A 46,069-nucleotide genomic window follows, 5' to 3' on the forward strand; every position below is an offset into this window, starting at 1 on the left:
TTTTACTCTTAGATACTATTTGCTTGTTATTTGTACTACTGGATGTAATTCCTAACACACTGGCTTCAACTTCTTCTGCTTTTGAGTCACTTTGAAGTTGATGCAGCGCTTCTGCCGCAGCACGGTTTGCGTTATTGCTGCGATTAGCTTCAACCGCCGATTGGAATGCAGAGTATTCCAACCCAAGCGCTTCGGTGGCACTCTGACCTGACACACCATACGCAACCACATAGATCTTCTCTTGAGATATTGGATGAATAACCGTCTTGCTCATGAGCTGAGACATACCATTTACTTGGCGGTTTTCTACAGATTGGCGCGTGGTTTCCGCAAAGCTCGCCGAAACTTCAGTGTGATCTTTACCACCTAGTTCACCCGTTCTTGTCTGCATTGCAACTTGCGCTTGCTTATGAGTTTCGACATCGGCATATAAAGCCATAACAGCCTCTTTCTTCGCCATTAAATCTGCGATGCCCTTATTTTTGCGAAGTTTTGATGATGAGCCGGCGGCTGGCATAGCATATGCGCCAATAAACCAACGTGTACCGGTGTAATCTACATAAGTACGTGGGCCGACAAACGTAGCGGCATCTTGTTTAGCTAACCATTTTTGTACAGGTAAAGCTTTCTTAGGCTTTAGGGCCTGCTCTTCTCCTGTTAGAATCCCTTTCGCTCCCTGTTCAAGTTTAGGGCTCCAAACTGTTAAGACAGCAACCTCATAACGCTCGTCGTCCGCATTCCAAGATTCGGACTGAGCAAGAATCGATGTTCCCATTAAAGGTGCCTTCGCTAGTGTATCAACGGTACTTGTCGCTTCTAAAGATACAGTGCCTTTAATTGCTTCGGCTTTTGAGACAATTTCATCATATTCTGCCTGTGCCTCTTCGTAACGAGCTTTGGCTTTCTCATATTTCTTTAACTTTTTCTCTTCAATTTGATCAGAAGAATATGCCTTATCAAGCTTTTTGATCGCAGCATCCATTAGTGCTTTTCTGCGATCCTCAAAAGTTACACCTTCTAGCTTTTCCGCCTCTGCCGCGTCGAGTTCTGCTAGTAATTTAGCAAGTGCTTTTTGACTACTCGCAATTTTCTTTTCAAGCTTAATGAATTGTTCATTTAACTCAGCATAGACATCTGTACCCGGAGCATCCAACTGATCAACGGCACTCATCTGAGTACGCATAAATTCAACAACTTTCGCTTTCGCTCCCATTGTGGCAAGCGTCGCAAACATTGAACGCTTTGTAATAAACGCATCATCATAAGCCGGGTCTTCGTTATCAAATGTTTCACTATGAACAACAAAAATACGTTTCTTTTCAGCATCCCAACCTTGTTGCCAGCCACGAGTTGTCATTAATTCACGCAGTTGATCTTCTGCTGAAACATAACTTTCCGCTGTGATTTCTGGTTGCTGATATGGCTTCTCTGTCATCTCAGCAACAGCCTCTAATGCAGGTGCACTTTCTTGAGCGATAAAGTCAGCGGCATTAGCTATAGGAAACACTGCAATACCAATTGCTAGTGCTAATGGAGTTATAATTTTCTTCATGTTATTCACCACTTATTTGCTTTTTCGCCCATGACGAGAACGATATTTTTTGTTCAAAGATCTTCAGCCAACGTTTTAAATCAAGTGCAAGTTTTGGATCTATTTCCTTATATGATAAATACAAGTAAACCCAAGATTCTGGAGATTTGGGGTGATGCAGTACAAACTGTACAGCAGCTGCATGTTCTAGCTCTTTGTCATCAATAGCTCTAGAGATATCTGCTAACATTTTCCAACTTTTTGCTTCTTGAGGCGCAAGGTTGAGAGCGAGTGTTAAATCTTGAATAATCGCATTTGCATTTTTACCTTGGGAGAAGTTTAATTTTGCCTGTTGATAAAGTATTTCAGCCAACGCTACGCTCGGATTAAAATTAGTAATTTTTACAAAGCCTTTATATTTAATTGTTATACCAAGGACCTTGTTTATGTCGTAAGCTGAAAACGGTTCAGTAACCTCTGTGCAATAGCCTTTAGTACAAGGTTCAACTAGATCATTAACATTCAAGTTGTTCGCTGAGGATTGAGTTTCACTGGCTAATTTGTAAATTTCTGCCAATTCTTTATGTCCTAAATTCTCTAGGTACTGTTTTGTTAAAGAAAGGTCTTCACGTTTCAAAGCAGAAAGGATTACATTTACTGCACTAGTCTCTACTTGCGTTGTAGGGATCGTCACTCCGTTTGGGTTAAATTGGTGTCTGTCTAATACCACTACATATTCTTGGGTACATGGGTCGGTTTCACTATTTCGATCAAATAACAGCTTGTGTTTTAGAGCAGACTGCGCAGTAAAACCCTTTGAAACTTCCTTTTTAATATCTAAGTTTAGAGGGTAGCCGATGCCCTCTATATCAGAAGAGAACGAAATCCCTCTCTTAACAATCTCATCTTTTAACATTAAATAGAAAGTTTTTTCAGCGGCCTTTGATTCTGCAGTACCTGCATACTTTTTTTTACTAAGGCATTGTTGCTTAACTACAAAGAATACCCAGTCATCTTTCTCGTAAACACCAGTGTGTTTTGGAGAAAAATCTTTTTGATAAATATCATACTCACTTTTGGCCACTGCCTGATTCAATAAGCAGCCAAAAATTGAAGTTAAAAATATGAACCTTTTTACGACATTCATTTATAATTCCAACTTTATTTTACTGAATATACAGTGTCGATTTAGAACTATCCAATAGGTATAACATAAAATAATTATCACTATTGAAGTGTTGATTAAAGTTATCAACAGCATTTGAAAAAGATTTTTTCTTAGAACCGCTACTATAACCAAAGAATGATACTGCCTTAGATGTAACGGCAGGTTCACCTAATTCAATAAATAATTTAATTTTGTCAGTACGCTGCCCATTAGCTTTCGAGCCTTCAGACACAATATTGAACTTCAAGGTATCACACTCCCCCAACGTTCCAACAGACAACCCTGACGAAGCAAGCGCTTGTTCAACCATCGGCTCAAACATTTTACGTTCAAATGAGGAGTGACCTTTGTAAATGATTTTTAAACAAGCTTCATTCACGTACTTATTTGTTTTATCAATCAAGGAGACAAATTGAGAGTATAGTTTTTTCCCTTTGAGAGAATCCTTGTAAATAATCGATGCCCGCTCAGCAGCAAGCATAACTTCCTCTTTGTCGCTAAGAAGTAGTAGATAGTCCTTCAAAGATAAAGTATTTGAGATAAGTTGATTGCTGTATTTTGTAACGGTTATGGATAATGTCCGTTCGTAAAGATCAACTAGATCACTTTTTTTAGCCTTGCCCATCACATAATAGAGGCCATTTTTCCCTTCCATATGAGGCCAAGTAAGCTCAGGTAGTAGAACTTTCTCTGCATTAGTTTCGCTGTAGGAGGAAGTCTCTGAAAACCCCTTTAACCCACGACTCCCAACCGATTGAGAAATTGTAAAAGTATGAGTTGAATGAATCGATGAGGCGATTTGATTTTTCGCATCTAACTTCGCATTAGAAAGTGAATCACCAATACCTATTGCGATATATGAATCAGGGTCAATTACTATATTGGTCGCCCATTCGGGCTCAGCCCAAGCAAAATGCGTTACTAGGAAAAGTATTAAACTAATGTATTTCATTTTAGTTCCAGAGTTACTCTATTTAGCTCACAATAATCTTGAACTCAGCACTGCGGTTTTTAATACTTTCAGCATGTGGACGACGGCCTCTTCCCTCTTTCTTAAAGGTGCGGTAAATCTCGCTCAAGCTTTGATCAAATGCCTCACTTAAAGGCCCGGAGTAACGGAAATCTAATGTCATTGTTTTTCCGCTTTTATCCCAATTCCATGTCTCTACATTACCGCTCGTTCCATTATTTAAAACGTGCTTAAAAAGGTCGACATCATTACGCTTAGCATTTTTTAATACAATCTTATAAATTGTGCCTTTTTCAGCATGCTTAGCTAGAGACTGAATTACCTCTATACCCATTGTTTTTGTTATATGCTTATAAGCAACATGTTCTGAAACCTGCATTGATCTACTTATCGGATTAACATAGATGCGACTTTTTAATGGATCGTTAGTAACGGTAAATAATACATCACCAGAAAAGTTGTCCTTTAGTTCTATGCTAATAATCGTTTCAATCCCTTCTACACCTTTATGATTTTGAACGAGTTTCTGCTTCTGCATTAGATAAAAACTATGTGTCGCCTTACTTTTTCCATCATTAATGGTAAAGCCTAAAGCTTCCAACTCATCTTGCAGCCAATCGGTCTTCAAACTATTTTGTGATTTGATATCAAAAACAGGCTGTCCAAGAACATTTGTATAAAAACTAACATCGTCAAGCAATTTTCCGGAATTTACCTCAGCTTCGATGATGACGTAATATTGTCCACGATAAATATCTTCATCCAACATTTCATAACCACTTACATAACCTTCGGTTTTAGTGGAAATAGCTAAAGCTATAGCATCATTAAATTTACCAGACTTGCCTTGCAGCATGACCCCCTGTGTTTGCTGAACCGCATTTTGCATGGCATTAATTAGCGCAAGTTTACGAGCTTCAGCTTCACCATGCTTCATATCTGCCAATCCCTTAGATTCAACAAATTGGTTCGTTAACTCTCGTTGAGCGATTGACTGTTCTTCTCCGGTCACAATCATTACGGTACTTCCACCAACAGCAGTCGAGCTCGACTGTAAACGGCTTACGCGGTTCACATCAGTTTCTGTAATGACCATTGCTACGAAGTAATCACCATTGTAAAAACCCGACTTTAGTTCTTTCACCGCTGAAAGGGTGCCTTTAAAACGGGTACTAACAACATCTACAAATGACTCTTTCGAAAACTCTTTTTCGCCATCAGCATCCGACACTGTAATGTAGCTCATCGAAGCTGTGGTGCTGCCACTTGTGGTAACACCATTGATCATTTCATTCAGCTTACGTAGAGCTTCAATTCGAGCTTCTTCTATGGCTTTAGCTTCGTTTGATTTTCCGGAAAATCCCATAGCTACTACATAATAGCCTTCAGCCGATGTATTACCTGAAACAGTGCCTCCCCCCATATCGAATAAGGTAAAGACGTCGTCCATCGGTTCTGCAAACGTCATAAAACTCATCGATAAAGACGAAATGATCAATACCGCTTTTGTTTTGATATTATGTAATAGCTTCATCATTGTTATAACACCCAGTTTTCCGGTGTACCGACTGATACAGCATAGATTTTGTTACGTTTAAGATAGTCTTTACCCATCGCCTCAAGTTTCTTCTTAACGTCTTGAGCATCCAGATCGTCTTCCTTCCAAGTGAACATTACACCTGAGCCACTCTCTGTTTTAGGTGTTACTTCACCTGTTGCAATTGGAATATCTAAACCATCATCGCTCAGAAATAAAATAACTGGCTGCTTAGTCGCAAAACCTTGATTAATACCAGAATCTATAGCGAAGCGACCATTGCGGAAGTTGGTCACTCGACCGCCAACTGGATAGTAGTCCATAGTACGATTAACGAGGACTTGTATCGCTTTTTGTGCAGCTTCTTTATAAGCTTCCTGAAGCTCATTGTGGCTACGGATATCGAATCCACCCAAGAACTTACCTTCCATCACGAAGAATCTTTTTGCTGGCATGTTATGACGGATAGGCTCGAATGAATGAATAATACGCCCGGTATTGGGCTCAACCACTTTCGTTGTTACTAAGCTTCTAAAAATAATCTCATTGTGATCGCTTTTCTTCTTAACCACCGTCCCTAATGAGATAGATGATTCAAAAACGTAATCAGGATTAAGTTGTTCTCCGCGAATAATTGCGCCTTCCACTTGTGTGTTTTCTGCTTGATAGGCAACCTCATATTCGCAAGAATCACAGTTTCGAGTTAACACTTCATAACGTTTTGTTCGCGCTAACTCATTTTCTAGTAATTTGGCTATTATTCCCGTATCGACTTCGGTCTTCTCTGCATCTTTTTCAAACCTGATACGATCTACATAAGCAGCAATAGACATTTTTTTAAAAGCTTTTACATCATAATTGTTTGGAAGCTCTATGTTCTCGCTCTCGAATAACGCTTCACGGTTTACTTTTGATATCTGACTATTTGCTTCAATGTCGGCTTCTGAATTAATTTTTAAAGTCGTAGTTTGGCAACCTGCCAATAAGACTGCAGATGTTAAGATCGTTAGATATTTTTTCATGACGTTGTTACTTGGATTTAGAGGAATATAAAAAAGGCCAGCATTCACTGACCCTTAATTAAATTTAACCTATTTAGCTGCACTGAACGCTGAAATGATTTGGTAGTTCTCGTAAGCAGATACAACTGTTTCATTGATGTATAGAGCTTGTTCAGCTGTCAATGCAAACTTATCTTTCTCCGTTAAAAGAGCAGAGAACTCAACACCATCTAAAAGGTCTGTTTGATCCATTGCCATGAATGTTACGACACTTTTTGTTGCAGGCAACGCTGCATCTTTAAGGCCTTCAATTACCTCTGAAAAAACAGATGAAGCCATGTAGTTATCTACAACTTTCTTGTCTTCTTCTGTAAGCGAATCATAGATTGCTCGCTTTTCTTCTTCTGAATCAACAGCTTCAACAGCAGAGAAGTAGTTACCTAATGCAGGAGTCGCTAATAGCTCCTCTGTGTAACGTTCGTAAGCTGGTTTTGATGCTAGAAATGCAGTGTTTACAGCAATTCGAGCAACTTCAGCTTCTTTAACAACAGATGGAACATAGTTATCTCCATTCGAACGAACTGCTAATTCGGCACCTTCATGTTTAAGGTCTTCGTAGGAAACAGTCTCTTGGCCACCAATCATTGAACAACCAGATACCATTGATGCTGCAAGAACCATTGTTAGGAGTGTTTTTTTCATTTTGCTATGCCTTCATTTTCTCAAATCCTTCTGGTTGTTCCAAGCGTCCTTACCTTGGTTATGGTATGGCATTTCTTAAAAGTGATACTACACCAACAGAATGGTATACTCAATAGATAGTGGGGTTATTATTTACAGAAAATTGACATAGATTAATTCTGAAAAATTATCTTTTAATAACTGTTAGATTCTTTTTCCCTGTTTTAGTCGTCGGTTAGTTCAAGGATATCAGTTAGTAAATAGGCAAATTACATCTTTGATGATAACCATCACGTTGGTTCCTTGATAGATGCCCCAAGCCCTGGTTTTGAAACTTATTGGTTTTGAATTGACGATCGACCTATTTAGCTATAAGTGTAACGGGATTACAGAGTCATCAGGTGAAGATGAAGATGAAGATGAAGATGAAGATGAAGATGGAGCCTGGCACGAGTAACTTCGAGAATACACCATTTAATACGACAACTAATCCCCGCTTATTTTTAACTGCCGAGAGACAAATCTAGAATTAGATCATGAAACGATTTATCACGCTGCCAATCAAAAATTACATAAATAAGTAAAGTGAAGGGGAGCGCTGGAGTAGAAGTCAGTTAGATAAGCAAAAAAAAAATGCCCCAAATTTCTTTGGGGCATTTTCATTGTGGAACTAGCTAAGGGTCTCCCCTATTTGCTTATTCCCAATCTAGGATTACTTTACCAGACATACCAGAGCGCATCATGTCGAAGCCAGCTTGGAAGTCGTCTACTTTGTAGTGGTGAGTAATGATTGGAGATAGATCTAGGCCAGACTGGATTAGTGAAGCCATCTTGTACCAAGTTTCAAACATCTCACGACCGTAGATACCTTTGATAACCAAGCCTTTAAAGATTACTTGATTCCAGTCTACTGCCATGTCTGATGGTGGAATACCTAGTAGAGAGATCTTACCGCCGTGGTTCATGTTAGTCAGCATGCTGTTGAACGCAGATGGTACACCAGACATTTCAAGACCTACATCGAAGCCTTCTGTCATACCTAGATCAGCCATTACGTCTTCAAGCTTCTCTTCCATCACGTTTACAGCGCGCGTTACACCCATTTTCTTAGCAAGGTCTAGGCGGTATTCGTTTACGTCAGTAATTACAACGTGACGAGCACCTACGTGCTTAGCAACCGCAGCAGCCATGATACCGATTGGGCCAGCACCAGTGATCAGCACGTCTTCACCTACTAGGTCAAAAGAAAGCGCTGTGTGCACTGCGTTGCCAAACGGGTCAAAGATTGATGCTAGATCATCTGAAATCTCTGCAGGGATCTTAAACGCGTTGAACGCAGGGATCACAAGGTATTCAGAGAATGCACCAGTGCGGTTAACACCAACACCTGTTGTGTTACGACAAAGGTGAGTACGGCCGCCACGACAGTTACGACAGTGACCACATGTGATGTGACCTTCGCCAGATACGCGATCGCCGATTTCAAAACCACGAACTTCTTGGCCGATACCAACAACTTCACCTACGTATTCGTGACCTACAACCATAGGTACTGGGATTGTGTTTTGTGACCACTCATCCCAGTTGTAGATGTGTACGTCTGTACCACAGATTGCGGTTTTCTTAATACGGATAAGAAGATCATTATGACCCATTTCAGGTTTTTCAACCTCGGTCATCCAAATGCCTTCTTCAGGCTTAAGTTTAGAAAGTGCTTTAATTTTCATAATGTTACCTAGTTCATCTCGCCTAACTGTAAGGCGAGAATCAAAAATCTATATGTTCGACTGGGTGGTGTTCCATCTAATTAAAGGATGCTCGTGGCACCCCTTTAAAATTAGATGATGCCCATGTCTTTACCAACTTGGATGAACGCATCGATTGCGCGGTCTAGTTGCTCACGAGAGTGTGCTGCAGACATTTGCGTACGGATACGAGCTTGACCTTTTGGTACTACAGGGAAAGAGAAACCTACAACGTAGATACCTTTCTCTAGAGCGCGCTCTGCGAATTCAGCCGCTACTTTTGCATCGCCAAGCATGATTGGGATGATTGCGTGATCAGCACCGCCCATAGTGAAGCCCGCTTCTTCCATGCGAGTACGGAAGTGAGCAGAGTTTTCCCATAGTTGAGTACGTAGGTCACCAGACTCAGCTAGAAGATCTAGAACACGGATAGACGCGGATACGATTGCAGGTGCAACAGAGTTAGAGAATAGGTATGGACGAGAACGCTGACGTAGCCAGTCGATCACTTCTTTCTTACCAGACGTGTAACCGCCTGAAGCACCACCCATTGCTTTACCTAGCGTACCAGTGATGATGTCGATGCGGTCAACGACGTTATGGAACTCGTGAGTACCAGCGCCGTTTTCACCCATGAAGCCCACAGCGTGAGAATCATCAACCATTACTAGTGCATCGTACTTGTCTGCAAGGTCACAGATAGCAGGAAGGTTAGCTACTACGCCGTCCATTGAGAATACGCCGTCAGTTACGATTAGCGTGTGGCGAGCGCCAGCTTCTTTAGCTGCAATAAGTTGCTGCTCTAGCTCTTCCATGTTGTTGTTCGCGTAACGGAAGCGCATCGCTTTACATAGACGAACGCCATCGATGATTGAAGCGTGGTTTAGCGCGTCAGAGATGATTGCGTCTTCTTTGCCTAGAATCGTTTCGAATAGGCCAGCGTTAGCATCAAAACAAGATGTGTATAGGATTGTGTCTTCTTTACCTAGGAACGTAGACAGCTTTTGCTCTAGTTCTTTGTGAGAATCTTGAGTACCACAGATGAAACGAACTGAAGCCATACCAAAACCGTGCTGATCCATACCACCTTTTGCAGCTTCGATAAGCTCAGGGTGGTTCGCAAGACCTAAGTAGTTGTTTGCACAGAAGTTTAGTACTTCTTCACCAGTCGAGATAGAAACCGCTGCTTTTTGAGCAGAAGTAATAATGCGCTCAGACTTGTAAAGACCTTCTTCTTTAACTTCTTCGATTTGATTTTGAATCTGTTGGTAAAATGCAGAAGACATTGTCTCATTCCTTCCTAGTTATTATTCAGCAGCATCGCGCGCCGCATTATGTAGGGATATAAACGATCCTAAAACGATCATTTACACTGTAAAACTAATCTCTATATTCTAGTTGAACATCCCCTTTTCGATTATCCCTCCAGTTGGAAAAACATTAATGAATCTGAGGCACGAATAATAGCTCATCCCGGTGACACAGGGCACATTAACGTCCTTATCTTGTTCTTTTTTAACGCCATGTTCACCGAAAATTCGACCTAATTTCGCTTTCATATCAAATCTCAATTTTTAATCTCAAAACGATATAGTGGTGAATTACTGTTTCTCTCAGAATGTGCGGCCGTTACACAAATGCCCAAGATAAGATGAGAAACAAGCCGATGACACTATCCGACCACATCATTCAAGAAGCCTTCGAAAACGACTGGCACACCTGCTTTTATCAACCAAAAGTAGAATCGAGTGCAGAGAAAGTAACAGGCGTAGAAGCACTGTTTCGTCTGAATATTCCCGAAGAAGGTGTCTTTTCACCCGGTGTGTTCATTTATCGTGCGTTCGCGCTAGGTTACGAAGAAGAGATCTTCTTTAGTGTTCTTGAGCAATCTTTAACTGAAGTGAAGTCGCTATCAGCACACTTGAACTTGGCCGTTAATATCAGCAAGAAAGTACTAGTGAACCCAGACAACGTAGAAAAAGTACGTGAACTACTTTGGAATACCTCGTTCAAAGCAAAACAGTTAACATTCGAACTCAGTGAAGCCGATCAATGGGATGAAGAGAACTGCGAACAGATTAAACGCTATAAAGCGCTTGGTATTAAAATCTCTATCGATGATTTCGGTGTGGGTTACTCAGACATGAATAAAGTGATGAACCTTGATGTCGATGAAGTGAAATTTGATAAGTCGATTGTAAATAGCCAAGACAGTTCTCGCTCTGAACTAATCCAGCAAACTTTGGCTTACTGTAAGGCGTCTGGAATTAAAACCGTAGCCGAAGGCGTTGAAGATGTAGATACACATCAACGTGTCCACCAGCTTGGCTTCGATCGCTGTCAGGGTTTCCTATACTCGAAGCCACTTCCGTTGACGGATCTTAGACTGGTCATGTAATGACTCTGCTCTACTAAGGAGTGGGCTAGCTTAAAACAAACTCAACGCTTTTTTTCTTCTGTTTTAGGTCATGGTAACGGATGTACTTGAAATAGATATCGTGCTTGTTTTGGATATTCTGAGAAAAGGGATTTTTCACCACTTTTTTAATATCAGCTTTGAAGAAAGGCATGCCAAGCTTGCTCATGTATGGCTCTAAATAGAGATCATAAAGAAACTGGCACATAGCTGGATCAAGAGTAGGAAAACAGAATTCAGTATCAGCTAAGTTGTCTGCCATGTAATCAAAGATCTTGCGGCGAATGACAATACTCACGGCCCCTACACTGCACAGCATCTTGCTGACACCGTCGTAAACCACATGCCCAATGATGACGCCCTCATAAAGAAAACACAGCACCTGCATCTCTTCTCTCTTCACACCCAAATGACTCGCGACTTCGATAAAATCTCTGTCGTACGTTTTTTGATGCATTCCTTGAATCGACTTAAGCCTTTTTGCAGGGAGTGAGCAAAGGCTATGTGATTCGACACTGGTCACCTCGTAATCGTAACCAATATCAACACTGAACGGGCGCTCAGCGTTCTTGGTTGCTGCTTTCACTTGCACCATTTCTTCAACAGAAAAGTCATAATCCACCTGAAAGAAGCTCGCAATCCCCAAACGACGAACAAAACTGGGCAGTGTCTTCGCCCTTTCCCACTGGCTCACCATCACCTGATTGACACCAGAAAATGCTCTGTGAGAATGGGAAAGTAGCTCAGCAAACTCTTCCTGAGATAAAGCTTTCTCTTCACGCAGATACTTTAACTTTTGTGCAAAATTCGATTTATCCATAACTCACATTGCCTTAGTTATTATCAGTCGCTTAACACCCAAGGCTCATCTCGCTAAGTCTGGGTCATCGACTCTCTTTCGACACTGTCTTCAGTATGCTCTGCCAACCAGTACAACCAAATCATCGCCAAGCATAGGATGAAACAGAGCACAAATAGCCAGTAGGCGCTCAACATCTCTATCACCACACCACCAAGCAATGGCGCAATAGCAAAGCCAAGAGAGTAAAGTGCCGCCGCGCCGAAGTAAGAGCCTCTCAGATGTGGCGGTGCCATTCTATCGATTTGTACATTCAGGGTTGGGAAAGCAATCACTTCTCCTAAACTTAATATAAAACAAGCAATTCCCCAACCTAGTGGCCAATCATTTGGTGTAAAAAGAAAACCAATTTGCGCAATCGCCATCAAAATCATGCCGATTCGAGTTCTTACAAACAACGGTACGTGCTCAAGCCATTTAAGCATTGGGAACTGGAAAACGATAATCGTCAGCGTATTCACCAAAACTAACCCAGCAATGAGTTGAGCGGCATCAGCGATTGAAGAGCGCACGATGACTTGAGGAATTGACGACTCAACCTGCGCGTAGACAAACATCATGATGAAGTTAGCGACCATCAGTTTTACAAAAATGTTGTCTTTACGAATCACATTAAGCGTCGCGGCGAAATTAAGCAGTTGAGAGGGATCTGGCTTGGTAAAAGTACCTTTTCGTTCAATTCCTAACAACAGCCAGAAACCGTAAACGACATAAGTACCACCAGCAACAAAGAACAGGTTTTGTGGCTGAGAAAGAGCCAAAGTGATACCAATCAATGGACCAAGTGCGCCACCCAGATTAAGCAAGAAGTAACGAATGTTCAGCGCTAACTCACGATCTTTGGAGTCTTTGAGATTATCGCCTATGACTGCCTTCGCTGGCGCTTCGATCATTGGGCGCATTAGACCCGTCATCATGATCAACACATAGAACTGCCACACTTCACTCGCTAATGCGATGCCAGTGTAGGATATCGAGGCAATCCAACTGCCTAGCACCATGACCCATTTACGTCCTAGCTTATCCGAAAGGTAACCCGAGTAGAGCCCAGTTCCAGCACCAACAACCGCGGATACCGCTAGCATGGTACCGACTTCTATCGCAGACGCACCGTAATCTTCATAGAGAAAGACGATCAGAAAAGGCCATGCCATAAAGTAGCTTGTTCGGGCGAGTAACGTTCCAGTAAGAACTGTCCATACTGAAAAATTAAACCGTTTTATACGCTGCTTTTGAAACAAGCTTTCTGATCTATCCATAGATAACGCCTCTATAACTGACTGATTTAAATGTTATTATTCAGCCAGTATATAGAGTAAGTAGAATAGATACAGAGTATTCAATAAAGCTGTGTCTATTATGGCACCTCCATACCTATTTCACATTAGCAGATGCACACAGCCAAAATACCATTAACGAAGAGCGGTCTAGAGTTAACGTAATAGAGCAGCCTCTAGTCAAAGATCAACGCACTAGGCTGAGTAATGTTGCCCTTTGCGGTCAGACAATACCTTTCCGTCTTTGATCGTCACGATTCGCTTGGTTCGTTCAGCAAGCGAATTATCATGTGTCACGATAATCAATGTTCGTCCCTGCGCATGAAGACGATTAAACAAAGCCTCTATCTCTGCACCAGATTTTGAATCCAATGCCCCCGTTGGTTCATCCGCTAAGATGATTTGCGGATCGTTAACTAGGGCTCTTGCAATTGCCACTCTCTGCTTTTGACCACCAGAAAGCTGGTTTGGTTTGTGGTCGAGGCGATCCCCTAGCCCAACTTGCTCAAGCAGCTTCGCGGCGCGCTGGCGACGTTCTTTGGCTTTGATGCCAGAGTAAACCAATGGTAGTGCCACGTTATCCAATGCTGTCGCGTATTCCAGTAAGTTAAAGCTTTGGAAAACAAAGCCTATCTTTTGGTTACGAATACCGGCTAGCTCATTCGGACTTAAACTTGCGACGTTTTGACCACCCAATTGGTATTGACCATCGGTCGGTTTATCTAAGCAGCCCAGCATGTTCATCAGGGTCGATTTACCTGAGCCAGACGGACCAAGAATGGAAAGAAATTCACCTTGGTTGATGGTCAAGTCGACACCGTCTAGCGCACGTACTTCCGCCTCTCCGCTTGAGTAGTATTTACAAATGTTGGTCAAATCAACCAGTGGCGTGTTCGACATCTTATCTCCAGAGTTTTTGTTATTCACTTTGCAGCGCCTCCAATGGGCTCACTTTGGCGGCGCGGTTTGCAGGCAGCCATGCAGAAGCGACACCAATAAACACCAAGGTAGAAATCACAATCGCAACAACGATCCAAGACAGCTCAGGGACCGGTTTTCCAAGGTGTTCATAGAAGGTGTTGCCTTCTAGGTTTATGGCGCTGATAGCCGATACAAGCGTGTAAGTCACACCTAGCCCCAACAAACCGCCGAGCATCATGGTCATCAGTGATTGCACTAGGTAGTGAAGACGAATGGCTGTGGGCGTGGCACCAACTGCCATACGCACGCCGATGTCTCGGGTGGAACGTTTTACGGTCGCGTACATGACATTCGCAATCCCTACGCCCGCTACGGCCAGCGTGACGAAGCCGATGATGCCAAGAAAGCTTTGTAAGCCAATCAAGAACTGCTGCATGCTTTTCTGTTTGAGGAACATGTCTTCCACTTGGACGACCTGCTCATCACTCACACTGGCGCCGTGTTTACGAGCAATCACCTGACGAATGGTCTTTGCCAATTTTTCACGATCAGCATGAGCTTGCGGCTCGGCGTTGATGCCTCCGATATCGCCGTTAGTATGAAAGCGTTGCCACGTGGCTAACGGCACGAAGCTGGCGTAGTTGATTTGGTCGCCCTGTTCGATTTCAGCACTGTTCTTCTTCAACACACCAATTACGGTAAATTCTTCACTGCCAATCTTGACCTTTTCGCCGACAGGATTGGTTTGCAGTGTCACGGGGGCAAACCAGCTGAAGTCTTCATTAGGGTTAAACAAATCCGCAGCCAGTGAATAGCCCAACACAACGACTTTACGCATCTCTTTTTGGTCAAGTGGATTGAGCCAACGTCCGCCATCCATTGGGATTAAGTTGGTCATCGATGCGAAGTCTGTCGTGACGGCGAGTGGTTTTTGCCATATTCCTCGATCACCGACTGTAATGCGCTCATCCCAAACGGCGGTTGGCGCAACGCTTTTCACCTCTGGCAGGGCTTTAATTACGTCGGTATCGTCGGCTTTTAAGGTGAGAAACTTACCTTGGTGGAACACGCCATAGTCGACGGTCGCCATGCCTCCGGTTAAGTAAATCAGGTTCCCGTTACCATCTTGCGCTGTTCTTAATACGCCTTGGCGAATGCCCTCGCCCACCGCCAGCATGGCTGCGATGCATAGGGTCGCCCATGCAACGGCAAGAATAGTCAATCCCAAACGCAGCTTTTCTGCTGCCATTTCTTGAAAGATTTGTCTCATTGGTAGCAACATATTTACGCCCTCGCACTTAATGCTATTACGGGGGTGAGACGCGATGCTCGCCTTGCCGGAAAGTAAGACGCCAGCAGCGCCAGAACGAGAGTCACCAATAATGACCAAGTAATGGAATCTGGCGTAATCACAGGAAAACCTAACCAATCCGGTAAATGCATAGACCCGAGCAGTGCGACCACCAAGTAAGCCACCATTAAGCCAAGTGCGGTACCAACAGCCACCAATAACAATCCTTCAAGGATGAACTGGCTGAGTATGGATTTTTGCGTCGCGCCAATTGCCAAGCGTACACCGATTTCTCGCGTTCGCTCTGTCACAGAGAGGAACATGATGTTCGCAACGCCAAGCGCACCAACGGCCATGGTCATTGCGCCGCTTGCACCCAAGAAGATTTGAATGCCGCGGAAAATACCCGTGATCACCGCCGCTCCCTCACTAAAGTCTGGCAAGTTAATCGCTTCTTTGTCGGTCGGGTCAAAGTGCAATTGTTTGGCATAAAAGTTAACGATGGCTTGTCGGAATGCGTTGCTATCCATGCCGTCGACAGGCTTGAGTAGCAGCATCCAAGGCTTGGTATCCCACAAATCAAGGTACGTGGTATGAGGGATGAAAACTCTGCGGCTGTCACCAAATGAAATGCCCGCATCTTCGTCTTTCATAATGCCGATCACCAAAAATGGAATGCCATTGACTTTGGTGGTTTGCCCGACATGAATTCCCCCCATCCTAGCGACTTGATCCCCCAAAATCGCAACACGGGTGTGGTTGGCAATATCACTGGGTGAAAGGTTACGCGAACCTTGCTCTAACTTACGTTGAATCAACGAGAAGTAATGGGAATCAATGCCACTGACGAAGCTCGTCAGGTTCTGCCCTTTTTCATTGGTGACGTTCGCATCCCACTTGGCATAAACTCTGGATGCTTGTTTCACAAAACCCGATTGTTCGATCATATCGACCTTATCCTGCGGGATCTGGATCTGGCGTCTCAGGGGTAAGCCATGCCAAGGTTTGCTGGTGTTCGACGGAAAGGCGACTTGCACGTTGTTGACCATAAACGACAACTGCTGAGTTTGATGGCGATAAAAACCTTCACCCAATGCAATCAACACCACAACCGAGATCACCCCCCAAGCAATCGCCACGATGGCCAACATGCTCTTCATGCGATGCGCCATCAGTGTTTGCCATGTTTGCTGCAATAAGGTTTGCTGTAATAACGTTTGTTGCAATAGACGGATCATGAGTTAAATGCTCGGGAGATCAGTACCATGGTGTCGTCATCTAACTTACCTGCGGTTTGCAACAAGCCGATACGCTGACGCCAGTAGTTGTACAGGTTGTTTTGCAGGCTGTTTTTCGCTTCAAACAAGCTGTTGTGCGCACTGATCACTTCCGAGACTTCTAACAAGCCGGCATCGTAAAGTTTCTCTTTGCTGCGCAACACTTTCTGACGAGAAGTCACCAGCTCGTTCGCCATTAAGACTTGATTCCAGTTGATGTCGACTTGAGTAAATAGCTGGATCACGCGCTTTTGGATGTCGATTTCAACTTTACGTAAGTCTTGTTTTGCACTGAAAGTATTGAGTGACGCTTCGTCCACTCTGGCACGCGTTGCGCCATTCAAGTCAATCGGTACGCTTAGTGTGATGCCAGCGCTGAACTCACCGTCTTTACGTCGGTCATCATCGTTATATCCAACATTACCTTTCACCGTTGGGTAGTAACCGCCTTGGGCTGAATCTTTGGCAAACTCGCTGGCTTTGACGTTCTGTGTTGCCACCAGCAATTCTGGGCTGCTGTCTTTAGCAAGCTTTAGCCATTGTTCTTGCGATTCCACCATCATTGGCGGTTGAACAAGGGAGTCTGTGCGAATTTGGTCAACGTCTTGTGGAACTTGGTTGATCAAAGCCGCCAGCTCTGCTCGTTTGACTTCTAAATCTGAGCGCGCATTCAAAATACCGGCTTTATCGGCAACTTGGGTCGCACGGATCTCTTCAACGTCAACGGATTTCACTTTACCCGCGAAGTAACGCTTCTCGATGATCTTCAGCAGTTTATCACCTTCTTCCAACTTGGACTGCGCCAACTGCAAATCACCTTGTGCACTTGCGACATCCAGATACGATGAAAGCAACCTTTGTGCTAATTCATTATGTGATTGAGCCAGTTCGAGCTGAGCTTTGATGTAGTTGGCATTGGCTTGATCCAAATCTGACCACAAGCTGCTGTCCCAAATAGTTTGAGAAAGCGATGCACCATAACTGTTGGTATTGTCAGTGGATTCATTCCAATTCGCCGAAGCCGTCGCACTTAAGCCGGGTAAGAGTGAACTGCGGCTTGCATCCACACCCACTTCGCCAAGTTGAACACCAATTTTGGCTTTCTCGTAGTTTGGGTCACTTTGTTTCGCCTGCTGCCACGCTTGTTCAATCGAGATAGCATAGCTGGGTAAGCTGAGTGTGGCGGCCAGGATCGCGCATCCGATTTTAGATAGGTTTCGTTTAGCCATGCGCGGCTCCCATCATCATGCTGTTATCGATGATTTCTTCGTCTAGCTTAACGCCGTCTAATACTTCTACGTTGATGCCATCCGACAAACCAAGCTGCACTTTTTGTTTGTGGAAACCTTGCTCTGAGCTATCTGGGATCAATACGTTTGGTGTATCGCCATCAAATTGCAGTGCTCGTTCTGGCAAGGTTAAGACGTTCTCAGATCTCTTCAGTGTGATTTGTGCAGTGGATGAGAAGCCTGAACGCAGTAAGATCTCTTTCGGGATCTTCAGTTCACCAACCTCCACTTCAAACCCGTTATCAAAGCTTTTTGCCGTCGCGTTACCTTCTGGCGAGTTAAGGTTCTCTGATTGGATTGCAACTTTGGTTAACACTCCGGAAATTTCCATATCAGGATAAGGCGCAACGGTAAGTAATACAGGCATGCCCGGAGAGAGCTGCGCGGCATCGTGCTCACTGACGCTGCCTTTGAAGATCAGGCTGTTCATGTCCGCCAGAGACATCATTTCTGTCGCGGCTTGGCTAGATTCAGTCGAGATGATTGGCTCACCCACTTCGACTTTGCGGTTTAATACTGTGCCATCAATTGGTGCGTAAATGGTTGAGGTTAAACGAGCGTCACCAATGGAAGCTTCACCGCTGCGAATTAATTCGAGGTTCTGGCGTTTTTGCAGTACGTTCGCTTGAGCCGATTTCACGGTTGAACGCGCACTAACGTATTCATCGTAATTCTTTGGAATGATGTCTTGCTTCACCAAGCTCTCTAGGTTGGCGAGCTTTTGTTTGGCTGATTCGAGGTCCGCTTCACTGCGCATTAAGTCTGTTGAAGCATCAGTAAGCGCTTGAGGCGTCGGGTTCGGACGAACCTTAATCAATGGTTGGCCTTGCTTAACCTTTTCACCGACCTTCACGTACATCTCGCCCACAATGCCATCGATTTGCGACTTAATGGACACTGAGTGCGCAGGAACAATATTGCCGACCGCTACCGCTTGTTTTTCAATGGTTCCCTTTTCCACCGCCAGCGTTGGAAACGCCTCTGGTTGAGTGGAAGATTGCAGATAAAAATACGCACCGCCGCCGAGCAATGTAACGCTCACAGCAGAGACTAGCCAAATTTTTGCCATTATTGATACCGATTATTTTTGTGTAGTCTTGTGACCATCTTATGAACATAAAGTTCTTGAATCATATCGGCTTTAATGTCGCGAGTTTGTAATATTTGGTATGGCTATGTCAGATAGCTATTGACAGTAAGTTAGATGGATAATCCACTTAGTAGCATGAGTCTAAATATTGCCGGCGTTGGATGGTTTGCTCAAATGCATTGAGTTGAAGAAGAGGCAAATCGGTAATTAAACAATCGATGGTTAAACATCATCACGACTCATTTTACTTTAGCCAATTAATGAAACTGATTCACAAATTAAGTTAGATCACTCACAATTACTATTACGCTCATCGCTGACTCTCATGGATACTTATGGTCAATCCCAAACTCATCGCCCTACTTCCAGATCTAGCCTCGTTTATCCTAGTGGTAAACGAAGGCAGTTTTACTGCGGCAGCCAAGCAATTAGGGGTAACGCCCTCTGCACTCAGTAAGCTCATTACGCGTTTAGAGAAGGCACTGTCAGTAAAGCTTTTTGAGCGAACTACTCGTACGCTTATTATCACTCAGGCAGGTCAACTGGTTTACGATCAGAGCGTTGTCATGATTAACGCAGCACAGCAAGCGGTTGAGTTATCGACGTCTGATCATACCGAGCCCTCTGGCTCACTTACTGTAGCCGCGCCAGAAGCGTTTTTGAACTCTGTACTTCAGCCTTTTGTGGTGCCATTTCTCAATCAGTATCCAGAGATCCAACTTAAGTTACGCGCTGCTGATGGTGATATCGACATACTACGCCAAGGCATCGATATTGCGTTTCGCCTTACCGATAAGCCCGATGAGAGCTTAGTGCTAAAAGAGTTAGGCAAGACTAACTTAGTACTGTGTGCGAGCCCTGATTATTTGAGTCACAAAGGCATCCCTTCTCACCCGACCGATCTTAGTCAGCACGATTGCCTGTACCTTGCAGAAACGGACAAAGACCACATTTGGGACTTTCTCAAAGATGATGAGTTTCACACCGTTTCCGTCAGTGGTCGATACGCAGTGAACCACTCTCAGATGCGACTAAAAGGTGTGAAAGAAGGTTTGGGGATTGGCATCTTCCATGACTTTGTGATTCAAGATGCGTTAACAGAAGGTAGCGTTGTTCAAGTACTGAATGACTGGACCATCAAGAGTAACTACCACGGCGCCATCGCTATGCAGTTTGCACAAACCAAGTATATGCCCGCTCGCCTACGCGTGTTCATTGACTACGCGATGGAACACTTGGGTGAAAAGTTGGCAGGAGAAATAAACTGATGCTAAAAGGAATCCACCACGCCGCTATTATTTGCTCAGACTACAAAGCCTCAAAACGCTTTTACACTGAGATTTTAAAGCTAGAAATTCTTGCAGAGAATTACCGAGCAGCGCGCCAGTCTTACAAACTTGACCTAGCACTCCCTAATGGTGCTCAAATAGAGTTGTTTAGTTTCCCTGATGCACCTGAAAGACCGAGCTTTCCAGAAGCTCAAGGATTGAGACACTTAGCCTTTTGTGTTGAGGACGTTCAACAAGTAAAAAGCTATTTAGAAGGACAAGGAATCGACGTTGAACCGATTCGAGTTGATGAGTTTACAGGGAAGTCATTCACGTTTTTCGCAGACCCAGACGGCCTGCCGCTAGAGCTTTATCAAATATAGAGCTTTATCAAAAATAGGCTGTATCAAATCTAAACTTTCTTGAATAATCGACTTCCCGCCAGACTAAAAAACGGACTTTCTCAAGCCGAAAAAGTCCGTTTTTGGTTCAATTAGCTCAACGCCGTTTTGAACTTCTCAACACGTGAGAACAGTAGCCAATCCAATATCATAGCCGTCACAATCGTTGCTCCTGCGAGAGGAAATAGTACTGAAATCAGCACAACACTCACCAAACCAGCTTTCCATAAGCCAGCATCACCAAACTTAGGTGGCGCGCCAAGCTTACGTTGACCTGATGGTCTACGCATCCACCACATCACACCGCCCGTGACTGACACCACGATGAACGCCAAGCAGAACAAAGCGTTTAAAAGCTTGTTGATAATACTTATATCACCTTGGTGCAGAGAAATACCGACCGCTAATGTCTTGGCGATAAAGTTATAATCTTGCCAGGTCACTTCACCAAGGATACGACCTGAATACTGGTCTAGGTGCGTGGTACGATCTTGAGTGGGATCGATGATATCTCCGCCCATCGTGTTTGCTGTCACTGTGTAAACACCCGTCTCAGAACGTGGGAAATTCACCTTGTACTGCGTGAAGCCAAGAGCTCGTGCTTTCTCAATGACATCATCAATGGCAAAGCTACTCGCAGACATGACATGCATAGAGTGGTCATCACCCATCTTAGAATGATCATGAGGTTCGGACACCTCTTCCACATGATGAACGTGTTCTGCTGGCTTATCTTGAGACAACGGCAGTGGTGTCTGTTCCAGATTCCAAGGCAGTTCTTCTTCTGAACCATGGTTAAGCGATGCGTGTGTCTTATCAGACAGCGGAATATCATCCCACATTTGAGCAGGGAAAGTGCTCCATGCCTGGACGAGCTTACCGCCCCAGAAACCTGTCCACGCCAAACCAGACAGGATAAAGAGCAGCAGAATAAGAGATAGCGTGCCACCGATGTTCGCATGCAGATCACGCATCAGTACGCGTGGGCCAGATGACACTCTCAGCTTAAGAAAGCCTGCGCGGCTCGCGTTGTCTCGTGGCAACCATAGGTAAATTCCACTGACGAGCAACAGAATCGACAAGCTGATTGCGACTTCAATCAGATAGTCCCCCCAATCACCAATCAATAACGTGCCGTGGATGTCGTTTGCCAACTGGTACAGGCTGTCGCTGCGTGGTACTTCACCGACGACTTCACCTGTGTATTGATTCACGGTGGCGAAAACAGATGTGCCATCTTCCAGTGATACTGAAAATCGGTTGGCCATATCAGGCAATTTGCTCGGTACGAACTGTGTCACTGAACCTTGTGGATAGTGATTTTGCACTGCAGCTAACTGCTGCGAAACCTTGATTGGTTCACCGGATGCTGCAATTTCAATCGCCTCTTGATGAAAAGCCAGTTCGATCTCATCGTCAAACAACATCACTAAGCCAGTAATACTTAGCATCAGCATAAATGGGATAACGAATAGACCAGCATAAAAGTGCCAGCGCCAGGTGAGGAAGTAGAGAGTTTTATTGCGCTCTTTGGTTTTAATATTGGTTTTCGAACCGCTTGTTGCACTGCTTGTAGACTGCGACGTCGCTTGTGCCTTCGCAGTAGTTTGAGATTCATTTCTCAACATTATTATTTCCTTTGACATGCGCAAACGAACCTTCTGAAAAATCAGAAAGTCACTAAGGCATGTTTAACTTTACTTAATACTATATTTTTTAATTATTTTAATGGGTAAGGTTTAAGCAGTAACAAAGGGAGGGCCACGGGGGGCTTGTCTCGAATAGCGTTCGCTTAGAGCCAAAAAAGCGTAGCTGTCTGAGACAATAAAACTCAGTCGAGTTGTAAGTAGTGTAGTTGGAAGTTCATCTTGGTGGAATGTGGAAAAATGGCTAAACGGACACGGCTTACCTTTGTGAGTATTAGGTTCACCCTCTTCGATTTGAACCAGTTCAAAGCCATTGACCGTACACAACGACGCCCACACTCCCGCACTGTTACCATGAGCATTGATAACAGGCATTAATGTCACTAAAGCCCAGCTTAACGCTGTAGCAAGCAACATAGAGAGGTTGAACGAGGTTCGGCGCATTATTCCAAATCTTTATAAATTTCCCTTATTATGAGGCACTTGTTATATAGGTAAACGTAAAGATTAACATCAGGTTAAAAAGTTGAAGCCAACGCACACTCTTTTTAGTTAAAAACTGGTTACGCGAATAGAACATAACCCATATTATTCATGTACGTGCACAGCTCCCGGCTAAAAAGCCACCAATAAAAAACGCCGCCTACATTTTCCAACAAAGGTAAATATAGGCGGCGTTTTAGAAATCGAATCTTGAGGTTTGGGCTTTGTTAAACGTCTAACATGCAAACGCTCCTGATTAACCCATTAACCGAAGATCTTGCTCCAGATACTTGGGTTACGCTTGTCGTGGTACTCTTCACGAAGGCCATCAATCGTGCGCAGCTCTTGTTTTGCTGCCTCGAAATCACCTTGGTCTAGCTTCTGTTCAATGCTATCGATCGATAGACTGATCTTCTTGAAGCCTTCCATGAAGTTTTCTTCTTTCTCTACTGGGTACACACCCGTTTTTAGTTCTGCCACTAGCGTATCTAAACGAACGATAGGTTTTTGCATCTCTTCAATGCTTTGAGCTTCTGCCGCTTGTTTGAATGCAAGCTTCATTTCTTGCATGTTTTTCTTAAGGTCAACGTTAGCAAATGCGTTGCCAGACATTACTGCTGCAGCGATTAGGCCAGATAAAAGGATTGAGCGAGTTTTCATTGTTTCTCCAAGTGAAACTGTGACTTTGAAGATAGCGCCGTCGTTATTGCAGCGCTTCGACTTTATTATTTTCCGGCTAGTGTATACAAAAATCCGTCAGGCACAAAAATTGATTGTGTCGAAATGCAAACCTGCCGACATTCTCTTAAACAAGTGCAGAGTATTCTGGGATCTCGTTGCGACCACGTAGTGCCAAAAATGACAAGAATTGCTGCGGTGAATGAGTAATAACCTTATTCGAGTCAATGCCAACCTTATCAAGCAGTGAAGACACAAGATCCAAACCACCAACATCATTACAAAAATGAGCATCACTACCCGAAGTGATAAATGCCCCTTTTGCTTTTGCTATTCTCGCGATCTCGTAGCAGCGGTCGACACTACCCACGCGGCTATTGCCTTTCAGTGTCGTGTTATTTATCTCGATGGCAACATTGTGCTCTACCGCACATTGAATGACGGCTTCAAAGTCGAAATCAAAATTAGGATTACCCAAATGGCCAAGCGCATCGACTCGACCACCTTTAATGACATTTAAGAGAGCTTCAGTATGAGCTGCAGAATCTGACGGACGGAATACAGGCTCATGAAAGCTCGCTATCACCCAATCTAGGTTCTTATCAACGCTCGGATGAATGTCGATTTCACCCTGAGTGTTCATAATGTTTGATTCAACGCCGCGGATAATTGCAACGTCTTCGATAAAGCGAGGAAGCACACGCTGATTACTGAAGAACCAGTAGTGTGGCGCACCTGGCATCGACTCCGAGTGGTCTGTGGTACAGAACATGGCAAGACCATTCTGTTTTGCCGATTTAGCATTTTCGATAAGCGTGCTGTAAGCATGACCACTTGCGTAGGTATGAGTGTGAGTATCTACTTTGAGTTCCATGAATCAATGCCCTCTAGCTTGTTTTCTAAACGTTTTCAGAAAATATCCTTAAATCTCTTTCTGGAAAGATGTGCCTTGTGGCAACAACGAAACCAGTTTATCAGCAGAAAGTGACAATTAGCACCATAAGCTAACGCTTTATTTTGGCTTGATGGCATAGTAGCGCGTAAACCGGTAATTGAGCCAATTTCTTGCTACCTACCCAAGTTCGTCAATACTTAAACCAGTTCACACGCTGGAGTGTTAGATGAGACGAAGACGTTATCCGCTGAGTATCCACATCACTAGCCTTTTCCTAATTTTGACAACATTTGTCGGTGCAGTTTTGATATCAATAAGCTATCGGCATTCTCAAGAGCTGCTATTGGGCACAGTTCGTGAGGTCAGTAATGAGCATCGTGATAAACTGGAATCAGTGTTCAAGCAAGCAGTAGCGCCTGTCATCACCACTTTGAACGTGATGGCGGTCAGTCCGTTTGTTAATCAACAAAGCTCCTCTACCGAGAAGGAGTCTTGGCTAGCATCAGTCGATATCATCTTCAAACAGAATGCTAATTTAGTCGCGCTCTTCTATGGCTCGGAGGATGGCGACTTTAGAATATTCCGCCCCTTGAGCACCAATAAACAAAGGGCCGAAAATAATGCCCCTGCCAAAGCGACCATGATGGTCAGTAGCACTAATTTGGATGGTGAGAACTTTATTACCTACCTCGATGGTGCGCATCAGGTCATCAGCACGGTGCAAAGCGAGAGTAAATTTAACCCAACGACTCGTACTTGGTATCGCAATGCAAAGCCCGATGGTTCAATCCACCTATCCGAGCCCTATCTTTTTTATTTCCTTAAAACCAATGGCATTACACTGTCTAGGCGTTCAGCTGATGGCAAGCACGTGGTAGGCGCCGACTTCACGCTGAGTTCTCTCTCTTCTCAGATCAGTGAGCTGGTCTACTCTCCGCAGACCAGACTGGCTCTATTTGACCAACACTTTAACCTTCTGGGTCAGCATCAACTGGATTTAACGACCTCTAACCTCACCTTCCAAGCTAACCATGACAATACTAATAATGTAACTGGTGCAGGCAAACTCTCTGGTAGTGAGCAGGAGCAGAACTTTTTCAACATCCCCAAACGAGAGCAAATGGAAGCGTTAAAATCTTCAGTATTGGGGCCGCTAATCTCAGATGAGGAAAAGTTTAACCTCAATCTCAAAAACGTCGAGTACAACCTGAACACATGGGCACTGACCTTAACTCCGGTTGAGCTCACCCAAAACGTGACCCTCTATTTGGCAGAGGCTACACCACACAATGAACTGCTTTCTGACCTCATTTCGATGCGTGACAAACAAGTCGCGGTCGCGATTGGGATGTTGTTTATCTGCTTTGGTATCGTGTGGTTGGTTGCTAATCGTCTATCCCAGCCACTCAATACCTTGATGCAGCTTACCGATAACATCGCTCGGTTCGATTTCCGTCGTACCCATTATCCGAAGAGCATGATTAAAGAGGTCGCTAACCTCGCCCACTCCATCGAATTAATGGAACACACGCTTCATGACCTCATCAACTTACTTCGGGACACAGCAGGGAATCAGGAGTTCTCGATACTTGCCAAGAACATCGCTCACCAAAGCTATTTGATAACCAAAGCCGAAACCATTGTGCTGTTCACTCAATCAGAAGAGAAAGATGTGTTTGATACCGCCGCCAACCTAGCGATCATTCCCTTCAAAGCAGACATCAATGACTTCATCAAACACACACCTTGATTACTGTGCAAACTCAAGTCAGGAGAGACTATCCACTTAAATCGAGAAGACAATGTACTCAACTACTATCAAGACTCTATCTTCAACTCAGACCTGTACCTGTTCCCATTATTGAACCGCGAAAAGCTGTTGGTTGGTATTGTGGCGATTGGCTATGAAAGGCCGATTACTAAAGCTCAAGCAGATAAACACGCCTTTTTAAGAGAGTTACTGAGCTTTGCGGAAATAGCCAAAGACAACATCGACCAAATGCAGCAACAGAAAGACATGCTAAACGCCTTTATTGAGCTGATAGCCTCTGCGATAGATACCAAATCCCCATACACTGGCGGTCACTGCCAGCGAGTACCCGAACTAACCAAATGGTTAACCCAAGCGACTATAGATGACGACCGTTATTACCCTCAGTTCTCTCTGGACAACAAACAGTGGGAAGAGTTGATGTTAGCCGCGTGGCTACATGACTGTGGGAAAGTCACCACACCTGAGTATGTGGTAGACAAAGCAACCAAACTTGAGACCATTTACGACCGAATCCATGAAGTTCGTATGCGATTTGAACTACTCAAACAACAAGCCGAAACTGACTACTGGAAAGCGATGGCCAATGGTGGACTTCAAGAAGAGCAGCTACAGATCCTAGGACAAACCCTTTCCGACCTCGATGAAGAGTTTGCCTTTGTTGCTCAGTGCAACCTTGGCGGAGAATCAATGACACAAGAACAGTTAGAACGATTGGACCAAATAGCCAAGCGTCAATGGAAACGAACGTTAGATGATCAACTTGGAATATCTTGGGCTGAAAAAGAGAGGTACAACTCGTGGCAGAAATCGTCGCAATCTGCCGGCGCTAAACCAGATCACAGTGAACAGACATTACCAGTGATGGAACCACTCCTTGCGGACAAGCCAGAGCACAAGATCCCATGGGATAATGGCTTTAACCCAGCAGAATTGTGGCAAGAAGAGTTCGTCCTTAAGCCTGGAGAGGTCAAATACAACCAAGGCGAGCTGCACAATTTGAAAGTCAATCGTGGCACTCTCAACGAAGAAGAACGCTTCATGATCAATGACCATATCATTCAGACCTTCACCATGTTAAACAAGCTCCCTTACCCACCTTACCTGCAAAATATTCCTGAAATCGCCAGTGGGCATCATGAACGCATCGATGGTAAGGGCTACCCTCGTGGGTTGAGTGAAGATCAATTACCCCTACCGTCGAGAGCCATGGCGATTGCTGACGTGTTTGAAGCCCTGACTTCAAGCGATCGTCCTTATAAAAAAGGCAAGCTGCTCAGTGAATCGCTCAATATCATGACCGACATGGCCACCAGCGGTCATATCGACCCTAAGCTCTATTTACTATTTCTAGAAAACAAGATCTACGACAAATACGCCGAGCAATTCCTTGAACCAAACCAACGATGCGAGGTTGATGAAACGAAACATATCGATAAAGTAAAAGAGTACATACGCTCACTTTTTTAAACCGTTTCATACAACGTCTAGCGCTTAACTATTGCTTGTAGATCGAGCACGGAGTCCTCTTTTGAGGTTCTCACAGGTGCTGCTTTTCGGGATTTACTGTGCTTTTTCGCTAACAAGGTGTTTGTGATGCTCGCAGCGACAATCAGATTAATACCGACCAACTGCTGAGTAGAAAATACATCATCAAAGAACACACCTTGCCACAGTGCACTAAACAGCATATTGGTAAAAATTAACGGAGCCAATTGAGAGCCACTCTCTGCAAGCTTGTAAGCCTTCGAACGGAAGATCTGTGTATTAACAGTACATAGCGCCAGTCCAAATGCACCTATTCCAATCCAGCCTATTTGGTCAACCGTCTTTAAAGTATTGAGAATACTTGAGTCTGTCTGCACTCCAGAAACGCCTTGTACTGAGGTGAATACCAACATCGGGATAACCAATATTGCTGCAACTAAAAACGTCCAAGCGTTAAGTTCTGCAGGCGTGAGACTAGTTTTAGAGGCGCGATACAAACTCACTTGTGACGCTGAGTTGAATAGTCCGGCCAACAAACCAAGCAACAATTCAGGCCTCAAGAACTCAGAGCCAAATTTAAACTGCGACCAATCCCCAGCCATCATCACAACACCAACAAAGGTTATCGCTAAACAAAATATGGTTGTTGTATGAATTTTAGTTCCAAACATTAACTTTTCTAACAACGGTATAAACAAAGGGCCAGTACTGAATAGCACCACACCTTCCACCAGCGTTAAAGTTTGTAACGACGTAAGAAAACACCACTGACATGCCACCATGAATATCGCCCGCATGACCAGTGGCTTCCACATACTTGCTGTCGGCCTGCTGATTTTAGAAAAGATAAGAAACAAGAATATGAGCAAGCTAGGTAAGAAGAAACGCACAAAGCTCAGTAATGAAATAGGCATAGCTTCCGATAAATACTTCGCTACTAAACCGCTTAAAGACAAACTGAACGTAGACAACAACATGAAAGTCGTCGCCTTGGTAATATCAGACATAATTATCACCTCCTATGCTGTCTATTTTAGAAGCGTGACGTCATTAAAAATAGCGAGTAATATTAACCATAACTGTAAGGAAAACTTACCAATGAAAAAGCTCGTTCCGCTTAAATCCGTTTACGCTTTCATTGCTGTCGCAGAAACTGGCAGCATGACCGATGCCGCTCGTGTGTTGTATGTCAGCCACTCTGCGGTAAGCCAAGCCATCAAGTCCTTAGAACAGCAGGTCAATAAGCCTCTATTTCAGCGAGTAGGTCGTCGTGTTGTTCTAAATGCCGCAGGTAAACGCTACTATCGCAAAGTTGCTCCCGCACTGGAGCAAGTGATAGAAGCCACTGAAGAGCTAGCAAAGACGCCTAATGACCATCGCATCACACTCAACATGGTAAATTCGCTCGCCATGCACTGGTGGATCCCTCGAGTCTCTGACTTTCAATCTTTTGCTCCATCACTTGATATTCGAATTTCGACACTAACAGGCCCTTTCGATATTGAACAAGAAGGGGTTGATATTGCTCTTGTACATGGCAAGCCCAATGAGTGGGAGCGGTATTACAGCGAAAAACTGGGCGATGATGATCTGGTGTTGGTGTGTAGCCCTGCGCTCCTCAAAAGTAATGAGAATTTAAGCGTCAAGAAGCTTGTTGAGCAAAACTCCACGATTGGTGTCTTTAACCCGAGGCGAAAACACGACTGGCAAGTGTGGTGTGATCATTACCAAATCCCGATGCCAAATTTTCACAGCAACCTAACGTTTGATGTGTCGATTCAAGCGGTACAAGCCGCGATTCGTTCACTAGGTGTATTAGTCACCCATCGCTTGTTTGTAAAAGATGACATTAGCCACGGCATGCTGGTTGAGCTTGGTGCCCCCGTTGCTAACCCACATCAAGATTTCTATTTTGTTTGCCCAAAAAACAAGTTAAAACAAGAAAGTGTGCTACAACTGAGAACATGGTTAAGGCATGAATTTGCCAATTCAGACATAACACTTAGCGATACAACACAAGAATAGAATAACGACAACGTCCAATAGAACCGTTACTTACAAGAGGCCATTATGATCATTACCACCACACAATCTGTCGAAGGTAAACGCATTGTCGACTACAAAGGAGTTATTGCCGGAGAAGCTATCTTAGGGGTGAACGTATTCAAGGATATGTTTTCTGGCATTCGTGATTTTGTTGGTGGGCGCTCTGGCACCTACGAAAAGGAACTCGAAAAAGCCCGTAACTATGCATTCAAAGAGCTGGAACAGAAAGCCATTGAAGCTGGTGCAAATGCAGTGGTCGGTGTCGATATTGATTACGAAGTACTTGGAACAGGTAACGGCATGCTAATGGTATCAGCCAGCGGCACAGCGGTAGTAGTAGCTTAATTACTCGCTAAGTCGTGATTACCTATAAAAACGCCTCTTAGCTAAATCACTAGCTAAGGGGCGTTTTTGTATGCGTTGCTAGGTTAGGTTTGAATATCTCTAACTCGCACGACCTGCTGGCTCAGAGATCATGGCATCAAAAGAAGCGATTCGAGCCAAAAACTCTTTTCTATCTTTCGGCATAATCGAACTTGCCATCGGTAAATTCGCCTTCATCGCATCAACGGCTCGACCACGAACCAACACCTCAAAATGCAAGTGAGGACCAGTGATACGCCCCGTTGCACCCGATAGCGCAATTTTCTGACCTCGTTTAATTTGCTGCCCTTTCTTAACTAAAAAGCGGCTCAAATGAAGATAACGAGTGGTGTATACGCTGTTGTGTTCAATCACCAAGTATTTACCGGCATAAGGGTGGTCACGAAGCGCTACAACCCGGCCGTCACCCGTTGAATATACCGGAGCGCCCACTGGCGTCGCAAAGTCAGTACCATTGTGCGGCGAGATTCGGCCTGTCACAGGGTGTCTTCGTTTCGGGTTGAACGATGAGGTAATTCTTCGGAACTTTCTGTCGACAGGGTATCTATCGAAGGCTTGCTCTAGACTGTTACCCTCTCTGTCATAAAAAAGGCCATCTGGCGCTAAAAACGCTGCTACTTCTCGGTTTCTTAATTGAATGGAGATGCCTTGAACTTCTGTTTTTCCCGTTAAGTGATTGTCTGTGTACTGCTCTTTGACCAATACATTGAAGCTGTCACCGGCTCTAAGCTCACGAGCGAAGTTAACTTTATCTTTCAGCGTACGAGTAATATTGGCTATCTGAGCCGTTGTAAGCCCCGCTTTGTATGCCGATGTTGAAAAGCTACCATGAACACTGCCCGCATAGAGTTTTTCTTTCCATTCGCCTGGTATCTCGTGGAATTTATAGGTGAAGCTCCCATCATCATTTCGAGTAAAGGCAGCTTGCTCAACCAGACTTTCGTGGAACACCAACTCAACAAGCTGTTTGGAGTCACTATCTAAAAGCAGCTCTAAGTGGTCACCGGGTTTTATTGTATCGAGTTTCAAGGATTCAAGATCCGCTTCCATTACTTTATGAACCGTTTCATAAGGCAGATTCCACGATTCGAATATGTTACTCAGTGTGTCCCCTACTTTTACAAAGTAGTGAATTTTGATCAATGAGCTCGAATTAGCTTGTGGGTGCGCCTGTTCCTCACCGTCCATGTGTAGTTCTTGATAAGGCGTTACTTTTATTGAAATTTCTTTTTCCGGTTCCGGATGGAAAGAGAGCAAAGCGGCAAGTGAAAATGCACTGATCGCAACAACAATCAGGATAATGCGGAGGTACTTCATAAAAATTAGCAGTTATAACAAGGAACTTAAAAAGTGTTATAACATAACAATCAAATCAAAAAAACAAACGAAATGTAAGAAACCGTTCTTTTGGAAGCACAAAAATATGGTGGGCTTAAGAAACCCACCATAGCATCAAAGCTTTATTCTTCACGAAGCGCCTCAAAACGCTCTAAGCCTCGAAGCATTTCGAAGTCCGGTTCTTCAGCCAACAACTCTCGCATTGAGCCACTGGCTTCGACAGAGCGTTCTAGGTCGTCAATAGCTTGTCCTTCCGCCCCTAACCTTGCGTAAGCACACGCCCGCTGATACAGAGCATGAGCGTTCTGGTCATCCACCTCTAACACGCGATTACATAAGCTCATCGCCCAATGGTACTCTTGAATATCCATTGCTGCGTCCGCTTTGTAGGTTAATGCTTCCAAATCCCCGGGACGAACCTTCAAAATCTCATCATAAATTTCAATTTTCTGTTCCGCGGTTTGCGCATTTTGCGCCCTTAACCATAGATTGTGGATCTCATTGATGATTTCGATTTCTCGGTTGTTCTCTGAAATGATTCTGGTTTTGCGTTTAAGATCCCTCTCTAGAACATTAAACTTCTTCTCATAGTCTTGTGCAATGTCGTTGAGTCGTCGATCTGCCATCTCTTTAGTGGTGTGTTTTAACTCTTTGAGCGACTGCCAACCAACCAGTGCAATTAACGAAGCAACACCAGCAATGATATAGAAGAAATACGTTACGGTAACATTGGCGTAGTTGAGCGACTTATCTGCTACTGCGAGCTCGCGATCGGTCATCTGAATGGTGAGACGTCTTTCAAGATCCTGCTGTTCGATTCTCAGCTGCTTCAACTCATCCAAGATATAACGTTCCATCAAGGGTCTATCCAAATACTCTTGATCCGAGTATTTATTTTCTTCGCTTGCAAAACTCATCGCGCTGAACACTGAGATAACTGCAATCAATAAGATTCGAAGCATTATACAATCCTTATATATTTAGCTTTAACCTAACTGTATCTCGTTATAGGCATACAAGCTAGGAAGTCGGCAAGTTTGCCTTATCCATATTGGAATTAACACTCTAAAACATCATTGATAATTATAAAACACCTGAAGCAACATCATTAATTTCTAAATTATAAAAATACCAAGTAATACTGTTCTATATAATTAATTCGCGATGCGAATATAGAGTCATTTGATTTATTGCATCGAGATGAAACTTATATTAATAACGATCAGAGCGAGGTTAATTTGAATAATCCAAGATACGATTTAGTAAGCCGTGTACTGCACTGGGTAATGGCTTCTGTAATCATTTATGCCACAATCGCAGGTTATGTGATGCACTATGTGACCAGTCATCCAGAGCTGTTTTCATTCTTATCTGTGCTTAACATGTCATTGGCGACCGTTGCGACACCATTGCTCATGGTTCGTTATATCTGGAGCCACTTTCGCTCTTCTCCGACCATGCCGACATCAATACCAGAGGGGCAAAAGTGTGTGGCTAAGCTAGCTCACTCTTTAATGTACCTCGCCATGTTTATGGTGTTCAGTACAGGTTATTTGATGCTGGAACAGCCATACTCATTATTCTGGCTAACCACAGTCGAAAACCTAATTAGCAACCCAGCAATCAACAGCTTCTTCTTTTATTTACATCGTGCCAGTTGTATTGCCCTAGCTTGTTTGATTGTTTTACATATTAGCGCAGCACTTAAACACCACTTCGTCTCTAAGAACTACGTATTAAAAATGATGATTTAAATAATACTGTGAGACTTTGGACTTAAAGCTCGACCAACAAAAAAGCCATAGCACTTCTGCTATGGCTTTCTTTTTCGGCGCGATTAATTGGATTGGTTATCCAGCATCACTTGCCAGTATTCACATTTAGCAAGAAACTCTTTTAGGTAGAGTTCTGGGTTAGCTAGCTTCTCGCCACCCTTAACATCAGCACCGGTCACTCGCCAAAAACTGCGAGTCACTAAGTTTCTGTGATAAATAAAATCGCTAAGTTCGTTTTTTTTCAGCGGTAGTTGTTCACCGAACGTCTGCTCATACAAGCTGAGCGTTGCTTCTTGGTGGCTCGCCTTCTCTCTCAAAAAAGTATCTAGGTCTAAACCTAGCTCTTTCTGAGCATCTTTTGACAAGGTTTTCGATAATTTAGAGATCACATTAAACAGCGCCAACTCTACTTTTTGGGCCGCTAGTAACGATGCACCCAAAAGTGCATGTTCATTGGAGATCTGTTGCTCTGTTGCTGAAACGGTAGCTGTTGTCACTGTGTTAACCTCAAATTGTCATAACGGATATTATTGAGCGTTTCTGATTACGCGCTTTTGCTAAGCTGAGCTCGTTCAGCGTCAACGATGATAAAGCCAGCTGCGTCTTCACTTTTCTCTACTTGCACTAAACCTTTGAAGCCAATTTGCGACAGTTTCTTCGCTAAATGCTCAGGTGCGGTTTCAAAAACCACCGACATGAAAGGTAAATGCTCTGCGGAAACAAAGCCATGCTCGTTAAACAGGTCCATTGCATGAGATAAATGGTCTGAGTCGGTTAATTCAATGATTTCTACAACTTCTTCCAACAACATTTTCGATTCCATATTCGCCAGAAAGTGACTGACACAAGCACGTAAATTTGCTCGCATACATCCCGATGCCCGAAGACACCCCTTTAGTAGTAGGGAGATCATAACATATTAATAATCGAAAAATATGTTTAATTTCCCTAACCTACTGGGAATATTAGAAAACAAGAGAAATTGGTGAAGCATAGACAAGACCAATTCGTCTTATTGAAAGCAACAGCCTGATTTTAGGCAATTAGGCTACCGTAGCTTGAGAATCGCCCGTTTCTACAATCGATTCTTGTAACAAGCCAGCATAAATACCATTGTGCGCCACCAGTTGTTGATGATTACCTTGCTCAACAATTTCCCCCTTTTCCAACACCAAAATGGTGTCTGAGTGACGAACAGTACTCAAACGGTGGGCAATCGCAATCACGGTTTTCTCTTTGAACAGACGCTGCATCGCTTTTTGAATGAGATCCTCGGTAATCGAATCTACCGAACTGGTTGCCTCATCCAGCATCATCAGTTGTCCCCCTTGAGCAACGGCTCTTGCAAACGAGATAAGCTGAGTTTGTCCAACCGATAGATTTGCCCCGTTCTTATCTAGTTGGAAGCCATAGCCTTGAGGCAGCTGTTCAATAAACTTATCTGCATAAACATAACGCGCCGCCTGCTCAATCTCGGCACTTGATAGATGTTCTTTACCTAGTGCTATATTGAAAGCAATCGTCTCTTCGAATAAATGCACATCTTGCATCATCATCGAGAACAGGTGTGCCGAGTCTTCACTAGAGATCTGCGACAGCTCAATGCCATTCAGCAGTATGCTGCCTTCATAGTCTTGGTAGGTTTTCGAGATCAAACGCAGAATCGTTGACTTACCTGAGCCTGTAGAGCCCACCAGTGCGATTTGATGCCCTTTCTCCAATACAAACGAGACATTCTTTAGAACGTACGGAGCATCGTCTTTGTAGCGGAAGCTTACGTTCTTAAACTCAAGGCTTTCAAATTGCTCTAACGGCTTAGCAACCTTCTCTGATGGCAGTAAGTTACGCCCCTCTTCTTCAGTCGGTTCAACAAACAGCTCTTCGATATGGTCGAACGCGGCAAATGAGCTCTGAATTGATGCAATTTGCGAAGTAAAATCTCGAATCGGCACGAACACTTTTTCTAAGGTGTTGATGAACGCAATCAGCACACCCAAGGTGAGCGCCCCTTCTATCACTTGCTCAGAACCGTACCAAATCATTACCGCGATGGTGATGGATGTGATACCAGAAATGAATGAGAACAGAATAGCGTCGTATTTATTGATCTTTTTCTGCGCTCTCAAAAACTCGTCGGTATAGCCTTGGTAACGTTGTTCGACTTGCTCTTCTGCTCGGTACATCTGTACGGTTTTCATACCAAACAGCACTTCTTGCAAGAAGCCAATACCTTGAGCCAGTGACGAACGAGTCACCTTATACAGAGCACGAAGTCGATTTCGAACATGTACAGTCAGATACATGACCGGAGGCATGATGATCAATACGATCAGCGTCAGCTTCCAATCAATTAAGAACATCATGACCAGCAGCGCAATGGTGTTAATGCTGTCTTTTACCAAACCGACAACCGACTGAACAAACGTCTCACCGATGGTTTCTAAATCACTGGTTAGACGCGAGAGCGTGACACCGATTGGTGTATTGTCAAAGTAGCTGCGTGGCAATTTCAAAACACGAGCAAACAGAACTGAGCGCATGTCAGTAATCGTGTATTGACCTGTTTTACGTAGGTTATATGCGTAAGTGGTATCCACTACATAGCTGACGATTAGTACAGCAACGAGGTAGAAAACGTATTCTAATAGCCCGTCCATATCACCATGACTCAGCTGAACGTCGATCACTTGAATAATCAACCAAGGGAACAACAAGCTTGTGATGACAGAAAGCGGAAGCATCGCAATGCCCAAAATCGCCGAGCCTTTGTATTTCTTAGCAAACTTAAAGAAATGCTTGAGGTACTTGAGGTCAACACCTTTTAACATGCTGCTGCCTCCGTTTCATTTTGCTGTAGTAGCCATGTCTCGTAGTAGTAATCGCAAGTTTTCAGTAGGGTTTTATGGTCGCCCTGAGCAATCACTTTTCCTTCATTCAACACGATAACTTCATCCATATATTCAAGTGCATTAACACGATGCGAGACGACAAGAACCGACTGATTTTCCAATCGTTTGAATAGGCCTTCTAAGATTTTTCTCTCTGTCTCGTAGTCAACGGCAGACAGAACGTTATCCATAATGATGAGATCGGTTGGTTGTAATAGAGCACGAGCAATGCTCAAGCGCTGTTTTTGTCCCCCTGACAACATGATGCCCTTCTCACCGACTAAAGTTTGGTCGCCCTGCTCAAAGCGCGTCACATCACTGGCTAGTTGGCTAAGCTCTAACACTTCATCAACCTGGCTTTTTGCTAGCTCGGTATCGGCGCTACCAAAACGAATATTCGCTTCAACAGTCGCTGAAAACAGGTATGGATCTTGGGTGACCGTTTTGACGTAACGACGTAAATCGCTACGCGAGAAGCTAGTGATATCTCTCTCACCAAGCAGTACTGAACCTTGTGGAGTGTCTAAGTGATGGTTCAAACAGTTCACCAACGTCGTTTTTCCCGCACCGATACCACCTAACACACCGACTTTCTTCCCCGCGGGGATATCAAAACTGATGTCATCCAGAATCAGACGCTCCTCGCCCGGATAGCTAAAGCTAAGGTTACGAACGGAGAACGTTTTTCCTTTTAGGGATTCCACATCGAGCTCAGACAGTTTCTGCTCATCCAACTCTGGTATTTTGGCATTAAGAATAGTCTGGGCGCTTTGAATACCTACCATGCCACGCTGATAAATCGTCGCGATTCGTCCTAATTGCATCAGCGGCATGGCGAGCAAAACTGAGTAAGTTAGGAATGCTGTGATTTCACCAAGAGTCAGTTCCTGTCTCATCAACATAAAACCACCTAGACCTAGAATAATGATTTTCATTAGGTCATTGGCGTAATCGAGAACCGGCATAAAGAAGACTTGGATACGCGTGATTTTAAGGCGGCATTCAAGTAACAACTGATTCAGCTTCTCAGTCTCCGCTTTTACCCAAGGTGACATCTGCTGGCTTTTAATCAGATCAATCCCAGACAGATAACTCATCAGTTGCGCAGACAAGTTTTGAAGGCGCTTCATATGCTCTAAATGAAGTGTTTTCATACGCTTAAAGCCGACTCTAAAGATAACAAATGCAATTGAAATCGGAATGATCGAATACAGGGTTAGTTCTGGCGATATACGCCACATGTATAGCGGCGTTAGCGATAGAGCGAGCAACGCATTAAAGAATTGCAGAAAGCCAACACCAAACATCAAACGAATACCACTTAGGTCATTGTTGATGATTGAGATTAAACGGCCAGAAGCAAAGCGCTTGTGAAAGCTGTTTGGCAAGCGATTCAGTTTTCGTAGAAGAGTGGTCTTAAGTGAAGCTTCTGTAATTCGCCCGGGGTTAAGCGCGTAAATGCGAGATAGAATCCTAACAACGACCATAGCAACCGACATACCAACGACAATCCACACATGGGACTGCAACTGTTGATGTCCACTTGAAGAGGCGTCATCAATCAGGTCTATTGCCAATTGAATATAACGAGGGATTTCTACTTGTAACCAGTTAACGAGAAAAATGAACACAACCGCAAGTAAGTACGAGGTGCGATTCATGCGCAAGTAATGGGCAATAAACTGTCTTTTATTCATAACGTTCTTTGTTGAGGGCTGGCATAAAGCGACATAGCGATACTCTTGAATTAGGGTTGTATCACAGTGGTAAAGATACACCAAAAACACTTAGTTGACAATATCAACCATATTCCATTATTCGTCAGTCCTATTCATTTTTTGTATTGCAGAAACAACTTTGCCGCCAATATGGCGGCAAAGATATTAACGGTTCGAATATGAAGCGCTAACTAACACTCATACCCATGTTAGAGAATCACATCGACTTGGTCATTTTCTATGCTATATGAGTTTCTCACCTCGCTACCCAATGCTGATGGGTACCACACCTCGACCCAAACTTTATCAACATGGTTGGGCAACATTAGCGTTGTTGAAAAGTCAGTGTCTTCATTAATAGGCATTCTTAACACTTGTGAGGTGTAGTCGACAACGTCCCCATCAAACTCAGTGTACAAGCTCATAAAGCCCCGCGAACTTTGTGAACTTGCGACATCGACCGTCACAGCGACTTCCCTCTCAGTTGAGAAATCAAAGCCTTCCGGTATGGTCAGCTCGACCGAGCTCAACACTTGTGCCGCAGGCGCGACGCTAGACGTCACTGTGTTATTAGCAGATGACGAGTTGCCTGATGAAGAATCATCCGCTGGTGGGACAGAGCTTGGAGCTGATGTGGTAGAGCCACCACCACCGCCGCCTCCGCCACACGCAGCAAGGAAGACAAGAGTCACACTACTTAGCATTAGTTTTGATAGTTTCATAAATCCTCCTTGATTAATCTTCAGTAGACCAAGTTTTGTCTGAGTTAGGGTTTAGATACCAAGTCGGTTTAGAAGAACCGCCAGACGTCGCCCATTCTGCAAAGTCTGGGAACGCTTCACTGATATCAATGTACTCGGATGGGTGATTCCAAGGAGATGAAATCAAAATACCCCAAGGCATGTTTTGCGTAGTTCTGTAGTATTTTCCACTACTTGGGTCTGAATCATCTTGTGCCACACCGTAAAAGTCGCTTACTAACGTACCACGTGACGTTGGTGGAAGATCCGCTGTGTGAATTTCAAGATCTTTACCCGGAGAGCCAGTAAAACTAGAGCCATGGTAATAGCCTTCACCTGGACCAAAGATGAACGGGTCGAAACCACTCAATGGTAGAAGTGAACTTACCGTTGGTTGATCGTCGTCGTTAAACGGTAGTGAGATACTGAACGTCATTTGGTCAGACTCAAGAGACGGATTACAAGATGGATTCGTACGGTGGAACATACACTCATCGTTAATCGGGATATCGTTTTTCAAGTTCAACGAAGCGACAACAACAAGGTCACCTCCTGGCGATGCAACCGATTTATCTTCGCCCGTAAACGGTGAGATATTCACACGAGTTGCGCCGTTTTTCTGCACTCTGGCGGTCTGCAAGTCGACATCCGACTCATCAAAGCCACTCAATTTCCAACCTAAGCCGTTACCATAAGAGGCACCGTAGGCCATGATGCTACCGCTGATATCCATACGCAATACAGCATCGTCTTTACTCAGAATGGTGGTTCGGTAATAAACAACAACATCGTTTAAATCGAAGTCACCCACTTCAGGCCAGTTATCTTCGAACGCTGCAGTGTAGTAGTTAGAGTGTTGAATTGTGGTTCCCGGATCAGTCACGTTGAACACGTAATCCTCGACTTCCCCGTCACCAACGTAACCATCACTTGGAATGTTAGGGCTGCTCGCTAGACGGAAACGTGTTTGTACAGTTCCCACACTCGCATCATCAGCCACTCGAATTGGAACCACTTGGCCCCCTTCAACAACCGAATGGTTTTTCAAGATTTGTTCATCATCATCGAAAGTACCACTCAAGTCCCAGTCAGCCCAAGCTTGTAGGTAACCATTACCCACAACGTTAACGTTAATGAGACTATCCAACCCAATTTCCAAGTTAGTTAGTAGCGTAATACCGTCGTCATCATTCCCGTCAACATCCAAGTCATCACCGTTTGATAAGGCGCCCGGTTGTCCGTCAGAATCAGCATCGATATTAGCCCCGAGATAGAGCGTTGAAGAAACAGCATGCTCCGCACCGTTGCTTGCTTGTAATGTTCCATAGGTATCCGGCGCATCGCCGAAATCAGACTCGTCGGAACTCTCTATCGGATTAGTAAAACCACTTAAATCCCAGTTACCATCAAACGCTGAAAAGATTGGATTAGGGAAACCACTGCCACTGGTAGTAACAGTTTCAAACTGGAGGGTAACTATAGAGGTATTTTTGTAGGTAAATTTAACCGCACCTGACGTATCGGTTTCAGAATAATTAGTACCTGGTCCGGTGAAGAGAACTGAATTGCCATCAGCACTCTCTTCAGCAGTCAAACTGGCACTCGCGCTCCCTAGCTGATAGCTGTAAAAACCTTCGCTTTTAAATACACGAACTTGCTCTGACTGAACGGGCTCACCATCAATGTCATAACCGATCATTTCAAATTCAGGAATGGTGTAAGGGACCGAGAAAGTACCTGATAGACCATCTGTTCCGTCAAAGAACTCAAAGGTATAAATCAAACCTGCAGAACCGGCTGAGTTAGTTTGATAGAGGAAACCAATATCGCCTGACGGTTGTGTTGCGCCGACTTTGTAATTAGGTGCATGAAACACAAATGTCGCATCACCAAATACGCTACTGGATACCTTAGCATCAATGATCTTTCCATTGTGTGTACCGACATTGAGGAAGTGCATGGAGGCGCCATCGTAGGTCGGCCCTGCCCAACTGCTACTGCCGTTTGTTGATTCTATGTGATTTGAAAAATCCAAGTCCACTATGGTTGCGTGGACCGGGACACTAACTATTGCTCCGATGAGATAAATAATTTGCTTGTATTTCATAGTTAACCTCGACTTCTTCTTCGCTTAGGCGATTTCCTTGAAAAGTACGTAAACTCTGAACGGCAAAGCTAAATAAATGTGTCCCTAAAATCTGATGCTACGAGACAAAGGATGTCTACTTTTTTATTTTGGTGCCGACAAAACGAGCTGCATAAGACAAAGAAGCAAGAGAAGAGCCAAGTTTTTGAATACTTAGAAAATAAACCTAAGCCATTGAAAATATGTCTTTATTTTTCTGTAGACTTATTAAGATCAAAAATAAACAAACACTTTCTTCAAAATAGGAATCAATTTGATGAGGGAATGAGTCAACTTGACAACTTGTCATTGAAAGGAGTGTGATAAGTAGACTCCAAGCAAATAAACATGTCGCTCAAACAGCAGGGAGCTGCGTGAAACTGGAGAAATAATGACTATTGGCTGTAAGCAAAGTTGGGGGGACTGAAAGCGCTAACGGTGAACTGCTTAAATGCGGGGTGAAATTAAACAGTTCAAAGATCAATGTCGGCTGCAGTGCAGTTACAGCTGAACAATTACTGCTGTGCTATTACTGCAATATAAGCTTGGGTGAGATTAAAGCATTTCTTTTGCGATCAAATGCAACAAAAACGTCTCGCGCTCAATGCTCATGCCCTTTTTAGGGCTCTCGGCCATAGTCTTTTCATTATGAGCAATCGCTTCATGGATGTTCATCCACACAGGCTTCATTCCGTTTTTAACTTCGTAATCTTCGTAAGCCGTCTCACCAAGTTCACGATCGATCTTGCAGGAATAGCAGTAAGAAATCATATGCATGATATCTGCATCATCTTTGTACCAAGGGCGAAACTCTTCAAAAATTCCAAACGGCTTAATGCCATGAATGTTCTTTGCACCCGTCTCTTCTTCAAGCTCTCGGACCATGCCCGCAATCACATCTTCGCCTTCATCTAAACCACCACCAGGGATGGTGTAGTCGTGGTAACGCTCGGTATAAAGCATCAGAATATCTTCACCATCTAAGACAATCGCTCTGGCGGCATTACGCTTATAAACTGTTTTGTTATCTAGGTGATCGATATCTGGGTGAATGGTGGTTTTTAGGTGTCTCATGGCTCTAACTGCTCAACTGAATTTGGCGGCATCATATCATAATCATTCATAGATTCGAGGTTCATAGCGGTTCACATCAACACGCCTTCTAACTTTGTACCTCATAGCCGATAAAGCAAGAAAACATCACATAGCCTCTGAAAAGCCTTCACTCAACAATTCATGCCCTTCTATCGCCCGGCTAGCTTAGCTTGATCTAGCCCTCAAAAAGCAGCTAAACATGGCGAAATATCAACCTATTTCAATATCTTGACCAAATTAGAACAACCTTTTCTGAAATCTAAAATATACTCATTTGATAGAGCTTCTAATTGGGTTCTGTAGAACTTAACGTATTCAACTATAGAGTTATCACGTAGGAGATAAACATGAAGAAAATTGGTTTGATGGCTGTATTTGCCGTTGTATTAGGTGGTTGTGCAAACGACTATGCAGAGTATAGCGAAGGCCAACGTGTTTCAGTCGCTAATCCAGCGGCCGTTTATTGTGTTCAACAGGATGGCGAATTAGACACGGTCACAGAAAACAATCAACGCACCACTTATTGTGTTTTTGATGACGGTGAACGTATTGAGCAATGGGAATATTACCGAAATAATCATGAGCAAGACTCAGAAGCTAAAAGTGAATAGCGCTCCACTCTGATACCCACCAATCCCTTCCCCTCTTTAATTCAACCAATTACGTAAACTGGCTGCCAATTGGCAGCGGTTTACCGTATATACACACCAATTGTACACTGTTTTATTAATGACATTTCTCTGACATTGTCAAATTCCAAACAGATAGAATGCCGGCCTGTTACAAATATTTACAGGTTGAATTGAAATGAAAAACCAATCTAAAACGGAAGAGCAAACTCACATGTCTTTTGAACTCCCTGAGTTCAGCCTTTCTCAATCGACCTCTCAAGTGATCTACAAGCGTTGCCAAACCGCTTTAGTCGTTCTCGCTATTGGTATTATTGCTAACTTAGCGCTAAGAATTGATTTTGTATTGTTGAACGGAAATGTTGGTGAGATCTCAGTGACAGAGATGTTGCAACAGCTGCTACTTATCGTAACTTCAGGTTCTTTTGCTTACCTAGCGAGAAAGAGATGTGAAGTAAAACACGCTGCGGCTCTCATTAGCGCCTTCTTCGCTGTACTGTTCATTCGTGAAATGGATTTTTGGTTCGATAAGATCGCACACGGTGCATGGGTTGTTCCTGCTGCGCTAGTTGCTGGTAGCGCTATTTTTTATGCTGTAAAAAACGGCAAGCGCACTATCGATCAACTTGCCCTTATTTTGGCTTCTCCGCACATGAACCTGTTAGTGACAGGCGTAATGTTACTGTTAGTATTCTCCCGCCTATTCGGTATGGGTAGCTTTTGGCACAATGTGATGGGCGATGATTACGTTCGCGCCGTTAAAAACATTGCAGAAGAAGGCACAGAACTACTCGCCTACTGCTTAATTGCGTTTGCTAGCCTAAAAACAGTTCTTGCCATCACCAGAAAAAAATAACGATTTATCGCCACCAGCGATGCGTATGATCCGATTCAGGGTCTAACAATCGATTCAGAAAAGTTAGGTTGGTATCTAGTAACGCTAGGTACTCCCTGACTTTTTTTATATCCGTACCTATTGGAGTACCTCGAATACAGCCTTCCAATACCGGAAGCAGACTTTCCACAATACTAAACTTAGGTGAACTTCCGACTAAGCCTTTTGCTTTCGCCAAGGCTTCCAAGGAAAGCCTTTCTGGCTCCGACCTCACCATCTTCAAATCTCGCTTAAACGCTCCGGCACATACTCCTTCGAGATACACTCGGTACGTTGTAAGCACATCCATCAATAAAAACAGCTGACCTTGAGTCGTTTGGTGAGGATATGGGACTGCAACATGAGCCTCCAACTTGCGATCTATCTGCAGTTCTACGCCAAGCGCCGAACACTTTTCAATGAGAACTTTGAGCAAACCTTGCTCGTCCATTAGCGTTTGAATCTCAAAGATTCGTTGCAAGTGATAGTCATTCGACACAAACGTTATCTTTACACCTTGCCCACGAGTAAACAGACCACTCTCTATCATCTCAGCAGCTAAATTTTGGATGTTTTCTACAGTATTGGTTGAATGCTGCTCTAATAAAATCGCTCCCAGAGTAAACGGGACTTCGCGGAGGCTTTCCAACTCTCGAAAGTATCGGTGCATCGCATCGGCTTCCGAAACACTCTGCCCTTTGGTTACCCCACCACAAAAAGCGACCGCTGTAGACGAGCGACGCTCTGCGTTCAAGAACTCCGCCAGATACTTCACCAAAGCATCAACTCGACTGATTCCTTCCTCAGTCAATTCATTCTCATTAAGCCGTTTACCCAGCACAATAAGGAGGTTATTAATGCTCATTTTATGTTCAAGTCTCGTTTTGGGGATTAGATGGAGTGAATTATGTATACAATACTTGTGAACAAAAGTATTTTGAAATTCTTATAAGTTGCTCGCAATAATGCTCACTATTGCAAAGCAACACCATAAGGTACTCGACAATCAAAGTGCAGCTTAAAAGCACAATAGCACGATCATAGGGTCCACAGGGCTACGCTGGTTAGCGTTAGTTTTAGTTTTAGTTTTAGTTTTAGTTTTAGTTTTAGTTTTAAACAGAGAACGCTTTCACACATATAAGTGAAACGAACAAAATACAAATTTTACACAGAGTTCGTCCATCGAACCGTCTTCACAGGAAGTTACTATGCTGTCTATTTTTGATATCTATAAAATTGGGGTTGGGCCTTCTAGCTCCCATACAAATGGACCAATGATCGCAGGGTTTAATTTTACCCAAAAGATTGAATCTGTACTTGACCAAGTTACCCGTATTCAAATCGACTTATACGGCTCACTATCATTAACAGGTATCGGCCACCACACTGACCGAGCAACCCTGTTAGGTCTACTTGGCAACCGCCCTGATACCATCAAAATAACCAGTGCTAATCTAGCAATGCGCAAAGCGATTGAAGACAAGTCTCTTATGGTGAGTGGTCACCATGAGATTCACTTCGATGTAGAGAGCGACTTGCTCTTTCACAAAACCAATCTGCCGCTTCATGAAAACGGTATGACAATCTCTGCGTTTGATGCGAGCGGTAAACTTTTGGATATGGAAACCTACTACTCGATAGGTGGTGGTTTCATCGCAACTGCAGATGAGCTGCAAAACGGCAAACAAGAGTCTGAAACCCAAGTTGAATTCCCTTTCTCATCTGCTGACCAACTCCTTGAGCTCGCTGATAAGAATGGAATGAGCCTTGGCGGATTAATCCTACGCAACGAAGTATCCTTCCAAGATATGGAAGCCATTGACCAAAAAGCAGATCAAATCTGGAAGGTGATGTCACTGTGTATGCAGCGTGGTTTTGATACTGAAGGTATCCTAGATGGTGGCCTTGAAGTCACACGTCGAGCTCCCGCTCTTTTGAAAAAACTTGAAGCGAATGCCTCGATTGAGAACGATCCAATGGAGATCATGGATTGGATTAACCTATTTGCCTTTGCCGTAAGTGAAGAAAATGCAGCTGGTGGCCAAGTGGTCACATCGCCAACCAACGGTGCGGCTGGCGTTATTCCTGCAGTATTAATGTACTACCATCGTTTCATCAAAGAACTGGATACCAAACAGCTCAAAGACTTTTTAGCGGTATCTGGCGCCATCGGTATTCTATACAAAACCAATGCGTCTATTTCAGGTGCAGAGGTAGGCTGCCAAGGTGAAGTTGGCGTATCTTCTTCAATGGCAGCGGCTGGCTTAACGGCCCTTCGTGGTGGCAGTAACGAGCAAATCTGTATTGCCGCTGAGATCGCGATGGAGCACTCACTGGGTATGACCTGTGACCCAATTGGCGGACTGGTTCAAGTACCATGCATTGAGCGTAATGCGATGGGCGCAATGAAGGCGATCAACGCATCACGTATGGCACTAAAACGTACGAGTAAATGTCTTATCTCGTTAGACAAAGTTATCGAGACCATGTACCAAACAGGTAAAGACATGAACAAGAAGTACCGAGAAACGTCGTTAGGCGGCTTAGCGGTGATACACATGGCGCCACCGTGTGAATAGCAGACAAGAACACGAGTTCACAATGCCCTTGTAGAAGGGTCATTCTTGTAAACTTAGTTTTCAATATCAAAACAAAGCCAGCCACCAAGCTGGCTTTTTTATGGTTCATCGCGGATTAGCGGGAACTAAAAACAAAAACGGTAGTAAGTGATATGGTTTAGTCGCCAAACAAAAATCATACACAAACTACCGTTT

Annotated in this window: 40 protein-coding genes and 1 pseudogene; 11 read left to right on the forward strand and 30 right to left on the reverse strand. The window is 43.8% G+C overall.

Going from position 1 to position 46,069, the window contains the following annotated elements; genetic code table 11:
• The 6 genes from F0251_RS21865 to F0251_RS21890 form a co-directional block, all read right to left on the reverse strand.
• The coding region (locus F0251_RS21865) for a hypothetical protein (RefSeq protein ID WP_216610975.1) at nt 1–1,552 on the reverse strand (1,552 nt) is incomplete at its 3' end.
• Nucleotide 1,553: 1 nt separating this feature from the next.
• Nucleotides 1,554–2,678: a hypothetical protein gene (locus tag F0251_RS21870; protein WP_171731812.1), complete on the reverse strand. Its 1,125-nt coding sequence runs from the start codon at nt 2,676–2,678 to the stop codon at nt 1,554–1,556.
• A gap of 19 nt (nt 2,679–2,697) precedes the next feature.
• Entirely contained in the window at nt 2,698–3,651 is a 954-nt protein-coding gene (locus tag F0251_RS21875; RefSeq protein WP_171731813.1) for an LPP20 family lipoprotein, read from the reverse strand.
• Nucleotides 3,652–3,673: 22 nt separating this feature from the next.
• Nucleotides 3,674–5,206: a hypothetical protein gene (locus F0251_RS21880; RefSeq protein ID WP_171731814.1), complete on the reverse strand. Its 1,533-nt coding sequence runs from the start codon at nt 5,204–5,206 to the stop codon at nt 3,674–3,676.
• A 2-nt stretch (nt 5,207–5,208) separates the two neighbouring features.
• Complete coding sequence (locus F0251_RS21885) at nt 5,209–6,228, reverse strand: lipoprotein (RefSeq protein ID WP_171731815.1); 1,020 nt, start codon at nt 6,226–6,228, stop codon at nt 5,209–5,211.
• Between the two features lie 69 nt (nt 6,229–6,297).
• The gene (locus F0251_RS21890; RefSeq protein ID WP_171731816.1) at nt 6,298–6,909 is read right to left on the reverse strand and encodes a hypothetical protein; all 612 of its coding nucleotides are present in this window, start codon (nt 6,907–6,909) and stop codon (nt 6,298–6,300) included.
• 307 nt (nt 6,910–7,216) lie between these two features.
• Between F0251_RS21890 and F0251_RS24585 the strand changes: the two genes are divergently transcribed.
• Entirely contained in the window at nt 7,217–7,345 is a 129-nt protein-coding gene (locus F0251_RS24585; protein ID WP_275659242.1) for a hypothetical protein, read from the forward strand.
• A 238-nt stretch (nt 7,346–7,583) separates the two neighbouring features.
• Here the strand turns inward: F0251_RS24585 and tdh are convergent, their stop codons facing one another.
• Nucleotides 7,584–8,615 (reverse strand): L-threonine 3-dehydrogenase, encoded by a 1,032-nt coding sequence (gene tdh / locus F0251_RS21895; RefSeq protein ID WP_061031177.1) that lies wholly within the window; start codon nt 8,613–8,615, stop codon nt 7,584–7,586.
• A 110-nt stretch (nt 8,616–8,725) separates the two neighbouring features.
• Nucleotides 8,726–9,919: a glycine C-acetyltransferase gene (locus tag F0251_RS21900; protein ID WP_061031178.1), complete on the reverse strand. Its 1,194-nt coding sequence runs from the start codon at nt 9,917–9,919 to the stop codon at nt 8,726–8,728.
• A 380-nt stretch (nt 9,920–10,299) separates the two neighbouring features.
• Here F0251_RS21900 and F0251_RS21905 point away from each other — a divergent pair, with 380 nt between their 5' ends.
• Nucleotides 10,300–11,031 carry an EAL domain-containing protein gene (locus F0251_RS21905; RefSeq protein ID WP_171731817.1) on the forward strand — a complete coding sequence of 244 codons (732 nt, stop codon included), beginning with the start codon at nt 10,300–10,302 and terminating at the stop codon, nt 11,029–11,031.
• Nucleotides 11,032–11,056: 25 nt separating this feature from the next.
• On the opposite strand, the gene F0251_RS21910 is transcribed toward F0251_RS21905, so the two are convergent.
• The 7 genes from F0251_RS21910 to F0251_RS21940 all read right to left on the reverse strand — a co-directional run bounded on the left by F0251_RS21910 (nt 11,057) and on the right by F0251_RS21940 (nt 19,032).
• On the reverse strand, nt 11,057–11,869 hold the full coding sequence (locus F0251_RS21910; RefSeq protein WP_171731818.1) for a helix-turn-helix domain-containing protein: 813 nt from the start codon (nt 11,867–11,869) through the stop codon (nt 11,057–11,059).
• Between the two features lie 53 nt (nt 11,870–11,922).
• Nucleotides 11,923–13,167, reverse strand: a complete 1,245-nt coding sequence (locus F0251_RS21915; protein WP_105058028.1) for an MFS transporter — start codon at nt 13,165–13,167, stop codon at nt 11,923–11,925.
• Between the two features lie 213 nt (nt 13,168–13,380).
• A complete protein-coding gene (locus F0251_RS21920; protein ID WP_171731835.1) occupies nt 13,381–14,085 on the reverse strand; it encodes an ABC transporter ATP-binding protein in 705 nt (234 codons plus the stop codon).
• A gap of 19 nt (nt 14,086–14,104) precedes the next feature.
• Complete coding sequence (locus F0251_RS21925) at nt 14,105–15,388, reverse strand: ABC transporter permease (RefSeq protein ID WP_171731819.1); 1,284 nt, start codon at nt 15,386–15,388, stop codon at nt 14,105–14,107.
• 2 nt (nt 15,389–15,390) lie between these two features.
• The gene (locus F0251_RS21930; protein WP_171731820.1) at nt 15,391–16,635 is read right to left on the reverse strand and encodes an ABC transporter permease; all 1,245 of its coding nucleotides are present in this window, start codon (nt 16,633–16,635) and stop codon (nt 15,391–15,393) included.
• Nucleotides 16,632–17,903, reverse strand: coding sequence for a TolC family protein (locus F0251_RS21935; RefSeq protein ID WP_171731821.1), 1,272 nt, complete (start codon nt 17,901–17,903; stop codon nt 16,632–16,634). The genes F0251_RS21930 and F0251_RS21935 overlap by 4 nt, the downstream gene beginning before the upstream one ends.
• Nucleotides 17,896–19,032, reverse strand: coding sequence for an efflux RND transporter periplasmic adaptor subunit (locus F0251_RS21940; protein WP_171731822.1), 1,137 nt, complete (start codon nt 19,030–19,032; stop codon nt 17,896–17,898). Before F0251_RS21940 ends, F0251_RS21935 begins: the two co-directional genes overlap by 8 nt.
• Before the next feature lie 356 nt (nt 19,033–19,388).
• Here F0251_RS21940 and F0251_RS21945 point away from each other — a divergent pair, with 356 nt between their 5' ends.
• Entirely contained in the window at nt 19,389–20,321 is a 933-nt protein-coding gene (locus F0251_RS21945; RefSeq protein WP_061031187.1) for a LysR family transcriptional regulator, read from the forward strand.
• Nucleotides 20,321–20,704, forward strand: coding sequence for a VOC family protein (locus tag F0251_RS21950; protein WP_116870846.1), 384 nt, complete (start codon nt 20,321–20,323; stop codon nt 20,702–20,704). Before F0251_RS21945 ends, F0251_RS21950 begins: the two co-directional genes overlap by 1 nt.
• 110 nt (nt 20,705–20,814) lie before the next feature.
• Here F0251_RS21950 and F0251_RS21955 read toward each other — a convergent pair whose 3' ends face one another.
• From F0251_RS21955 to F0251_RS21970, 4 genes are all read right to left on the reverse strand, one after another.
• Entirely contained in the window at nt 20,815–22,350 is a 1,536-nt protein-coding gene (locus F0251_RS21955; RefSeq protein WP_171731823.1) for a PepSY domain-containing protein, read from the reverse strand.
• Between the two features lie 111 nt (nt 22,351–22,461).
• Nucleotides 22,462–22,812, reverse strand: a complete 351-nt coding sequence (locus tag F0251_RS21960; protein ID WP_004742438.1) for a hypothetical protein — start codon at nt 22,810–22,812, stop codon at nt 22,462–22,464.
• Nucleotides 22,813–23,115: 303 nt separating this feature from the next.
• Entirely contained in the window at nt 23,116–23,511 is a 396-nt protein-coding gene (locus F0251_RS21965; protein ID WP_105058020.1) for a cytochrome b562, read from the reverse strand.
• A 145-nt stretch (nt 23,512–23,656) separates the two neighbouring features.
• Nucleotides 23,657–24,403 (reverse strand): phosphatase, encoded by a 747-nt coding sequence (locus tag F0251_RS21970; protein WP_171731824.1) that lies wholly within the window; start codon nt 24,401–24,403, stop codon nt 23,657–23,659.
• A 247-nt stretch (nt 24,404–24,650) separates the two neighbouring features.
• On the opposite strand from F0251_RS21970, the pseudogene F0251_RS21975 reads away from it, so the two are divergent.
• Nucleotides 24,651–27,665: pseudogene (locus tag F0251_RS21975) on the forward strand (HD domain-containing phosphohydrolase).
• Between the two features lie 17 nt (nt 27,666–27,682).
• Here the strand turns inward: F0251_RS21975 and F0251_RS21980 are convergent.
• Nucleotides 27,683–28,690 carry a DMT family transporter gene (locus F0251_RS21980; protein WP_171731825.1) on the reverse strand — a complete coding sequence of 336 codons (1,008 nt, stop codon included), beginning with the start codon at nt 28,688–28,690 and terminating at the stop codon, nt 27,683–27,685.
• 91 nt (nt 28,691–28,781) lie between these two features.
• Between F0251_RS21980 and F0251_RS21985 the strand changes: the two genes are divergently transcribed.
• Both F0251_RS21985 and F0251_RS21990 read left to right on the forward strand, forming a co-directional pair.
• On the forward strand, nt 28,782–29,708 hold the full coding sequence (locus F0251_RS21985; RefSeq protein ID WP_171731826.1) for a LysR substrate-binding domain-containing protein: 927 nt from the start codon (nt 28,782–28,784) through the stop codon (nt 29,706–29,708).
• Nucleotides 29,709–29,753: 45 nt separating this feature from the next.
• Nucleotides 29,754–30,074, forward strand: coding sequence for a heavy metal-binding domain-containing protein (locus F0251_RS21990; RefSeq protein ID WP_004730185.1), 321 nt, complete (start codon nt 29,754–29,756; stop codon nt 30,072–30,074).
• 99 nt (nt 30,075–30,173) lie between these two features.
• Here F0251_RS21990 and F0251_RS21995 read toward each other — a convergent pair whose 3' ends face one another.
• Together F0251_RS21995 and F0251_RS22000 are read right to left on the reverse strand one after the other, a co-directional pair.
• Nucleotides 30,174–31,430, reverse strand: a complete 1,257-nt coding sequence (locus F0251_RS21995; protein WP_171731827.1) for a peptidoglycan DD-metalloendopeptidase family protein — start codon at nt 31,428–31,430, stop codon at nt 30,174–30,176.
• Between the two features lie 143 nt (nt 31,431–31,573).
• Nucleotides 31,574–32,413: a tetratricopeptide repeat protein gene (locus F0251_RS22000; RefSeq protein WP_171731828.1), complete on the reverse strand. Its 840-nt coding sequence runs from the start codon at nt 32,411–32,413 to the stop codon at nt 31,574–31,576.
• 276 nt (nt 32,414–32,689) lie between these two features.
• Here F0251_RS22000 and F0251_RS22005 point away from each other — a divergent pair, with 276 nt between their 5' ends.
• The gene (locus F0251_RS22005; protein ID WP_171731829.1) at nt 32,690–33,205 is read left to right on the forward strand and encodes a cytochrome b; all 516 of its coding nucleotides are present in this window, start codon (nt 32,690–32,692) and stop codon (nt 33,203–33,205) included.
• An 83-nt stretch (nt 33,206–33,288) separates the two neighbouring features.
• Here F0251_RS22005 and F0251_RS22010 read toward each other — a convergent pair whose 3' ends face one another.
• The 7 genes from F0251_RS22010 to F0251_RS22040 form a co-directional block, all read right to left on the reverse strand.
• Nucleotides 33,289–33,723 (reverse strand): hypothetical protein, encoded by a 435-nt coding sequence (locus F0251_RS22010; protein ID WP_171731830.1) that lies wholly within the window; start codon nt 33,721–33,723, stop codon nt 33,289–33,291.
• A 47-nt stretch (nt 33,724–33,770) separates the two neighbouring features.
• On the reverse strand, nt 33,771–34,037 hold the full coding sequence (locus F0251_RS22015) for a hypothetical protein (RefSeq protein WP_171731831.1): 267 nt from the start codon (nt 34,035–34,037) through the stop codon (nt 33,771–33,773).
• A gap of 232 nt (nt 34,038–34,269) precedes the next feature.
• On the reverse strand, nt 34,270–36,054 hold the full coding sequence (locus F0251_RS22020) for an ABC transporter ATP-binding protein (protein ID WP_171731832.1): 1,785 nt from the start codon (nt 36,052–36,054) through the stop codon (nt 34,270–34,272).
• Nucleotides 36,048–37,811: an ABC transporter ATP-binding protein gene (locus F0251_RS22025; protein WP_171731833.1), complete on the reverse strand. Its 1,764-nt coding sequence runs from the start codon at nt 37,809–37,811 to the stop codon at nt 36,048–36,050. The genes F0251_RS22020 and F0251_RS22025 overlap by 7 nt, the downstream gene beginning before the upstream one ends.
• Before the next feature lie 230 nt (nt 37,812–38,041).
• Nucleotides 38,042–38,554, reverse strand: coding sequence for a hypothetical protein (locus tag F0251_RS22030; RefSeq protein WP_116870856.1), 513 nt, complete (start codon nt 38,552–38,554; stop codon nt 38,042–38,044).
• A 13-nt stretch (nt 38,555–38,567) separates the two neighbouring features.
• Nucleotides 38,568–40,679 carry an LruC domain-containing protein gene (locus tag F0251_RS22035; protein WP_171731834.1) on the reverse strand — a complete coding sequence of 704 codons (2,112 nt, stop codon included), beginning with the start codon at nt 40,677–40,679 and terminating at the stop codon, nt 38,568–38,570.
• A 573-nt stretch (nt 40,680–41,252) separates the two neighbouring features.
• A complete protein-coding gene (locus F0251_RS22040; protein ID WP_004742421.1) occupies nt 41,253–41,771 on the reverse strand; it encodes an NUDIX hydrolase in 519 nt (172 codons plus the stop codon).
• A 368-nt stretch (nt 41,772–42,139) separates the two neighbouring features.
• On the opposite strand from F0251_RS22040, the gene F0251_RS22045 reads away from it, so the two are divergent.
• Nucleotides 42,140–42,403 carry a DUF333 domain-containing protein gene (locus F0251_RS22045; protein WP_061031205.1) on the forward strand — a complete coding sequence of 88 codons (264 nt, stop codon included), beginning with the start codon at nt 42,140–42,142 and terminating at the stop codon, nt 42,401–42,403.
• 196 nt (nt 42,404–42,599) lie between these two features.
• Nucleotides 42,600–43,277, forward strand: coding sequence for a hypothetical protein (locus F0251_RS22050; RefSeq protein WP_116870858.1), 678 nt, complete (start codon nt 42,600–42,602; stop codon nt 43,275–43,277).
• Between the two features lie 4 nt (nt 43,278–43,281).
• Here the strand turns inward: F0251_RS22050 and F0251_RS22055 are convergent, their stop codons facing one another.
• On the reverse strand, nt 43,282–44,160 hold the full coding sequence (locus F0251_RS22055; protein ID WP_105058010.1) for a YdcF family protein: 879 nt from the start codon (nt 44,158–44,160) through the stop codon (nt 43,282–43,284).
• Nucleotides 44,161–44,503: 343 nt separating this feature from the next.
• Between F0251_RS22055 and F0251_RS22060 the strand changes: the two genes are divergently transcribed.
• The gene (locus F0251_RS22060) at nt 44,504–45,874 is read left to right on the forward strand and encodes an L-serine ammonia-lyase (protein WP_019820442.1); all 1,371 of its coding nucleotides are present in this window, start codon (nt 44,504–44,506) and stop codon (nt 45,872–45,874) included.
• Nucleotides 45,875–46,069: the final 195 nt, after the last annotated feature.

This window comes from Vibrio sp. 070316B, from assembly GCF_013114115.1.
Lineage (GTDB): Bacteria > Pseudomonadota > Gammaproteobacteria > Enterobacterales > Vibrionaceae > Vibrio > Vibrio chagasii_B.

What these genes read in the sequence shown, in the direction of transcription:
- F0251_RS21870 (WP_171731812.1), bottom strand. Translation starts at nt 2,678, where the DNA reads ATGAATGTCGTAAAAAGGTTCATATTTTTAACTTCAATTTTTGGCTGC.
- F0251_RS21875 (WP_171731813.1), bottom strand. Translation starts at nt 3,651, where the DNA reads ATGAAATACATTAGTTTAATACTTTTCCTAGTAACGCATTTTGCTTGG.
- F0251_RS21880 (WP_171731814.1), bottom strand. Translation starts at nt 5,206, where the DNA reads ATGATGAAGCTATTACATAATATCAAAACAAAAGCGGTATTGATCATT.
- F0251_RS21885 (WP_171731815.1), bottom strand. Translation starts at nt 6,228, where the DNA reads ATGAAAAAATATCTAACGATCTTAACATCTGCAGTCTTATTGGCAGGT.
- F0251_RS21890 (WP_171731816.1), bottom strand. Translation starts at nt 6,909, where the DNA reads ATGAAAAAAACACTCCTAACAATGGTTCTTGCAGCATCAATGGTATCT.
- tdh (WP_061031177.1), bottom strand. Translation starts at nt 8,615, where the DNA reads ATGAAAATTAAAGCACTTTCTAAACTTAAGCCTGAAGAAGGCATTTGG.
- F0251_RS21900 (WP_061031178.1), bottom strand. Translation starts at nt 9,919, where the DNA reads ATGTCTTCTGCATTTTACCAACAGATTCAAAATCAAATCGAAGAAGTT.
- F0251_RS21905 (WP_171731817.1), top strand. Translation starts at nt 10,300, where the DNA reads ATGACACTATCCGACCACATCATTCAAGAAGCCTTCGAAAACGACTGG.
- F0251_RS21910 (WP_171731818.1), bottom strand. Translation starts at nt 11,869, where the DNA reads ATGGATAAATCGAATTTTGCACAAAAGTTAAAGTATCTGCGTGAAGAG.
- F0251_RS21915 (WP_105058028.1), bottom strand. Translation starts at nt 13,167, where the DNA reads ATGGATAGATCAGAAAGCTTGTTTCAAAAGCAGCGTATAAAACGGTTT.
- F0251_RS21920 (WP_171731835.1), bottom strand. Translation starts at nt 14,085, where the DNA reads ATGTCGAACACGCCACTGGTTGATTTGACCAACATTTGTAAATACTAC.
- F0251_RS21925 (WP_171731819.1), bottom strand. Translation starts at nt 15,388, where the DNA reads ATGTTGCTACCAATGAGACAAATCTTTCAAGAAATGGCAGCAGAAAAG.
- F0251_RS21930 (WP_171731820.1), bottom strand. Translation starts at nt 16,635, where the DNA reads ATGATCCGTCTATTGCAACAAACGTTATTACAGCAAACCTTATTGCAG.
- F0251_RS21935 (WP_171731821.1), bottom strand. Translation starts at nt 17,903, where the DNA reads ATGGCTAAACGAAACCTATCTAAAATCGGATGCGCGATCCTGGCCGCC.
- F0251_RS21940 (WP_171731822.1), bottom strand. Translation starts at nt 19,032, where the DNA reads ATGGCAAAAATTTGGCTAGTCTCTGCTGTGAGCGTTACATTGCTCGGC.
- F0251_RS21945 (WP_061031187.1), top strand. Translation starts at nt 19,389, where the DNA reads ATGGTCAATCCCAAACTCATCGCCCTACTTCCAGATCTAGCCTCGTTT.
- F0251_RS21950 (WP_116870846.1), top strand. Translation starts at nt 20,321, where the DNA reads ATGCTAAAAGGAATCCACCACGCCGCTATTATTTGCTCAGACTACAAA.
- F0251_RS21955 (WP_171731823.1), bottom strand. Translation starts at nt 22,350, where the DNA reads ATGTTGAGAAATGAATCTCAAACTACTGCGAAGGCACAAGCGACGTCG.
- F0251_RS21960 (WP_004742438.1), bottom strand. Translation starts at nt 22,812, where the DNA reads ATGCGCCGAACCTCGTTCAACCTCTCTATGTTGCTTGCTACAGCGTTA.
- F0251_RS21965 (WP_105058020.1), bottom strand. Translation starts at nt 23,511, where the DNA reads ATGAAAACTCGCTCAATCCTTTTATCTGGCCTAATCGCTGCAGCAGTA.
- F0251_RS21970 (WP_171731824.1), bottom strand. Translation starts at nt 24,403, where the DNA reads ATGGAACTCAAAGTAGATACTCACACTCATACCTACGCAAGTGGTCAT.
- F0251_RS21980 (WP_171731825.1), bottom strand. Translation starts at nt 28,690, where the DNA reads ATGTCTGATATTACCAAGGCGACGACTTTCATGTTGTTGTCTACGTTC.
- F0251_RS21985 (WP_171731826.1), top strand. Translation starts at nt 28,782, where the DNA reads ATGAAAAAGCTCGTTCCGCTTAAATCCGTTTACGCTTTCATTGCTGTC.
- F0251_RS21990 (WP_004730185.1), top strand. Translation starts at nt 29,754, where the DNA reads ATGATCATTACCACCACACAATCTGTCGAAGGTAAACGCATTGTCGAC.
- F0251_RS21995 (WP_171731827.1), bottom strand. Translation starts at nt 31,430, where the DNA reads ATGAAGTACCTCCGCATTATCCTGATTGTTGTTGCGATCAGTGCATTT.
- F0251_RS22000 (WP_171731828.1), bottom strand. Translation starts at nt 32,413, where the DNA reads ATGCTTCGAATCTTATTGATTGCAGTTATCTCAGTGTTCAGCGCGATG.
- F0251_RS22015 (WP_171731831.1), bottom strand. Translation starts at nt 34,037, where the DNA reads ATGTTGTTGGAAGAAGTTGTAGAAATCATTGAATTAACCGACTCAGAC.
- F0251_RS22020 (WP_171731832.1), bottom strand. Translation starts at nt 36,054, where the DNA reads ATGTTAAAAGGTGTTGACCTCAAGTACCTCAAGCATTTCTTTAAGTTT.
- F0251_RS22025 (WP_171731833.1), bottom strand. Translation starts at nt 37,811, where the DNA reads ATGAATAAAAGACAGTTTATTGCCCATTACTTGCGCATGAATCGCACC.
- F0251_RS22030 (WP_116870856.1), bottom strand. Translation starts at nt 38,554, where the DNA reads ATGAAACTATCAAAACTAATGCTAAGTAGTGTGACTCTTGTCTTCCTT.
- F0251_RS22035 (WP_171731834.1), bottom strand. Translation starts at nt 40,679, where the DNA reads ATGAAATACAAGCAAATTATTTATCTCATCGGAGCAATAGTTAGTGTC.
- F0251_RS22040 (WP_004742421.1), bottom strand. Translation starts at nt 41,771, where the DNA reads ATGAGACACCTAAAAACCACCATTCACCCAGATATCGATCACCTAGAT.
- F0251_RS22045 (WP_061031205.1), top strand. Translation starts at nt 42,140, where the DNA reads ATGAAGAAAATTGGTTTGATGGCTGTATTTGCCGTTGTATTAGGTGGT.
- F0251_RS22050 (WP_116870858.1), top strand. Translation starts at nt 42,600, where the DNA reads ATGAAAAACCAATCTAAAACGGAAGAGCAAACTCACATGTCTTTTGAA.
- F0251_RS22055 (WP_105058010.1), bottom strand. Translation starts at nt 44,160, where the DNA reads ATGAGCATTAATAACCTCCTTATTGTGCTGGGTAAACGGCTTAATGAG.
- F0251_RS22060 (WP_019820442.1), top strand. Translation starts at nt 44,504, where the DNA reads ATGCTGTCTATTTTTGATATCTATAAAATTGGGGTTGGGCCTTCTAGC.